Below are 57,671 nucleotides of genomic sequence, written 5' to 3'. Positions count from 1 at the left end.
CCGGACCGTTCGTACTGGACCGCTACGTCCCCGGTCAGGAGCTGCACTACCGCCGAAACGCAACGTACGACTCGGCGCCACCCACCGCGACGCACACCGGTCCGGCCCACCTCGACGGCATCACCTACCGGTTCCTCAAGGAGTCGGCGGTCCGCGTCGGTGCCCTCACATCGAGCCAGGTGCAGCTCATCGAGGGGGTACCGGCCACCGACCAGCCGCTGGTCACCGGCAACCGGACGCTGCGCCTGACCCGCGAGCTGAACTCCGGCTCCGCCTACTCCTACTACTTCAACACCTCACACGCACCCTTCGACGACCTGCGGGTCCGGCAGGCGTTCCGGGAGGCCGTCGACGTCGACACCGTCCTGAGGTCGGTCTACCGCGACACCGCCACCCGCGCCTGGAGCGTGATCAGCCCGTCCAGCCCCCTGTACGACAAGCGCCTCGAAGGTGGCTACAGCGGCGACACCGCCAAGGCGAACACGCTGCTCGACCAGGCTGGTTGGGCTGCCCGCGACGCCGACGGCTACCGGGTGAAGGCCGGCAGGCGGCTCACCGTACGGCTCGTGCAGTCAGCGCCCTTCGTCCGGGACCGCCGTGACGTCCTGGCCCAGGCCGTCCAGGCGGCCGTCAAGCAGAGCGCCGGCATCGACCTCAAGGTGTCGCTCGTCGACCAGGGCACCGCCACCGACGCGTTCCAGCGCAACGAGTACGAGGTCTTCGACAACTCGCGCGCCGACACCGACGCCGGGGCCGCCCTGAACCTGCTGCTGCACTCGAAGGGCGGCATCAACCGCACCCAGGTCAACGACCCGCGCATCGACCGGCTCCTGGAGGCGGGTCAGGCCGCCGCCGACCCGACGAAGCGTGCCGGCATCTACGCCGACCTGCAACAGCAGGTCGTCGCGGAGCAGGCCCTGCTGCTACCGCTGTACGCCCCAGCCGACCAGATCGCCGCCAGCACCGGCGTCGGCGGGGTGCGCTTCGAGCCCACCGCCGGGGTGCCCGCCAGCGCGTACGACCTGTGGATTGGCAAGTGACATGAGCCGCTTACCCGTGCGTGCCGTGGCCCGCCGGCTCGGTGCCGGCCTGGTCGTCCTCTGGGTCGCTGCCACCGCCGCCTACCTGGCGTTGCTGGCCGCGCCCGGTGACACAGTGGACAACATCGTCGCCGACGGCGCCGACACTCCACAGATCCGCGCCGAGATCACCGCCGAGTGGGGCCTGGATCGGCCGGCCGTCGTGCAGTACCTCGACTACCTCGGGCGGTTGGGTGGCGGCGACCTCGGTCGCTCGTACCTGCTGCAACGCCCCGTCACCGAGATCATCGGCGAACAACTCGCCCCCACCCTCACCCTCGCGGTCGCCGCCGCCGGGTTCGGGGTGCTGCTCGCCCTGATCGTCGCGGTGGCCACCGCCGGGGACCGGCGACAGTGGCTGCGCCGGGTCAGCTCCAGCACCGAACTGCTGCTGGTCTCCACCCCGTCGTTCCTGGTCGGCCTTCTGCTGCTCAGTGTGCTGTCGTTCCGGTTCGGGTTCTTCCCGGTCTCGGGCGACAGGGGGCTCAGCGCGTTGGTTCTCCCGGCCGTCACCCTCGCGTTACCCATCGCCGGGCTGCTCACCCAGGTGCTGCGTGACGGCATCGACAAGGCCCTCGACGAGCCGTTCGTGCTCACCGCCCGCGCCCGTGGCGTACGGGAACGAACCGTGCTGGTGCGCCATGCGTTGCGGCACGCGTTCCTGCCGGCCGTCAGTCTGGCCGGCTGGGTCTTCGGCGTCGTGGTCGGCGGCACCGTCATCGTCGAACAGGTCTTCGGTCGGCCTGGCCTCGGCCAGGTCACGCTCAGCGCGGTCACCGCCCGGGACATGCCTGTGGTGCTGGCCGTGGTCACCCTCTCCGCTGCCGGCTACGTCGTGGTCAACACCACTGCCGACCTGGCGTACCTGCTGGTTGATCCGCGTCTGCGAAGGAGCTGACCCCCGATGACAGTCACAATGGGCCCCCCGCTCACCGACGCCCCGGCACTGACCCTCACCGACCCGGCCGATCGGGCCGTACGCCGACGGTCCCGGCCGCGACCCGGCCCGCTCGCCGCCGGGGCGTACCTCATCCTGCTGGTCGTCGCCGCGGCCTGGCCGACGGCACTCGCGCCCGGTGATCCGCTCGCGGCCGACCCGCTCGCGGTACTCCGTCCGCCCGATGCGGCGCACTGGTTCGGCACCGACCACCTCGGCCGCGACGTCCTGACCCGGGTGGTGCACGGCGCCGGTCACTCGCTGACCATCGGCGTCGCCGCCACCGCGATCGCGGTGACCGGGGGCGTCCTGCTCGGCCTGCTCGCGGGCCTCACGCACCGGGTCGCCGACGAGGCGCTGAGCCGCACGTTCGACGCACTCTCGGCGTTTCCCATGTTGCTGCTCGCCCTGCTGTTCATCGCCATCGCCGGAACCGGCACCGGCAGCCTGATCGTCGCCATCGGCATCGCCACCCTGCCGCACCACGCCCGGGTGGTCCGTGGTCAGACACTTGTCGTCCGCCGCTCCGGTTATGTCGAACAGGCTGTCACTTTCGGGCAGTCCCGGCCCCGGCTCGTGTTTCGACACGTGCTCCCTAACGTGGTGGGCCCGGTCCCGGTGCTCGCGGTCATCGGGCTCGGTGAGGCCATCCTGGCCGCCGCCGGTCTCAGCTTTCTCGGCATGGGTCCGCAGCCGCCGTCGCCGGAGTGGGGCGCGATGCTCTCCGAGGGACGCAACTACCTCCAGGTGGCCTGGTGGATCAGCATCCTGCCCGGCCTGGCGGTCACCGCCACGGTGGTGTCGCTGACCGTTGTCGGCCGCCGCTGGCAGGCCCGCTTCGACGGGCGGCAACGCTGATGTCCGCCCTTGTCACAGTCGAGGACCTGCGCGTCGACTTCGACACCCCGACCGGCCCGGTGGCCGCGGTACGCGGCGTCAGCTTCACCGTCGAGCGTGGCGAGTGCGTGGCCGTCGTCGGAGAGTCCGGCTCCGGCAAGAGCGTCACCGCCCGTACGCTGGTCGGCCTCGCTGGCCCGGGCGCGCGGGTCCGCGCCGGCCGACTCGAACTGGCCGGCCAGGATGTGCGAGGCCACCGGCCACGGGACTGGCGACGTGTCCGCGGCCGCCTTGCCGGTCTGGTCCTGCAGGACGCGCTGGTCTCCCTCGACCCGCTGCGCACGGTGGGCGCCGAGATCGGCGAGGTGCTCAGCACACACGAGATCGTCAGCCGCCGGGAACGGGCCGGCCGGGTCACCCACCTGCTCGACCAGGTCCACCTGCCGGAGCCCGAGCGCCGGGCCCGGCAGTACCCGCACCAGCTCTCCGGTGGGCTGCGGCAGCGGGCGCTGATCGCCTCGGCGATCGCGGGCGAACCGGCGCTGCTGATCGCCGACGAGCCGACCACCGCGCTGGACGTCACAGTGCAGGCGCAGATTCTCCGTCTGCTCGCCGAGCGACGCGCTGCCGGCGTGAGTCTCCTGCTGATCAGCCACGATCTGGCAGTCGTCGCCCAGATCGCCGACCGGGTCCTGGTGCTGCGCGATGGCCGGATCGTCGAGCAGGGCCCCACCGACCGGCTACTGCGGGCGCCGGAACACCCGTACACCCGGCAGTTGCTGGCCGCGGTGCCCTCCGCGACGTCGCGAGGCCGCCGGCTCGCCGGGGCGTCACCGGCCGGGGGCGCACGGACGGCGCTGCCCGCCCGGCCCGAGGTCCGCGCCGACGACACAGTGCTCGACGCGGACAGCCTGACCAAGAGGTACGGCGAGCACACCGTCGTGCGGGACGTGTCCTTCACCATCGCCCGAGGCGAGACGCTCGGTCTGGTGGGCGAATCCGGCTCCGGCAAGAGCACAGTGGCCCGGATCGTCGCCGGTCTGCTCGACGCCGACGCGGGGACCGTCACCTTCGAGCAGACGCCGTGGGCCGGCGTGCCGGAACGGGCCCGCCACCCACTGCGGCGCACGTTACAGCTGATCTCGCAGGACCCGCTGAGCTCCTTCGACCCTCGCTACAGCGTCGGGCGGGTCGTCGCGGAGAACGTCGGCCCCGATGTCGGTCGGGCGGACCGCCGCGATCACGTCATCGACCTGCTGCGGCGCGTGGGTCTCAGCCCGGACCTGCTCGACCGGCACCCCCGGCAGCTCTCCGGCGGGCAGCGGCAGCGCGTCGCCATCGCCCGCGCCATCGCTCCCCGACCCAGCCTCATCATCTGCGACGAACCGGTCTCCGCCCTCGACGTCTCCGTGCAGGCCCAGGTCCTCGACCTGCTGGCCGAGCTGCGCGCCACAGACGGCACCGCACTGCTCTTCATCTCCCACGACCTGGGCGTCGTGCACCACCTCAGTGACCGGGTGCTGGTGATGCACGAGGGCGCGGTGGTCGAGCAGGGACCGGTCGGCGACGTCTTCACCTACCCCCGACACGACTACACGCGGTCCCTGCTGAACGCGCTGCCCACGCTGGTCACCGCCGGCCGACCGGAGGAGAGACACCAATGATCGACACGAGCCTGCATGTGGCCGTGGCCCTCGACGGCCTCGGCTGGCACCCTGCCGCCTGGCGGCTCTCGCACGCCGACGCGACAGCGCCCCTCACCGCCCGCTACTGGAACGCCCTCGTCGGCGAGGCCGAACACGCCGCACTGGACCTGCTCACCATCGAGGACAGCCTCGACCTCCAGTCGTCCCGGCCCGACGGCCCGGACGACCGCGTCGACGAGGTACGCGGACGCCTCGACGCGGTGCAGATCGCGGCCCGTGTCGCCCCGCTGACCCGGCACATCGGTCTGATCCCGACCACCAGCACCACCCACACCGAGCCGTTCCACCTCTCCACGGCGATAGCCACCCTCGACCACATCAGCGGCGGGCGGGCCGGTTGGCGGCCCCGGGTCTCCGCGCGCAGGGCCGAGGCCAGGCACTTCGGTCGCCGCGACATACCGGCACTGGACCTGGCCCGCCTCGACGAACCGGAAGCCGTGCAGCTCGTCGGTGACCTCTTCGCCGAGGCGGGCGACGCGGTGGAGGCGGTCCGCCGGCTCTGGGACAGCTGGCAGGACGACGCCGTGATCCGGGATCTGCCGACCGGCCGTTTCGTCGACCGGGAGCGGCTGCACTACGTCGACTTCACCGGCCGGTGGTTCTCCGTCAAGGGCCCCTCCATCGTGCCCCGGTCGCCGCAGGGTCAACCGGTCGTCGCCGCGCTAGCGCACTCGTCGGTGCCGTACGCGTTCGCCGCCCGGCACGCGGACATCGTCTTCGTCACCCCGACAGACCCCGGCCACGCCGCCGCGATCGTGGCCGAGGTACGGGCGGCCGAGGAGACCGTCGGCCGAGTGGATCCGCCGCTGCGCGTCCTCGCCGACCTGGTCGTGTTCCTCGACGAGACATCGACATTGGCCCGGCACCGTCGTACCCGCCTCGACGAGCTGCACGGCGACGAGTTCACGTCCGACGCGACAATCTTCACCGGTACCCCGGGGGAGTTGGCCGACCTGCTCACCGAGTGGCACCGCGCCGGAGTGGACGGTTTCCGGCTGCGTCCCGCCGTGCTCCCGGACGACCTGACCGCGATCACCCGGGCACTGGTGCCCGCGCTGCGCGACCGCGGGCTGTTCCGTGCCGGCTACCCCGGCGGGACGCTGCGCGACCTGCTCGGCCTTCCCAGACCGGCGAGCCGCTACGCCGCCGCGACCGCCTGAGCATTGGAGACCGTCATGCCCAAGCAGATCATCCTGGCCGCGCACTTTCCCGGCGTGAACAACACCACCGTGTGGAGTGACCCTGCCTCCGGCAGCCAGATCGACTTCTCGTCCTTCGTCCACCTGGCCCGCACCGCCGAGCGCGGCAAGTTCGACTTCTTCTTCCTCGCGGAGGGGCTGCGGCTGCGGGAGCAGCGGGGGCGCATCCACGACCTGGATGTGGTCGGACGCCCGGACACCCTGACCGTGCTCGCCGCCCTCGCGGCGGTCACCACCCACCTGGGCCTGGCCGGCACCCTCAACACCACCTTCCGGGAGCCGTACGAGCTGGCCCGGCAGTTGGCCAGCCTCGACCATCTTTCCGGCGGGCGGGCCGCCTGGAACGTCGTCACCACCTCCGACGCGTTCACCGGGGAGAACTTCCGCCGGGGCGGCTACCTCGACCGCACGCTGCGCTACGAGCGGGCCGCCGAGTTCGTGCGTACCGCCCGGAAGTTGTGGGAGTCGTGGCCGGCGGAGGCGATCGTGGGCGACCGGAACGGCGGCCGGTACGTCGCCGAGGCCGCGCCCGGCGCCTTCGCCCACGACGGCGACCAGTTCGACATTTCCGGGCACTTCACGGTGCCCCGCAGTCCTCAGGTGCACCCGGTGATCCTCCAGGCCGGCGACTCTCCCGACGGTCGCGAGTTCGCCGCGTCCAGCGCCGACGCGATCTTCTCCCGGCACGGCACCCTGGAGGACGGCCGGGAGTTCTACCGGGACGTGAAGTCGCGGCTCGCCTTCTACGGCCGTCAACCCGACGACCTGAAGGTGATCCCTGGTGTCACGTTCGTGCTCGGCGACACCGACGCCGAGGCGCAGGAACGCGCGCATCACATCCGCCGGCAGCAGGTCAGCCCGCAGACCGCCATCCTGCTATTGGAACAGCTCTGGAACCGGGACCTGTCCGGGTACGACCCGGACGGCCCCCTGCCCGCCGAGGACCCCGACGTCTCCGGCGACGCGATCAGCCGGGGCCGGGCCGGCATGTACTCCGACCCGGTCGGCACCGCCCGGCGGTGGCGGGCCCTGGCCGAGGAGAAGGGGCTCGGCATCCGCGACCTGATCATCGAGGTCACCGGCCGGCAGTCGTTCGTCGGCACCCCACGGCAGGTCGCCGACCGGATGAACCACTTCGTGCAGTCGGACGCCGCTGACGGTTTCATCCTGGTGCCGCACCTGACCCCGGGTGGCCTCGACGACTTCGTCGACCGGGTCGTCCCGCTGCTTCAGGAGCGCGGCGTCTTCCGCACCGAGTACGAGGGCACCACCCTGCGAGACCATCTCGGGCTCCGCCCCGCCCGCGCGGTCAACCAGGTCGGTGTGGTGTGACCCCGCCGCTCACCGCCTGCCAGCGACGCCGACCCGACCCACCTGCCTGACCCTGCCTCCCCGAAAGTGACGGTACCGGCGTGAAGTTCCTGTTGATAACGCTCATCACCCACCTGCCCGACCCGGTCACCGGTCAGCACAGGAGCACCACCGAGCGGTTTCGGGAGGTGGTCGACACGGCCGTCCTCGCCGAGGAACTCGGGTTCGACGGGTACGGCGTCGGTGAACGGCACGAGCGCCCGTTCATCTCGTCGTCGCCGCCGGTGGTGCTGAGTCACATCGCGGCCCGTACCTCCACCATCCGCCTGTTCACTGCGGTCACCACGCTCAGCCTGCTCGACCCCGTCCGCGCCTACGAGGACTACGCCACCCTCGACCACCTCTCCGGCGGCCGACTCGAGTTGATCATCGGTAAGGGAAACGGTACGGCGCAGGCGCAGCTGTTCCACGTCACCGCAGACGACCAGTGGGACCGCAACCGGGAGGGCTACGAGCTGTTCCGCAGGCTCTGGCGTGAGGAGAAGGTCACCTGGTCCGGGACGTACCGGCCGTCGCTGTCCGACGCCGAGACCTGGCCGCGCCCGCTCCAACAGCCCATCAGGGTCTGGCACGGCAGCGCCACCAGCAGAGACTCCGTCGACCTCGCCGCACGGTACGGCGACCCGATCTTTTCCGCGAACGTCACCAACCCGATCGAGCCGTACGCCGAACTCATTCGCCACTACCGGGAACGGTGGGTGCACTACGGGCACGACCCAGCCGACGCCCTCGTCGGCGCCGGTACCGCCGGCTTCCACGTGGCGCGCACCTCGCAGGAGGCGATCGAGCGGTACCGGCCGATCTTCGACGCCCGGGTGGCCGCGTTCCGGCGACTCGGCGTGCCACCGGTCTTCGGCACCCTGGAGGACGCCATCGACCGCAGCTCGATCCTGGTCGGCAGCCCGCAGCAGCTCGTCGACAAGGTGCTGCGCTATCACGAACAGTTCGGCCACGAGGTCATCCACCTCCAGGCCGACCATGACGGGCTGACCGACAAGCAGCACCGCGAGAGCCTGGAGCTGTTCCAGGCCGAGGTGGCGCCGGTGCTGCGCCGGGAGATCCCGAGCCGTCCCTTCCCGACGGTGACCGTACCCTCCACGACCTGACCAGAACGGGGACCACAATGCCCTCCACCCCACTGTCCATTCTCGACCTCTCGCCGGTGCCCGCCGGTGGCACCGTCACCGACGCCCTCCGCAACACCGTCGATCTGGCCCGCCGGGCAGAGCAGTCCGGCTACCACCGTTACTGGCTGGCCGAGCACCATCTCGCTGCCGGTGTCGCCAGCTCCGCTCCGGCCGTTCTCATCGGGCAGGTCGCCGCGGCCACCAGCGCGATCCGCGTCGGCTCCGGGGCCGTCCAGGTCGGCCACCGCACCGCACTGTCGGTCGTCGAGGAGTTCGGCACCCTCGCCGCGCTCTACCCGGGCCGCATCGACCTCGGACTCGGCCGCTCAGGTCAGCGGCGCGTCGAGGCCGCCCGGGAGGTCGCCGCGCCCACACCGCCAGCTGTCGATGCTCGGATCGTCGACGGGCTGCTCATCCCTCCGCCGTTCTCCTACGCCCAGGTGCTCGCCTCACCGCGCTTCGCCCTGAGCAGCGCCCTGCTGCACCAACCGGGCGCCCAGCCACCGCCCTTCGCCGAACAGGTCGCCGACGTCCTGGCCCTGCTGCGCGGCGACTACACCGACGCCGACGGTCTGGACGCGCACGCCGTGCCGGGGGAGGGCACCGATCTGCGGGTGTGGCTGCTGGGCAGCAGCGGTGGGGAGAGCGCCCAACTCGCCGGCGCACTGGGCCTGCCGTTCGCCGCCAATTACCACGTCAGCCCATCGTCAGTGCTCGACGCGGTCACCGCCTACCGTGCCGCGTTCCAGCCCTCGACCACGCTCACCGAGCCGTACGTGGTGGTCTCCGCCGACGTGGTCGTGGGCCAGACCGACGACACCGCGCGCCGGCTGGCCGCACCGTACGGCCCGTGGGTGCGCAGCATCCGCAGCGGCGAGGGTGCGATCCCGTTCCCGAGCCCTGAGCAGGCCGCCGCGCTGCCGTGGGCCGACGCCGATCGGAAGCTGGTTGCCGACCGGGTGGACACCCAGTTCGTCGGCTCGCCCACGACGGTGGCCGAGCGGCTGCGCACCCTGCGGGACGTCACCGCCGCCGATGAGTTGCTCGTCACCACGATCACCCACGCCCACACCGACCGGGTCAGCTCCTACGAGCTGCTGGCCAAGGAGTGGAACGGCTGACCCGGATGGTGTTCAGGACACCGTCACCGGGTGGCGGACGACACCGTCGAACAGGTAGCCGAGAGCGTTGGGGCGGGCCTGGTCCGGCTGGCTCGCCCCGGTGACGTCGGTGGCCCGTGCCAGCAGGGTCCACCGGCCGGGCCGCGGCGGGCGCCAGCGCGCCGTCCAGCGCTGCCAGACGCCGCCCTCGTCGTCGGGGTGGAGATCGGCGAGCTGCCAGGTCGCCCCGTCGTCGGTGCTGATGTCGACAGCGCGGATCGGGCCGTTGCCGGACCAGGACCGACCGGGTATCAGCAGTTGCCCGCCGCTCGGAACGCTGACGTTCCACGGCAGCTCGACGGCGCTCTTGACCACCGGCGTTGTCACGAGGCGACCGCCGGCAGGATGGCCGGGCCCGAACATCCGGTAGAACCGGGTGTTCCACGGCGAGGACAGGGGTGTGGCCGAGACCTCGATTGGGCCGATCCACTTGATCGAGGAGATGCCGATCCAGCCCGGGACCACCACCCGCACCGGGAAGCCGTGGTCGACCGGCAGCGTCTCCCCGTTCATCTCGTACGCCAGCAGCACGTCGTCGAGGGCTTTGGCGATCGGGATCGGGCGGCGCACCCGGCCGAGATTCTCCCCGCCGGTCACGAAGTCCGGGTCCAGGCCCTCGGGCTGCACGTCGATCGCGTCGTTGGTCAGGCCGGCGTGGCGCAGGACTGTCGACAGCCGTACGCCGCGCCAGCGCGCCGCCCCCACCGCGCCGAGACCCCACGGCACCCCGGGTGTCGGATGGGCCTGTTGCGAGGCGAAGAAGCGTCGGCCGTTGCCCGCGCACTCCAGCAGGGCCGCGGTCTCCTCGGCGGGCATGGCCCGCAGGTCGCCGTAGTCGAACTCGACCGGGTCGTCACGGGTCGGTGAGCCCCGCAGGCCGGTGCCGAACAGGCGCAGACGCCACGTCTCCACGTCCAGCAGCGGACTGCGGGTGTGGTTGCGGACGAAGAACCGGTCGGTGGGGACCGTGAAGCCCTGCCCCGCCATGGCCTCCCACCGCATCTCGGCGTTGCCGTCGCGAACGGTGAGCAGCCGTGGTGGCAGTGGCTTGACGATCGTCGCGGCATCGCGGGACGGGAGGGAAAGTGTCACCCGGATCCTCCCTACGAACGGTTTGTTGGCAAGTCCTATTGAATCAATAGGACTTGCGGCCTGGCCAGTCTGGGCCTGACCTGCGCGTGGCGAGGTCTGTGCGGAATCGCGGTCATCGGTGGACCACCCCGTTCTGGTACGCCCACACGACGGTCTGTAGCCGGTCCCGTGCGCCGATCTTCGTCATGGCGCGCCCGAGGTGCGACTTGACAGTGCTGGTCTCGATGAAGAGCCGCTCGGCGATCTCGACGTTCGACAGGCCCTGCGCGAGCAACTCCACGATCTCGGTCTCCCGCGCGGTCAGCTGGTGCGCCGCCGCCGCGTCCGAGTGAGGAGCGGGCGTACGCCTGGCGAACTCGGAGATCACCCGACGGGTGACGGCCTGGTCGACGAGCCCGTAACCGCTCGCCAGCCGACGGATCGCCTCGATCAGCTCCTCGGGCTCACAGTCCTTGAGGATGAACCCGCTGGCGCCGGACTCCAACGCGCCGAAGACGTACTCGTCGAGGTCGAAGGTCGTCACGACCAGCACCGCCGGTGGCGTCCCGCTCGCTTCGGCGACGATCTGCCGGGTCGCGGTGAGCCCGTCGCCGTGCGGCATTCGGACGTCCATGCAGATGACGTCCGGTTGCAGCCGGCGGGCCAGCTCCACGGCGGCGGACCCGTTCGACGCCTCGGCCACGACCTCGATCTCGCCGGCCTGCTCCAGGATGACGCGAAAGCCGGCGCGGACCACTGCCTGGTCGTCCACGAGCATCACTCTGATCATGCCGGGGCCTCTTCCTTCGGACGGGATGTGGCAGGACCGTTCGTCGGGAGGGTCGCGGCGACCGACCAGCCACCGGCCGCCGTCGGGCCGGCGGTGAACGTCGCCCCGATCAGCTGGGCCCGCTCACGCATGCCCACCAGGCCGACGCCACCGGTGCGTGCCGCCGGTACGCGTCGCGGCGCAGCGGGTTCGTTCACCACCTCCAGCGACACCGAGCGGGGCTCGAAGCGGAGAACCACCCGCGCCGCAGCGCCCGGGGCGTGCTGGCGTGCGTTGCTGAGCGACTCCTGCGCGATCCGGTAGAGCGCGACGTCGGCGATCGGTGGCACCTCGCGCTGCTCGCCCTGCCGGACGAACTCCACCGGGCCGGCGAGGTCGCCCGCGGTGCGGACGAGGTCGTCGAGCATGCCCAGCCCCGGCACCGGAGTGGCACCGTCGCCGCCCTCGTGCCCCGGTCTGCCGCGCAGCACACCGACGACCAGCCGCAGGTTGTCCAGGGTCTCCTTGCCCTGGCTACGGATCCAGGCCACACCGGCCTTCGCGGCCGCCGGGTCCCGGTCGATCAGCCGCTCGACCGCCGCCGCCTGCACGACCATGCCGGAGAGGTGGTGCGCGGCCACGTCGTGCAACTCCCGGGCCATCCGGGAACGCTCCGCGCCGATCGCCGCCTGGACCTTCGTGCGCTGCTCCCGGATCGCCTCGTCCGCCCGCACCCCGACCAACTCCACGTAGCGTCGGTAGGTGGCCACGTAGCCGCCGACGAAGGTCGCGCCGGCGTAGGTCAGGGCGCTCGCCGAGACGTACGCGATGGCCGTCAGCAGATCCGGGGTCACCACGACGGCCGCCCCGATCGACTCCACCACCACGACCGCGCTGACGGCCAGCAGCGCACGGCGAACCGGCAGCAACGACCCGACCGTGTACGCCGCGACGAACGGTGCGAGGCCCCGGATGGTCGCCTCCGGCAGGGAGAAGCCGATGATGGGCAGTTGAAGGCCGACGACGAGCGCGAGGCAGAGCAGCGGCCGGACCCGACGCAGGCACAGCAGCATCGCCTGCGCGCAGCAGATGGCGACGAGCAGCCAGGCCCGCGCCGGGTCGAACGACACCCCATCTTCCGGTGCCACGAACCAGAACAGCGCGGTGAGCAGTACGAACGTCAGGACGGTCAGCGCGGCGGCCAGCAGGCAGTCCCGGCGGAAGACGCCGTTCACCCCGAGCCGGGTGAGCCGTCCGTCGAGCCACTTCGTCAGTCGCGGTGTGCCGGGTTCGGTGTCGACGTGGTCCCTCATGCGGTGCGCATCCTTGCTCCGGATCGTCCCGGGTCGGGCGGGTCAGTAGGAGATGCTAGGCGCGAGCAGGTGGAACTCCACCGCGAACCAGCCCGCTCCGGCGAGAGCGACCAGGATCAGGCCGCTGCCGGTGATCCGCCGCCAGCCGACGTGGCGTCGCACGTCGTCGACGAGCCGGACGGCGGCGGGCAGCACTCCGAGCAGACCGAGCAGTTGCAGCACCTGGATGGTGCGCAGTGCGGGCCCGGGAACGTCCTGGAGGCTCATGATGCTGCCGATGGTCAGCACCCAACCGGCGAACGCGAGCAGCGTGCCGGCGACAGCGAGGCGGCTCAGGATCCGCGCGGTGCGCCCCGCCCGTTCCCGGGGAGCGCGCCCGAGCCGACGGCGGACGATCGCGCCGACCGGCCAGGACAGCACGGCGAGCAGCAGCACGACGGTGGACAGGACCAGCACCGGGACGGCCACGGCGGAGGCGCGGGCCGGCTCGACGGGTAGCAACGCGAACGCGGAGTCGAAACTGATCGCCTCGACCTGGTCGTCGGTCGCCCGCATGGCGATCGTGCGCTGCCCGCCGACCTCGCGCCAGACCCAGGGCGCCACCTCTTCGTAGAGGGCGGGAGAGTCCGACAGCGGGCCCGGGTTCACCAGCAACCGGTCGCCGTCGGCAACGCTGACAGTGGTCCGACCGACCAGGCCGATCGCCGTCAGGAAGTTGCTCCCGATCGCCCGCGAGGACTCGTAGGTGCCGGCGGCCAGCGCGGCGTGCTCGGCGGTGGTCGCCGGGTCCACGCCGGCGGTCTGCTGGGCGTCGCGGGCGGGGAAGTAGCGGTCGGCGAAGCCGTTCACCACCGAATCGCGAAGCTCGTGGCTGTCGAGGGCACCGGAGCCGTTGCTGTTGAGGGACAGGAAGATCCCGGCGCGGTCGTCGGGGTAGATCTGCAGGTGCGAGTGGAAGTACTTGGTGTCGCCGCCGTGGCCGAGGATCCGGTGGCCGTTGCGGTCCTCGGTGAAGAATCCGAGGGTCATCCGGGGCCCGTCGGCCAGCGTGCCCAACGACGTCGCGTCGAGTGCCGGTCGCTGCATCAGCTCACGGGTCGGTTGGTCCAGCAGGGGCGCGAAGCCCACCGGCTCGCCGAGCTGGGCGAGCATGAATCGCGCCATGTCCGTCGCCGGGGCGCTCAGCGCACCGGGCGGGGGCGTGCCGACAATCTCGAACGGCGCGGCAGGCCCGGCGGAGGTGTCGTACCCGTTGGACATCCGGTCGCGCAGCGCCGCCGGGAGGGGCTGCTCGAAGGTCGACGACGGCATGCCCGCGCGGTCCAGGATGTTGCGTTGGACGTACTCCTCGAAGCGCGTCCCGCTGACGCGTTCGACGATGTAGCCGGCGAGCGCGTTGCTGTAGTTGGAGTACGCCGGGACGGTGCCGGGCTGGTAGATCTGCTCCGGTGGGTCGGTCATCAGGGCCTTGCGCAGGTTGAGGTCGCTGCCGTCGGTGCCGATGAGGCCGGCGATCCGCTCCTCGAAGCCGGCGGTGTGCGTCAGCAGGTGCCGCAGGGTGACGGCCCGCTCGTGGCGGAGCGGCAGTTCGAAGTCGAGGTACGTCCTGACGTCGGTGTCGAGGTCGAGCTTCCCGTCCTGCACGAGTTGCAGCACCGCCGTGGCGGTGACGAGCTTCGACACCGATCCCATCCGGAACAGATGGCGGTCCGGGTCGACCGGTACACCGGCGCTCTCGCCGGCCCCGGTGTCGGCGTACCCGTACCCCCGGGTTGTAAGGATCTTGCCGTCGTTCACGACGGCGACAGTGGCTCCCGCGATGCCGCTACGGTCGAGTGCGGCCGGCAGCAGGCCGTCGAGCCAGGCGTTGACGTCGGTGTCGGTCAGGGCGGAACCCGCCCCGCTCGCGGCGGCCGGTGCCGCCGGAGCGTCGATGGGCGGTGCGGGGTTGTGCTGCGCCGCTCCGCAGCCAGCGGCGCTGACAGCGATGACGGCAGTGGTCAGGAGCACCGCGCCGAGTCGGACGACCGGCCGGGGTGCAGCGGGGGCGAGAAGGGATAGAGAGCGCATCGTCTGCCAGTGCCTTTCCTGGGCGAACGGGTGTCCGGAGCAGGTCCGTACGGCGTCACCCGATGCCGTGGAACAAGCCTGTTCGAGTGACCGCCCCGAGCCATCTGGCGCGAGACGGCAATGCGCTTACGACCTGAGGAGGAGGGCGGGTGCACCGATGGTGGGCAGGTTTGCCCCCGATCGAGGGACATCGTTTGACTTGTGCGACGAATGCATCTTTGATGGTCGATGTGCTTGTTCGGCGTGGTCGGGCGCTTCGTCGTCTGGGTGGGCCGGTCGATGCCCTGAGCCTGGAGGACTGATGCGAGTCGTCGCACGGAGGAACCCACTACGCCCACGACGACGGCTGTTGCCGGTGGCGATGGCGGCGGTGACGCTGCTGAGCCTGGCCGTCGGTGTGCCGGCGTCCGCCGCGGCGCCGTCGACAGTCGTGGGCGTGGCCAGCGGTCGTTGCCTGGACGTGGTCGGCAACGTCAGGACCGCCGGTGCCGGCATCAACATCTACGACTGCAATGGCCAGGCCAATCAGGCGTGGACCTTCACCTCAAGTGGTGAGCTGCGGGTCTACGACGACACGATGTGCCTGGACGTGGTCGGTCAGGACACCACCGCGCCGGCCGCGCTACAGATCAACAACTGCACCGGTGGGGCGAACCAACGCTGGCGGACCACCACCTCGGGGACGATCGTCGGCGTCCAGTCCGGTCTGTGCCTGGATGTGAACGGCGCCGGCACCGCCAACAGCACCACGGTCGGTCTCTGGACCTGCAACGGGCAGTCCAACCAACGGTGGACGACGTCCTTCGGCAGCGCCGACAGCCAGCCGCCGACGGCGCCGGGCAGCCCTCGGGTCAGCGGTCTGACCTGCAACTCGGTGACGTTCGCGTGGAACGCCTCGACGGACAACGTCGCCGTGACCTTCTACGACATCTACCACGACGGCCAGTTGATGACGTCGGTGAGCGGTACGACGCTCTCCACCAACCTGACCGTGGTGGCCGGGGCGACCTGGGGTCTGTACGTCAACGCCCGCGACGCCGCCGGCAACGTCTCGCAGGCGAGCGCCACCGTCTCGATCACACCGCCGCCCTGTCAGGCCGACAGTCAGCCGCCCACCGCGCCGCAACAGCTCACCGGCACCGCGTCGGGCACCACCGTGACGCTGCGCTGGACCGCGTCGACCGACAACATCGGGGTGCGGGCGTACGACATCTACCGGGCCGGCGCGAAGGTGGGCACTGTCACCGGCGCGCCGCCGGCGACCACGTTCACCGACAGCGGCCTGACGGCGAACACCTCCTACCAGTACTACGTGGTGGCTAGGGACGGGCAGGACAACGCCTCGTCGCGCAGCGGCACCACGACGGTGACCACCGGCGCGGCGTGCGCCAACCCGGTGTGCGGGGTGCGGCAGGTCACCACCGACACCGACATCCCGTGGGGTCTGGTGACGTTGCCCGACGGCAGCGTGCTCTACAACCGGCGCGACGCGCACGACATCATCCAGCTCAACCCGAGCACCGGGGCCAAGACCAACCTGGGCACCGTGCCGAACGTGCAGAGCACCGACGGTGAGGGTGGCCTGTTGGGTCTCGCCATCTCGGCCAGCTACTCCAGCGACCGGTGGCTCTACATCATGCACACCTCGCCGAGCGACAACCGCATCGTCCGGATCAGGCTGGAGAACGGGCGACTCAACACCGCCAGCGAGCAGGTCCTGCTCAGCGGCATCCGGCGTAACAAGTACCACGACGGTGGTCGCCTGCGGTTCGGCCCGGACGGCAAGCTGTACGCCAGCACCGGCGACGCGCAGAACGGCAACTACGCCCAGGACCGGTCCAGCCTCGAAGGCAAGATCCTGCGACTCAACCCGGACGGCACCGTCCCCTCGGACAACCCGTTCGGCAACTACGTGTGGAGCTACGGCCACCGCAACCCGCAGGGGCTGGCGTTCGACTCGCAGGGCCGGCTGTGGGAGCAGGAGTTCGGCAACTCGGTGATGGACGAGACCAACCTGATCACCAAGGGTGGAAACTACGGCTGGCCGGCCTGCGAGGGCACCAGCGGCACGTGCGGTACGGCCGGGTTCATCGCGCCGGCGCGCACGTACCCGACTGCTGAAGGGTCCTGCTCCGGCATCACGATCGTCCGCGACGCGCTCTACGTGGCCTGCGCCCGAGGCGCTCGGATGTACCGGGCGGTGATCAGCGGCAGCAGCCTGACGAACGTGCAGACGTACTTCAGTGGCACCTACGGCCGGCTGCGGACCGTGGAGCCGGCTCCGGACGGCGGGCTGTGGCTGACCACCACCAACGTCGGTGACAAGGACAGCACCCCGAACAACAGCAACGAGAAGATCCTGCACGTCACGCTCGGCAGCTAGTTTCTGCGACCGACCAGGGCCGCCTCCAGGCGGCCCTGGTCGGTCGCGGGGTCAGACCGGGTGCTTACTTCGTGGCGCGGACCTGGACCGACCTGCGCCCCGCAGCGTCCGCGAACACCTGGCCGCCGTACCCGCCCGGCTGGGTTGAGCAGCAGTTGCAGCCCGGTCAGTGGGTGTAGGTCGGCCAGTGCGGGTCGTCAAAGCGGGCCGGATCCGGGATGCCGAGCAGCCTGATCCGGTGCAGTAGTTCCGGGTCGGTGTCGACCGTCCGCAGCCGGGCCGGCGCGTGCTGGAGCAGCCATGCGGTGAGCTCCGCACGGAGGATCTCCTTGACGTCGTCCGTCAACGTCCAGGTGCTCCACGGCAGCTCATCGCAGAGCAGGTCGTAATCCCACTCTCCGAAAGCCTCGGCGAGCCGTCGGTCCGCCACCAAACTGTTCTCCGTCGCCCAGGCGCCGAGCCAGCGGTCGAGCACGCCACAGGCTTCCACGAGCATGGCCAGCACCGCGTGCGCCGGCACCTCGGCGTCTGGGTCGGTGAGCGTGACGACCCACCAGGCGTCCAGGAACTCGCGGATCGCCGTCGACTGCTCGGCGGGCCACTCCTGCCAGCGACCGCGCGCGAACGCATGCCCCGCATGGTCCATGCTGCTCAGACGCTCCACCTCGCCGTTGACCAATGCCGTGGCGAGTTGGGGCAGGATCCGGCGCAGCATGGCGGCGGGAAGATCCCAGTCGCCGGCCGAGTAGGTACGGCGCAGCAGATCCGGGTCCAGCTCGACGTCCGGGGTCTTGAGCAGGGCAAGTTCCTCGGCGCTGCCCCAGTGGCACTCGCAGTTGCCGTCGTCGGGGTGGGCGGTCATGCCACCGAAGGTGGTGGCGAGACGGGCAAGGGCGGCGTCGAGTCGACGCCGTGCGGGCGTGGGTTGCGTCATGCAGATGCGCCTTCGCGGACTCCGGCGGCGCGCGGCGGCCGAAGAGCACGACGTTACCGGTCGAGTCGGCGAAACGCCACGCTGATTCGGCCCACGTCATCGCTGAGAGGGGTCGGAGAGCGACATCGCCCCGGTCGTCCCCGGATCCGGCCGGCACGCGCTCAGCAGCTGGTCAGGAGCACGAGTTGCTGGGTGGCCCGGGTCATCGCGACGTAGCGGTCGACCGCCCCCGAGACGCCGCTGCCGAACGCTTGCGGGTCGACGAGGACGACCAGGTCGAATTCGAGGCCCTTGGCCTGCTCCGGGCTCAGTGACCGGACCCGGGACGTCGGCGGGAAGGTCGGGTCGCCGATCACGCAGGCGATTCCTTCGGCGTGGTCGGCGAGCCAGGTGTCGAGGATCGACCCAAGGTCGGCGGCCGAACCGTGGACGACGGGGAGCCCGTTGCCGCGGATGGAGGTGGGCACGTTGGCGTCGGGGAGTACGCCCCGGATGACCGGTTCGGCCTCCGCCATGACCTCCGCCGGCGTCCGGTAGTTGATGGCCAACGAGGCCACTGTGACGCGGTCGAGCCCGACCCGCTTGAGGCGTTCCTGCCACGACTCGGTGAACCCGTGCCGGGCCTGGGCGCGGTCTCCCACGATGGTGAAGCTGCGCGACGGGCAGCGGGCCAGCAGCATCTGCCACTGGGCGTCGGTCAGCTCCTGCGCCTCGTCGACGACGATGTGTGCGAACGGGCCGGCCAGCAGGTCCGGGTCGGCGTCCGGCAGCGCGGAGTCGTCGACCAGGACGTCGCGCAGATCGGGTTGGCGCAGCATCGCCAGCAGACCCTCGCCGTCGTCGTAGGTGTCGGCCGCGAGCAGCTCGTCGACGACCCGGGCCATGTGTTCGCGTTCCACGGCGGCGGCCGGGTCGCGCCGCCGGGTGCGCCCCGCCCTCTCCGCGTCGCCGAGCCGCTGCCGGGCCGCGTCGAGCAGCGGCAGGTCGGACACGGTCCAGGCCCGGGGCTCGTCGCGTTGCAGCTTGCGGACCTCCTCCGGGCTGAGCCACGGCGCGCACCTGCGCAGGTACGCGGGCACCGACCACAGGTCACTCACGAGATCGGCCGCGTCGAGCAACGGCCAGGCACTGTTGACGGTCGCCCGCAGCTCCCGGTTGCGCAGCAGCGAGTCGCGGAGCACGGCGTCCGGCTCCTCGCCGTCGTACCGGTCGATGAGGATCGTCAGCAACTCCTCCCAGATGTCCTCGCGCGCCTCGTTGTGCGGGGTGCCCGGACCCGGCGCCTGGAACGCGTCGGCCCAGTCGTCGGCGCTCAGGTGGACGTCGGATTCGCCGACCGTGATCGTCATCGGGGCGACCGGTGGGTCCTCGTAGAACCGGACGGCCGCGTCGATCGCCCGGACCAGCTCGGCCGAGGACTTCAGCCGGGCCACGTCCGGGTCGGCGTCGACGGTAGCCGTGGCTCCCTCTGCGACGAGGCCGCGCAGGGTGCAGGTCTGCACGTCCTCCTCTCCGAGGCTGGGCAGGACGTCGGCGACGTAGGCCAGGTAGGGCTGGTGCGGTCCCACGAAGAGCACTCCACCCCGGCGTTGACCGAGGCGCGGGTCGGAGTAGAGCAGGTACGCGGTGCGGTGCAGGGCGACGACGGTCTTGCCGGTGCCCGGACCGCCGTCGACCACGAGGGCGCCGGCCGACCCCGCCCGGATGATGGCGTCCTGGTCGGCCTGGATCGTGCTGAGCACATCGCGCATCCGGGGCGAACGGGCACCGCCCAGACTGGCGATGAACGCGGACTGGTCGTCGAGCGCGACGGCGTGCCCCACGAACCCGTCCGGGGTGAACACCTCGTCCCAGTAGTCGCTGATCCGGCCTCGGGTCCAGCGGTACCGGCGGCGGCTCGCCAAGCCCATCGGGTTGGCGTGGGTCGCGCCGAAGAACGGCTCGGCAGCGGGTGAGCGCCAGTCGAGCAGCAGCCGCCGGCCCGCGCTGTCGGTGAGGCCGCGACGTCCGACGTACACCGGCTCGGGGTCGTCCGCCCCGACGACGTGGCCGAGGCACAGGTCCAGCCCGTAGCGGCTCAGCGAGCGGAGGCGGGCGGTCAGCCGGCGGACCTCCTCGTCCCGGTCGACGGCCTGCCGGCCCTTGCCGCCGGGCGCCCGGCGGGCGGTGTCCAGACGCTCGGACAGCTCGGCGTTCAGCTGCGCGAGGCCCTGCGCCATGGCCGCGAAGTGCCGCTCGTCGTGGGCGATGAGCGCCGGGTCGGCCTTGGGGGCGAGGTGATCGGGAAGGTCGAACACGGAGGTAGGCAAGGAATCCAATTCATGACATCCATTTCGGCAGAATCTGGCCTCGGCCGACGATTCTGCGTCATAAACGGGGTCTTGCCGCAAGCCCCCCAGTGCGCTATAAGTTAGAAGTGGCGGGAGACCAGGGGTCTCCCGTTTTCCGTGTTCAGGGCGCGTCGACGACCTCACGGCCGAGCGGCCAGAACGCCGCCGGTACGAGCTTGAAGTTGGCGATGCCGAACGGGATCCCGATGATCGTCACGCAGAGGGCGATGCCCGCGAGGATGTGCGAGAGCGCGAGCCACCAGCCGGCCAGCACCACCCAGAGGATGTTCGCCAGGCCGGAGCCGACGCCCACGCCCGGCTTGGGCACCAGGGTGCGGCCGAAGGGCCACAGCGAGTAGACCGCGAGGCGCAGCGAGGCGACGCCGAACGGGATGGTGATGACCAGGGCGAAGCAGATCAGCGCGGCGATGCCGTAGCCGACCGCCAGCACGAGGCCACCGCCGAAGACGAGCCACAGCACATTCAGTACGAAACGAATCATTACTCCAGCATGAAACATGCTCGCCACCCGGTCCTCCCGCCCCGCTCCCTCAACGGGGGACGGCCACCGCGTGGCCCGCGGAAAGGGGCCTCCCGCCACCGTCGGAGAGCTCGGCGAGGGCGTGGTCGCGGCTGTCGAAGATCGGGAAGGCCCCGTCCAGACGCATGGTGTGCAGGACGGTGCGGATGAATCTCGACGGCGCGGCGAGGCAGAGCGTGACACCCCGTTCCCGGGCGTCCCGGTGGGCGCGCACGAGCAGACCGAGGCCTGTCGAGTCGATGATGTGCACCCGGCTCAGGTCGACCACGACATGCCCGCCCACCTCGGCCACGTGCCGCAGCGCCGTGCGCAGGTTGTCGCCGGTGTCGAGGTCGATGTCACCAGTGGCGGCGATGACTGTCGTGCCGTCGAGGTGGTCGATGCCGAGGATGCCACCGGGGCCGTGCTCGTCGCACGACACGTGGCCACCGGTCGAGGCGGGCAGGAGGCTGCAGTGCGGGCAGCGGTGCGGCCCGGTGGCGAAGGGGGAGCCGCTCCAGCCGTGTTCGGCCACCAGGGTCCAGACGACCTCGGCGTCGGGGAGCACGCACGCGGTGCCGCGGATGGTCTCGCCGCAGGTGTCGCAGATCAAGGTCATCAGATACTCGTCCGGGACGACGGTCATGCTGCTGGTCCTTCCTCATTGACGATCGGGAGCACCTGATCCAGGCGGGTGATCTGCAGGATGCGCCGGACCCGGGGGTTCGGATCGCGGACGGTGAGGGCCGCGTCGGCGCGAGTCAGCCGCCGGTGCACGTCGAGCAGCAGGCCGATGGCGGCGGCGTCGAGGTGCTGGCAGTCGGACAGGTCGAGCACGACCTGCGCGGGGCGCAGCGCCAGCAGTCGGTCGAACACTGCGCCGACCTCCGGCAGACAGGCCAGATCGAGTTCGGTGACGCGAACCTCGACCAGCGGCAGCGTGTACCTCGCGGGCAGCACCGGCGTCGCCATTGCCGTACCCCTCTCCGTCGACCTTGCCTCCTCCCCACCGTGCTGGGCGGGGTTGGCGGTCACTGCAAGGCTCTGTGACAGTTGTGTGACAAAACCGCCGGCCGGCGGGCACGGTTGGCCGCCCGGCGGTCGGCCGAGGATGATTCCGGGATGACGGCCGTACTGGTGATCGAGGACGACGACCGCATCCGGCTCGCGCTGCTGCTCGCACTTGAGGACGAGGGCTACGACGCCCTCGGCGCGGCCACGGCCGAGGAGGGCCTGCGCGCCCAGCGCCACCACCCGGCCGACTACGTGCTCGTCGACCTGATGCTGCCCGGCCTCGACGGCTTCGAGTGCATCCGACAGTTGCGCCGAGACGACGACGTGCCGATCGTGGTGGTCAGCGCCCGTGACGGCACCGACGACATCGTGGCGGCCCTCGAAGCCGGCGCCGACGACTACGTGGTCAAACCCGTGGCCATCCGGGAGCTGACCGCCCGCCTGCGGGCTCTGCGCCGCCGTGCCCGGCCGGTGGTCACGACCTCGGCGCCGGAGCCCGTGCCGGCGGTCGCCTTCGGGGAGTTGGAGATCAGCCCGGAGGCGGGGGAGGTGCGCCGCGCCGGCCAGCAGGTCACTGTCACCCGCACCGAGTTCCGGCTGCTCTGTGAGCTGGCCGAGCACGCTGGTCGGGTGCTGTCGCGTCAGCAGTTGCTGCAACGGGTCTGGGGGTACGACAGCGGCGACGAACGGCTCGTCGACGTGCACGTCGGTCGGCTTCGGCAGAAGATCGAGCTGGACCCGGCGAACCCCCGGCACCTGGTTACCCTGCGGGGCCTCGGCTACAAGTTGCAACGATGAGACGCCTCGGACTGCGTACCCGGGTTACCGCCGCGTTCGCCGTCGGCGCGCTCCTGCTCTCGGCGTCGATGGCCCTGATCTCCTACGAGTTGACCCGCCGGTCCCTGCTCGACGACCGCGAACGCATCGCCCTGCGGGCCGCCTACTTCGACGCCGCCGTGGTGCATGCCGGCCTCGACACCGACACCCCGGACGTGGTGGAGGTGCTCCGGTCGTTGGACACCGGCGGAAGCCGTCGACCGGTGCTGCACCTCAACGGCGAGTGGTACGCGAGGGCAGCCGATCCCGGCACCACGGCCGCCATCCCCGACGAGCTGCTCCGGGTCGTCTCCGCCGGGGAGCCGGCCGTGCAGCGTGTCCGCGTCGACGGCCAACCGGCCCTGGTGGTCGGTGTGCCGTTGTCCGCGTCCGCGACGTACTTCGAGGTCAACTCGCTGCGCGAGCTGGAGCAGACCTTCCGGGTGCTGGCCCTCGCGCTGACCAGCGTTGCGGTGCTGGTCGCCGGATCCGGCGCCGCCCTCGCCTGGTACGCCACCCGACACGGGCTGCGGCCGCTGACAGCGGTCGCCGACGCGGCCGAGAAGATCGCCGCCGGTGACTTCACCGCCCGGCTCGACCCGGCCACCGACAGTGACCTCACCCGCCTCTCCTCGTCGTTCAACCAGATGGTCGACCGCCTCGCCCTGCGCATCGAACGGGACCGCCGGTTCGCCGCCGATGTCAGCCACGAACTGCGGTCCCCGTTGCAGACCCTCGCCGCGGCGGCCAGCGTCCTGGCCCGCCGTCGGGAGCACCAGGACGAACGGACTGCCACCGCCGCCGGGCTCGTCGCCGACGAGATCGATCGTTTCCAACGGCTCGTCAACGACCTGATCGACCTGGCCCGCAGCGACCAGCCGGCCCACCGTGCCCCGGTGGACGTGGTGGAGCTGGCCCGGGAGACCTGCGACGCGTACGACCTGCCGGGCACCCTCGTCGGCCTGGCACCGGACGTGCCCACGACGTGGCAGGTCGAGCGGCGGCGGGTCGCCCAGATCCTGGCGAACCTGCTCGACAACGCCGCCACCTACGGCGGTGGCCCGGTGGCTGTTCGCCTGGACCGGGACGGGGACAGCGGCGTCATCGAGGTCGACGATGACGGTCCGGGCGTTCCCGTGGAGGACCGGGAGGCGATCTTCGACCGGTTCGTCCGGGGGCGAGCCGCCCACACCCGTGGCGCCGGCGACGGCACCGGCCTGGGGCTGGCGCTGGTCGCGCAGCACGCCGCCGCGCACGCTGGGCAGGTGACGGTCGCCGACCGTCCGGGCGGGGGCGCCTGTTTCCGGGTCACCCTGCCGGGGAGCCTGTCGTGAAGCCCCGCCGTCTCGTTCCGTTGGCCCTCGTTGTGCTGCTGGCCGCATGTGGCATCCCCACCGACGACACCCCACGCGCGGTGCCGGCCCCGCGAGGGCCGCTGAGCAGCGCCGCTCCCGCCGACACCACCGCACCGGCCGGCAGCGCCGCCGAGACGCTCTGCCTGGTCCGGAACAACCGCATCGTCCCCGTGGTCCGGCGCGTCGACAGGGCACCCAGCATCGCGGACCAGTTGCGGCACCTGCTCGCCGGGCCCAGCGGGGCCGAACGGGACAGCGACCTGACCAGCGCGCTGCCGGGGGCGGTCAACGCCGCCCTCGCGACAGTTACCGGGACGCAGGCCGTCGTCGCTGTGGACGAACCCGCCGAGGTGGGCGGTCGCAGCGACGAGGTCCTCGCCTTCGGGCAGATCGTCTGCACTCTCACCAGCCGCGAGGACGTCTCCACAGTGGCCTTCCTGCGTGACGGCAGGGCTCTGGGCGTGCCCCGGGCCGACGGCTCCCTGTCCAGCATGCCGCTCACCCGCGGCGACTACGCCCCCCTCATCAGCGAACGCTGAACGCGAGGTCTCGGGGTCGCTCGGTGGAAGACCTGAGACGAAAGCCAGGGCGACCCGAGGGAAGCTCCCGGAGGTCGGCAGTCGCCGACGGTCACATGCTGACTGGCATGAAACGCGCTGCGCTCTACGTGATCGCCGGCCCGGTCGGCATCGTGGCCTACGGCCTGATCCGGCTGTGGGGAAAGTCAGACGGGGTGTACGGCCCCGGCCTCGACTGGCAGGCCGCCCACCTGGCCGCCCTCGCCGGCATGGTGTGCTTCGTCCCGGGTGTGCTCGCGCTGTCCCGCCTGCTGCCCCGCAGTCCGTGGCGCACCGGGGTGGTGGCCGGCACGTTCGTCGGCCTCGCCGCGACGATGGTGCAGTTCGGCGCGGACATCGTCGAGGGGCTGCTGGCCGAGGACCGGGCGGAGATGTCGAGGCTCGGCGCGGAATTCAAGGACATCCCCGGCGTGGAGGTGGCCTTCTACGACGTCGTACCCCAGTTCTTCTTCCTCGGCCTGCTCGTGCTCACGGGCATGCTCGCCGCCCGACGGCGGCTGCCGTGGTGGAGCGTGCCGCTGCTCCTCGTCGGCATCGTCCTGCCGGCGGTCACCCTCGACCTGCTTCCCATCGGCGGCCTGTGCATGGCGCTGGCGTTGGCCCCGGCGCTGCCACTGGTACGACAGCGGGGCGAACGTGCCGGGTCACCGGTCGGCATCCACTGAGGACAGGGGTGGCGCTGACCACATCGGACCAGCGCCACCCTTCGAGTCGTTACTTCAGTGCGAGGGTGCGGGCGTCGGCGGCGATGACGCTGGCGATCTCCGCCGGCACCAGCTTGCCCGCCTGCCGGTCGGCGTAGGTGGCCAGCTCGGCGTACTGGGCGTGGGCCAGTTTGATGGTCATCGCCGTGACGGCGGCCGGGTCCGCGCCCGAGGTGGGGATCAGGTAGCCGAGGCCAGCCTGGCTCACTGTCACGGTGAAGGTGCTGGTCGCCGTGGCGGTGCCCTCGGGCCCGGTCGCCTCGGTGGTGATGGTGTGCCGGCCGGCGGTCAGCTTGGCCAGGTCGAGCTTGCGCCCGGCGGCCGACTTCTTACCGTCCAGCGTCACGGTGACGGTGTCGGCGTTGGTCGCGGCGACCGCGATCACCGGTGACTGCGCCCGGTCCAGCCGAGCCCCGTCGGTCGGCGAGGTGATCTGCACGGTCGGGTCGCCGGGGGCCCGCTGGACGAACGCCGAGTTCCAGCCGACCAGCTCCGCCGCCCGGTTGGTGATGATCGCGTCGGTGCCGATCCGCTCCAGCCGCTGCCACAGGCCGGCGGAGTCCATCGTCCACGCCATCACGGCGACCCCGGCCGCGTGCAGCGGGGCGATGACCTCGGGCTTGGCCAACAGCGCGTTGCCGTCCGGGTTGTACGCGGTCAGGTGCAACTCCTTCGCGATCGCCACCGGGTCGGCGTCCAGGGTGCTGCGGAGCAGGCCGAGCGGCAGCTCGGGGGCGATCTCGTAGGTGTACTTCAGAGCGTCGACCTCGAAGCTCTGGATGAAGACCCGGCCCATCATCTGCTCGTCCCGGATCACCTGCATGATCGTGGCGACCTCGTTGCGGGTGTGCTTGCCCTTGATCTCCACGAGCAGGTTTCCACCCCGCGTCCGCAGGTCGGCGAGCTGCTCCGCGAGGGTGGGCACCCGCTCACCGACGTACTGCGGGCCGAACCAGGAGCCGGCGTCGAGCGCCTTGATCTGCGCGGCGGTCAGGTCCCGGATGTTGCCGGTGCCGTCGGTGGTCCGGTCGACGGTGCCGTCGTGCAGGATGAACGGGACGCCGTCCCTGCTCGGCTGGACGTCGTTCTCGATCCAGTCGGCGCCGCCCCTACGGGCGATCTCCTGGGCGACGAGGGTGTTCTCCGGTGCGGCGGCGGACGCGCCCCGGTGGGCGATCACGGTGAACGGGCTGCCCTCGGGGCGGAGGTAGCCGTTCGGTGCCAGCTCGGTGACGGTGACGTCGTCGTACGACACTGTTGCGCCGTTGACGAAGAGCCCCTGGACGCCGTCGGCGGAACGCTGGAGGCTGCTGGTCCGCATCGCCTCCCGCCCGTCGAAGATCCAACGGGCCTGGTTGCCGTGCACCTCGACGGCGACGCGCACGTCCCGGCCGGTGCCGGCGGCGGACGGGGCGGAGGCGGTGTTCGTCACGACCCAGGCGTTGGCAGTGGTCCGCTGGGCGAATTCGAGCCCGTTGGCGGCGGTGGTGCCGCTGCGCATGGTGGCGATCCACCAGGGGGTCGCGCCGCTGGCGGGGACGTCGATGCCGAGCGAGGCCCAGCGGGTGGCGGCCGAAACCGACTCGAAGCGCATGGTCGCCTCGAGGCGGAAGTCGTTCAGGTGCCGACCGAAGGTGATCTTGTTGTTTTCGCTGGAGCTGGCGGAGGTTCCGTACAGCCGGCCGTTCTCGACCTTCCAGGTGCCGTCGACCGCGTGCCAACCGGCGGGCAGCGACCCGGCCGAGAAGTTCTCCGAGACGACGACGCTGCCCGGCTCGGCGGTGGCGGGTGACGAGGTCGCGACGGCGACCGCGACGGCAGCGCTGGTGACGGCGAGAGCGGCGACGGCGGCGGCCCGGGCACCCAGGGCGCCGAGGCGTGACCCGGCGCGGCGCGGCGACGGTGATGCGGGTGGGACAGTCATGGTCGCGACGGTACGAAGCACGCCCGAACTGATGATCAATCAAGCATGGCTGCCGTCGGAACGACGGGTGTACCGCGCTCGATCCGGGCGTCCCGGACCGGTCAGTTCGGCAGGCCGGAGCAGGCGACCCCGTCGATCGTGCACGCCCTGGGGGCGGCACCGGTCAACGATCCATTGACCCGGAACGTCACCCGGACCGAGGCGCTGCCGGGCACCTGACCGGTGTTCGGGTCCGGCACGAACGTCCACACCGCACCGTCCCGGCTGGCCTGTGCCCCCTCGACCCCGCTGACCCCCAGCGACTCCCGGGGCAGGGTGACGACCAGCGTCCACCCCGGTGCCGGGACCGGGCCCGGATTGCTGATCGTCACTGTCGCGCCGTAGCTGAGCAGGGCATTGTCAGTGATGGCGAAGTCCGCGCCCAGGGCCGCCGGGGTGGGTTCGGCGGTGGCGCCGGTCGGCGTGGGCCGGGTCGACGACGCGACGGCCGGTGGGACCGACGAGGCCGAGGCGGACGGGGGCGCGGCCACCGCCGGGCTGGTGAGCGCCGGTCGCGCCTGCGCGCGGGGGGTGGCGGACGGCGACCCGTCCATCTGCTCGACCGACGGCGGTGGGTCGAGGGTCACCGGCGTCAGCTTCTCCGGCGTACGCAGCACCCCGACGACGGACACGGCCGTCGCGATCAGCACCCCGAGCGCCGCGACGACAGCCACCCAGGTGGCCCGCGAGACGTCCTCCCGACCGGTGAGCACCCGCCGTGCGGCCGTGACGAGGGCCACGACCCGATCCAGCAGGATGATCGCCACGGTACGGCGTGGTTGGGGTGGTGTTGCCGGCACTGCCAGTCTCTCTTTCAGTTCGTCGCCGGGTGCGTGCCCACGATCCGTCCGGGTCGCGGGTGGCGGCTGCCCGGTCACAACCCGCGAAGCCCGACGAGTATCGCCTCGAGCAGGTCCTCGGTCGGCAGCTCCGACAGCATCGGCGGTTCGTGCGTCTCGATCAGCCCGGCCGCGAGCAGGTCACCGAGCAACACTCGGACCGTCCCCAGCGGAAGATCCAACTCGGCACCCACCTCGGCCACCGACACTGGATGGTGACACAGCTCGACGATCCGCGCCTGTTCGGGGAAGAGCGGCGTGGGAGGGGTGACCCCCCGCCGGGCGACGACCAGCGAGATCAGGTCGAACTGGCCGCGTGCGGGCGCGGTACGCCCCCCGGTCATCGTATAGGGCCGGGCGACCGGGCCCGCGTCGTCGTCGTACCACGCCTCGTCAGTGGCGCCGCTGGAGTGCACCTGTGTCCCCGATCGTCACCGAGGAGGCCGGGCCCAGCGTGATCGGCAGGTGCTGCTCGGCCTGCCCCACGAAGAGCGCCACCTCGTACGCCATGTCACCGACCTCGACGTCGTCACCGGCGATCCGCACGGTGAGGATGGTCCCGTTCGGGATGGTGGCGATGAACAGGAACGCTCGCGACATCTGCACCACGACCTGACGCAGCTCACCCGCCTCGCAGGTCCGGGTGGCGGCCAGCCCCAACGCGATCAGTCCGGCGACCACGCCGGAGATCTGCTCGGCCAGCTTCGCCCCCACCCGCCGCGAGCCACCCAGCGGCAGCCCGTCCGGTGAGAGCACCACTGCGAACTCCGCACCGTGCACCCGGTCGACCAGGTCGTTCAGGGCGTCGGTCAGGCCGCCCTCGGTGACCACTGCAGACGTCATTGTTGTCTCCTCGCTGTTCTGGCGACCGGCAACTCAACCGTGTCGAGGCTGGTCCGGACGTGTTCCGGGCCGTTCGGCCCGGGGTGGCGGACCCGCGTCGGCAGCGCGCCGTCGCCGACGGGGTCGGTCAGGTCGGCGCCGGTGTGGGCCGATGGGTACGGGCTGTCGGGTGGTGCGTTGGCCGGGATACCGCCGGTGCCGGTGACCGTGATCAGCCGGGAGGGTAGGAGCACAACAGCGGCCGTCCCGCCGCGCCGGCTCGGGCGCAGCGAGACGTGGGCACCGCATCGGTCGGCCAGTACGGCGGCCGCGTACCAGCCGGCGCGGCCCGGGGGCGGGCCGTCCGGCGGCGGACTGCCGAGCAGGTGGTTCGCCTCGGCCAGCGCGGCGGCGTCAAGGCCCGGCCCGTCGTCGACGACGATCACGGCACATCCCTGCGGTCGCTGTTCGCCGCTGACCCGCACTGTGGTCTCCACCTCGGAGAAGGCCAGCGCGTTCTCGATCAGCTCCGCCAGCAGGTGGATGACGTCCGTGACGGCCGGGCCCGCGAGCGACCATGGCCAGTGCGGCGCGATCAGGACCCGGTGGTAGTCCGGCACCTCGGCGACCGCGCCGCGCGCCACGTCGAGCAGTGGCACCGGGCGTCGCCAGCGGCGGGCGGGTGTCGCGCCGACCAGGGTGATCAGCTTCTCCACGTTGCGGCGGACCCGGGTGGTGAGGTGGTCGAGTTGGAACAGCTCACCGGTCTCCTCGGTGGACCGTTCCCGACGTTGCATCCCGTCCAGCAGGCTGAGCTGGTCGCGCAGCAGGACCTGGTTGTATCGGGTCAGCCCCAGGAACAGCTCCCGCTCGGTGTCAACCTCCGGCGTCGCCTGTGTCGGGGGTGGGGCCGGCGTGCCCGGCAACGGAGTCGGGAGGTCGGTGCCGCTCCCGATCAGTTCGTCGGTCAGGCGTCGGACGGTGCCCGCCCAGCTCAGCAGGAGCACGAGCACGACGATGAGGCCGAGCCCCACGACCGCCCCGGTACGCGCGATGAGCATGGCGGCACCGGGGGTGGCCCGCTCGACGCTGCCGCGGGCGGTGTTCGTCACCACCGTCTGCAGCGCGCCGAGGGCGGCGTCCGCCGCGGCCCGCCAGTCCTGAACGGTGAGACCGGCCAGGGCGTTGGCGGCGCCGCCCTGGAGCAGCAGCCGGTCCTCCAGGGCGAGCAGGGCCGCGAACTCGGGGCCGGCCGCGAGGCGCTGATGCTCGGCCCGGCCGTCGGGCGGGAGCCCGGCCGCGGCCTCGGTGTGCGCGTACCGCTGGATGCTGACCAGCGCACTCAGCCGGCGCTCCTCGTCGGCGCCGAGCCGTGCGGCGGCCAGGCCCGCGCTGACCGCTGCGTCCTCCCGGGCGAGCAACTCCCGGGCGCGGGCCAGAGCGATCACCGCGCGGGTGTCGGCTGCCAACCCGCTCTCGTACGCGCCCCACTCCGGGCCGTACACCCCGAAGGCGACGTCGATGACCTCGTCGTACCCGTCGACTGCCGCGCCCTGGTCGAGCCCCCCGGTGTCGACCCGGGACCGGGTCGTGCCCAGGCCGTCGAGTCGGCGGACCAGCTCGCCGGCCCGGTCGCGGACGGTGCCGGCGCTGAGCAGCCGAAGGTCGCGGCCCTTGGTGAACTCGCGGATCTCGGCGGCGGCCCGGTCGGTGCCTTCGCGGGCCCCGACCAGCGCGGGCGTCGTCTGTCCCGCACCGGCGATCGTCTCGGCGGTGATCCGGCGTTCTGTCTGGAGGTTCAGGATCAGGCGGTCGATGGGCTGGCCCAGCGTGTCCGCCAGCGCCCGGACGCGCAGCAGGTCGACGGCATCCTGGCTGGACACGTAGGCCGCGTACGACCAGAGCGTCACCAGCACGGCGGCCAGCACGGCCAGCCTGGTCCGGATCAGCCGGACGTCGTCACGGGTCATCGGGTCGCCCGCTGCGGCCATGGTTGCCCGGCCGTGTCGCTGGCCCGATCGGCGACGAGGGTGCGCAGCAGCGCCAGCAGTTCGGTGCGGTTGGCGCAGTTGAGTCGGTTACGCATCCGCGCCACGTGGTGTTCGACGGTCTTGGCCGAGATGAAGAGCCGATCGCCGATCTCCCGGTAGGTCAAGCCGGCGAGCACCAGCTCGGCGACCTCGTACTCGCGGTCACTCAGGCCGTGTTGGGTGGGCCCGGCGACCCGCGCCGTGCTCGCACCGGCCGTCGGTGTCTGCCCGCTCTGCCCGCTGGAGGGCCGCCCCTGCAACGCTCGGGCGCATTCCAGCAGGGTGGTCATCGCCCGTCGGTCCGCGGTGCGGATGGCGGCCTGCCCGGCGAGGCGGGCGCCGTCCCAGCACAACCCGGTGTCGTGCAGCCCTCGGGCGGCGGCCTCCACCCGGATCGGGTCGACGACACCCCGGAGCACCTCCACCCAGCTCTCCGCGGCTGCGGCGACCACTGCCGCGTACCGGCTGTGGCCGGCGGCGGCCACCAACGCCGTGACGTGTCCGTCGGCGATCGTCGGCTCGCCGGTCAGGATGGCGGCGTGCAACCCGCTCCAGTGCAGCGGAACGCTCCACAATGGTGGATTGTCGAGGCGGTCGAGGAGCTCACGCCCCTGGTGCAGGTACGGCTCCAGCCGGGCCAGGTCACCCAGCCGTGCGCCCGCGATGGCCAGCTCACCCAACGGCAGCAGGGTGAACAGGTCGACGGGATGCCGCACCACGGCCTCCAGTGCCTGCTCCCAACCACGCTTGAGCGCCCCGAGGTCACTGTTGCGCCGGCCGATGCCCATCCGGATCGCGGCGGCGAAGAGCTGGTCGCGTGACTCCAGTGGCCGCCCGTCGAGCGTCACAGTGGCGAGCCGCTCGCCGGCGGCGTGGATCTCGCCACGGACCATCAGGATCCAGGCCTGCAACAGCCGGTGGCGGCGGGCCATCAGCGGGCCGCCGACACCGGCGCCCAGGGCGCGGTGCAGCACCCGCTCGGCGATTTCCAGCTCACCGCAGTGCACCGCCGTCAACGCGGCGAGTGCCGCCGGGCTGTCCGGCAGCAGCGCCGCCCGGCCGTCCGGCTCCAGCAGCGCGGCGGCCTGCACGAGCGCGGAGAGCGCGGCAGTCGGCGGGCCGGTCACGCTCTCCCGTACACCGTTGGCCATCAGTCGGGCGGCGCTGGCGTGCAGGGTCGGGGGTTCGCCCGCCGGGTCGCCCGCCGGTGACTCGGTGCTGGCGGCCGGGTCGCCGATGGCCAACCCGCCGACGATGGCGAATGCCGCCGCCGAGGCGGTGCCCGACCACCGGAACAGCTCGACGCTGCGACCGATGTGACCACGGTGGGCCAGGGCGGTGGCGGCGACCACGGCCGCCTCGGAGCGATCCGGGGGAGCGGCCGTAGCCAGGAGTCGGTCCGCCAGCCGGAGGGCGTCGTCGAGATCACCGGCGAGCGCGGCGGCGAGCGCCTGCCGCGCGTCGGGCGGCCGGCCGGCCGCCGTGGCCGCCGCGAACAGCTCGGCGGCGAACGCCGGCTCGTCGGCCAGCGCCTCGTCCGCCGCGGCGGCCAGGGTCGCGGCCGGGCAGTCGCCGAGCGCGCCGAGCGCGAGCAGGGAACGGACCAGCGGCAGCACCGCGCCACCCCGGGCGAGCTGCAACTCGGTGAGCCCCCGCCAGACCGCTGTCCGCTCGGTGGTGGGGCTGAGCGTCGCGACGGCCCGCCGGACGATCGGTGCGAGCCGGCCGTCCGCGCCGAGCAGCCCGGCCGCCCTGGTCGTGGCGATCAGTTCGTCCACTCCGGCCGGGTCCCGGCCCAGCAGCGCGCCGAGCATGCTCACCGGCAGCGCCCCGCCGGCCGCGACAGCGAGCAGCAGTCGCCGTACCCCGGCGGGCTGGACGTCCAGGTCCGGCCCGAATTCGAGGATGACGGAGCGGGGTGGGTCCACGATGCCGGTCCGAATCTCCGCGCCGGCCAGGCCGCGGGCCAGCCGTGCCACGTCCCGGGGTACGCCGGCAGTCTGCGTGTGGACGAAGTCGACCAGGTCGGCCGGGCGGCCCAGCTCGGGCGTGGTGGCGATATGGGCGGCGGTCTGCTCCCGGGTGAACGGTGTGAGCAGCACGGCCTGCCCGTCGCGTCGCAGAGCGTCGACCAGCTCACTGAACGCCGCCGAACGGGGCCACGGGCGGTGGGCGACCACCAGCCGGTGTCGCCGGCCCGCGACCAGACGCAGCAGCGCTTCGATCCGTGCGTCGTCGAGCAGGTGCGCGTCGTCGACCAGCACCACCGTGTCGGGGTCGACCGACTCATCCGGCTCCGGGGCGGCCGTGCGGACGGCGATCCCGGCGCGCTGGTGAACGCGCTCCAGCTCGGTGAGGAACGCGGTCTTTCCGTGACCGGCCGGGCCGGCGACGCCGACGGCGAGTGGGCCGCTCGGGTCCTGCGCGACCGTGTCCAGTAGCGCCTGCAACCCCCTGTCCAGGATCAACCCTGGTGCGGCGAGGTCATTCATGATCATCGGGGTCATCCTTCGCGTCCGCGGCTGCGGGCCAGCGCCAGGCGGGACGGCTTCGGCAGTTCCAGTGGGAGGACCCGGACCGGGGGCCGCGGTGGCGGATCGCCCGGAACGGTGTGATGAGCGCGGCGTGGTGCCGGGAGGGTGGCCTGCCCGGCGCCGCTGACCGGGGCCGGAACTCGGGCCGGCGCTGTCTGGCGAGGGCGTGGTGACACCACCTGGCAGGCGGCCATCGCCGCCCCGGTGGCGGCGGTCAACTGTGCGTCCGGCTCCACCTCGACGGGCACCGCGAGAGCCGCGCCGATCAGCTCGGTCACGAGCGGGACCCGGGTGGAGCCGCCGGCCAGCAGGACGCCGTCGAGCTGCGCCGGAGTCAGGTCGGCACTGCGCACGGCCCGGAGCAGGAGGTCGACGGTGGCCTGCACCGTCGGGCGGATCATGGCCTCGAACTGCGCCCGGGTCACCGGCACCCGCGCCGGGCCGCTCGGCAGGGTCAGCACCACGTCGGCCGTGAGGTCGACGGTCAGCACCCGCTTGACCCGGTCACACTCCGCGCGCAGCCCGCGCAGCGCGGCCTGGGCCCCGCGACGCCCGGTCGCGGCCAACTCCCGAGCCAGCACGGTACGGGCATGCTCGGCGAGCGCCTCGTCGAAGTCGGCGCCACCGATCGAGTCGAGACCCTGCGGGGTGCCGAACGTCTCGTACGTGCCGCGCGGGGTGCGGCGCACCAGAGCCGCCTCGAAACTGTTGCCCCCGAGGGCGTAGACAACGGCAGTGCTTCCCGCGAACCCCCGAGCGGCGTGGCTCTCGGCGACGGTGACCGTGCGGGGCAGCAACGTCACGTGCCGTAGACCGAGGTCCGACAGGGCCCGGTGCAGCACCTCCCGCCGGTAGGGGCGCCACCCTGCCGGGTGGCTGAGCACTATCGCCTCGGCGGCCCCGCCCTCCAGGGCGTGGACCCGCTCGACCACCCACGCCGCCAGTTCGGCGGTCAGCGTCTGCGGCGTGCACGGCTCGCCGCCAAGCAGCACCGGCACGTCGTCGCCGATCCGGTGGACGAAGTCCCGGGTGGTGCGGCTGCCGTCGTCGGTCACCGGCTCGCCGACGCGCAGCGAACCGTCCTCGACCAGGCACAGCACCGAAGGCATGAGGGGTGAGCCGGCGCTCAGCGGGACGGCTTCGGGACGGGTCCAGGTCGTGCCGCGTCGCCGTGCGACGGCGGCGGCCGTGTTGCTGCTTCCGATGTCTATCCCCAGGACGTACGGCATCGTCTCTGTCTCTCCCCGTGAGTCAGCCGGTCGGTGGCGATGGCGTCGGCTGCCCGACGACCCACCCCCGGCGAACCCCGCGGGCTCCTACGTTCGTACCAGAGATCAGTCCCTGGTCGGGACCCTAATCTCGACGGGACGGTTTCCCCCTGTCCCCCTAACGTACGAGGTGGCGCAGCCCCTAGTTCAACCGACCCGGATGCGGGCTCAGCCCCGATGCCCGGGGGTGAGCCCCGGCAATAGCGTCGTCACCGTCGACGTACGACACCCCGCCAATGCCACATCCGAGGAGAACCGGCACATGGACTCGCAGCAGACGCTCCACGACTTCGTGCTCGACCTACTGACGAACCCGGATGCGCGGTCGGCCTTCGACCTCGACCCCGAGGGTGCGTTGCGGGGCGCCGGGCTCACCGACATCACCGCTGCGGACGTGCAGGACGTCGTACCGCTGGTCGTCGACTACGCGCCGGGTGCCGGTCTCGCGCCGTTGGCCTCGCCGGTCGGGCAGCTCGGGCTGGACCCGCTGCTCACCGACACCACCGACGTGGTGGGTCAGTTGCAGAGCGTGGCGCAGCAGATCAGCGTCACCAGCTCGCCCAGTGGCGTGGACGTCAAGGCCGGCGTGCTCGGCGCCATCGCTGTCGACCCATCGACCGCCGCCGCCGGGGTCACCGTGCTGCCGGGCATCGGTCTGGGTGTCGGCCCGTCCGGCCTCGACACCGACCTGGCCGGTGTCTCCGACGTGGCGCACACCCTCGACGCCGACGTGGTGCAGCCGGTGGACGCGATCGCTGACCCGGTGCTCGGGGACGTCACCGGCACCGTCGGCGACCCGAGCGGTCTGCTCGGCGTCACCGACTCGAACCTGATCGGCGGCGACCTGACCGGCGGTGTCCTCTCCGGCACCCACGGTCAGCTCGGCGGGGTCGTCAGCTCCCTCGGTGTCGACGACACCCTTGGCGGGCTGGGCCTCGGGCACGGCGACGGCATCGTCGGCGGGGTCCCGCCGCTCGACGTGTCGTCGACGGTGGGCGGCGTGACGCACCAGGTGGACAGCCTCCTCCCCGGTGTCACCGACACGGTCGGTGACGTGACCGGTGGGGTCACCGATGGTGTGCTCGGCGGCGACTCGCACGCCTCGTCCGATCACGGGCTGCTGGGTATCACCGGCGGTCTGCTCTGATCCGGAATCCCGGTCGGAGCGGAGGGCCGGATCGTCTCGGGCGATCCGGCCCTTCCCGGTTCCACATCCGGTCCCTCTTGATAATTGAGCCGAAATCCGCACACTTGGTGCGGTGATGGCCGGGATCTGGTTGGACGTGCTGGACGAAATCGCCCGCACGTGCAGTGCACACGGTCGCGGTGACCTACTTCAGACGGTGCGGCAGAAGCGCGCGCAACTGCTGGACCCGACGCTGCGTGTCCTGGTCATCGGCGAGCCGAACCAGGGCAAGAGTCAGCTGATCAACGCGATCATCAACGCTCCGGCCTGCCCGGTCGGCGACGGCCGGACGACAGTCCTGCCGACCGTGGTGCGGCACGCCGAGGCCCCCACCGCGGCGGTGGCGCAGGCGCCACCATCAGCCCCGGGGCACCCCACCGGCGCCGCCGACGCGATGGCCGTCGAGCGGACCCCGGTGGCGCTCAACCAGGTCGCGGCGGGCGTGGCCGGCCTGGTCGGTCGTCGGCCGGGCGGCGGCCCGGCGTACGTCGAGATCGGAGTGCCCCGTGCGCTGCTCGGTGCCGGGTTGGTGCTGGTGGACACTCCCGGCACCGACGAGGTCGCCGGCATCGGCGCCGCCGCTCCGGTCGCCGCGCCGGCCCGCGCGGACACCGTGCTGCTGGTCTCCGACTCCACTCGGGAGTTGTCGGTCGCCGAGCTGAACATGCTGCTGCACATCATGCGTTCGCATCCGAACGTGGTGGTGGTGCAGAGCAAGACCGATCTGGTGGCGGACTGGCGGACTGTCGCCGAGCGCAACCGGCAGCACCTGGCCGAGGCGGGGGTTCCGGCGACGCTGATCCCGGTTTCGGCGGCGCTGCGACTGCGCGCGGCCGCCGCCGACGACCGTGGGCTCAACGCCGAGTCGGGCTTCCCCGCGTTGATCGCCCGCCTGCAAGGTGACCTGGCCGGCAAGGCCGACCACCTGGCCCGGGCGGCGGTCCAGACGGTGGCCCGGACGGTGGTGGAGCAGTTGGCCGCGCCGCTGCGCGCCGAGTTGGCGACCCAGGAGGCCGAGGAGCAGTCCGGGCCGATCTCCCGTCTGCACGCGGCGCAGCGCGAGGTCGACGAGTTGCGCCGGTGCTCCACCCGGTGGCAGAACACGCTGACCGACGAGATCACCGACCTGCTCGCCGACCTTGAGTACGACCTGCGTGACCGGACCAGACAGATCCTGCGCGCGGTGGACGAGGCGTTCGACACCGCGGACCCGTTGGTCGCCTGGGACACCTTCCAGGACTGGCTGGAGCGGAGCCTGGTGGAGGCGGCGGAGGCGAACCACGAGTGGCTGATCCAGCGCTGTGACTGGATCGCCCGGCGGGTGGCCGCCAACTTCGACAGGTACGGCTACGACGTGCTGCCGCCCTGGTCGATGACGATGCCGGACGACATCGGCGAGCGACTGCCCGACCTGCAACGGCCGACGATCGACAGGTTCACCACCGGTCAGAAGCTGTTCACCGGCATGAAGGGCTCGTACGGCGGCATGCTGATGTTCGGTCTGGCGACCACCCTGGCCGGCATGCCGATGATCAATCCGGTTTCGGTCGGCATCGGGGCGCTCTTCGGCGGCAAGAGCATCCGTGACGAGAGCAAGCAGTTGCTCCGTCGGCGGCAGGCGACGGTCAAGACGGCCATCCAGCGGCATGTCGACGATTTCTTCGTCCGGATCATCCGAGACTGCCGCGACGCCGCCCGGCAGGTGCAGCGGATGCTGCGCGACCACTTCACGGGGCTGACCGAGGAGCTGCAGGAGGCCATCGTGCAGTCGTTCCGCAGCGCGAAGCAGGAGGCCGACACTGATGCCTCGGTGCGCGAGCAGCGGCAGCGCGAGATCCGGCTGAAGATGACCAGGTTGGCGGCGGTGTACGAGCAGGCTCAGCAGTTGACCGGCGCCCGTTCCGCCCCGCTGCTGTTGGAGCCGCAGGCATGACCGTGGGAGTGCGCCTGGACGAGGCGGCGTGGGGGTTGCTGCACCAGGCCATCGAGCTGTACCAGGACAATCCCCGGGCCGTCGCCGAGCTTCGGCAACAGGTGGCCCGGTTGGAGCAGCCGCTGCGGATCGCCATCGTCGGCCCGTGGCGATCGGGTAAGTCGACGGTGCTCAACGCGTTGATGGGTGAGGAGGTCGCGCCGGTCGAGCGGGCGGACGGGGCCTTCACCTGGTACGAGGACGGTGCCGCGCCGCGTGCCACCGCCTACCCGGTCGGGCAGCCACCGCAGGAGTTGGCGGTGGTGAAGTCGGCGACCGGGCTGCGGGTGGATCTGGGCTGGGGCGCGGGGGAGGTGCGGGACATCGTCGTGCGGTGGCCGACGCGGGCGCTGCGGCAGATCACGCTGATCGACACTCCGGCGGTCACCGGTGGCGCCGAGCAGGGCCGGGCACCGGTGTTGGAGCGGGTGTTGCGCGACTCGGACGCGGTGTTGTACCTGACCCGCGACGGTCGCGACAGCGACCTGCGGGTGCTGGAGTCCGCACGGGACAGCGCCGTCGGGCAGTCCGCTCCGGTCAACGTGATCGTGGTGCTGTCCCGCGCCGACGAGACCGGTGGCGGCCGGATCGACGGCCTGCTCACGGCCCGACAGCTCGCTCGCCGGCACTACCGCGACCCGAGGGTGAACGCGCTCAGCGTCAACGTCGTGGCGTGCAGCGGCATGATCGGCCTGGCCGGCCGGTTGCTCGGTGAATCCGATTTCGCCGCGCTCGCGACAGTGGCTCAGGTGCCCCGGGCGGAGCTGGACACCCACCTCATCTCCGCCGACCGCTTCCTCAGCGGCGAGCTGCCGGTACGGCTGGACACCGAGGTACGCGCCGCGCTGCTGGGCCGGTTTGGGATCTTCGGTGTCCGGCTGGCGGCCACGCTGGTGCGCAGCGGGTTCGACAGCCGGGTGAAGCTCTCCGCCGAGTTGATTCGGCGAAGTGGTCTCACCGAGCTGCGTGAGTCGCTGACGCGGTCCTTCATCGATCGCCGCGACGCCCTCAAGGCGCGGTCCGCGCTGGCCGCGGTGGAGGCGCTGCTGCGGGCCGAGCCGACTCGGGGCTCCGCCGAGCTGGTCGGCGCGGTGGAGCAGATCCTCGCCGGCGCGCACGAGTTCCGGGAGCTGCGCCTGCTGGTGGCGCTGCGGAACACCCGGCTGGGGTTCGACGCGGAGCTGGCCGCCGAGGCGCAACGGCTGGTCGGCGGCGACGGGGTGGGCCTTGCGGCTCGGCTCGGTGTCGAGCATGAGGCCGACGTGCGGCAACTCTGGGAGGTCGCCGCCGAGGCGCAGTGGCGGTGGCGGGACCGAGCGGAGGATCCTCTGCTCCCGCTGGCGCAGCGCCGTGGCGCTCAGGTCGTCGTCCGCAGTTGCGAGGGGATGATCGCCGAGCTGGCCGCGGGCGGGCGCTGAGCACCTGCCTGGTCGGCATCGGACGCGAGTGAGGGACGGCAGTGGAGGCCGTCCCTCACTCGTGTCGCGCCGGGATCAGCGCGGCTCGTACGTCTGACAGTCCGCGATGTCCTGACCCGGACCTACCCGGATGGACGGCGCGTGGCACTCCAGCTCGGCGTTGTGCTGACAGTCGGACCGCTTGCAGGCACCGACCTGGGCGATGACGCGGTCCAGCCCGCCCTTCGCCGAGGTGTCGATGAACGTGGCGCAGCTGGCGTTCTGCTGCCCGATGGTGATGGCGAACGCGTGGCAGCCGTCGTGGTTGTAGCCGCAGTCGGTGACTGTGCACTCGTGTACCCGCGGCATCTCCAGCATGTCGGTCATGGGGATCTCGCTTCCGTCGGTGGCACCGGGTCATCTCCATACCCGGCTCCGACCGGACAATTCCCTATCTTTTGGGGCGTTTTGTGTAGGACAGCCTTGCCTAACCGCCGATGACGGCAACTCAGGCGCAGGTGTCGGGACCGGAGCCCTCCGACTGTGGATCGTGCCCCGAAAACCGTTATTCGATCTCGCTTCACACAGTCGCCCCTGACCTGCGGAGATAACGCTCTCACGGATGCTGGGAGAGTGCTTGACGCGCCCGTGATCCGACCGCAACGATGCATTCACATGTCTCGTCCCACCACCGCCTGGCGTGATCGGCGCACGCCGTCCCCCCGCACCGCGAAAGGACCCCACTGTGCGCAGATCCCTGAGATCGTGGCTCGGCCTCGCGCTGAGCGCGATCCTCGTGGCGGGCGGCATCGTCGCCTCGCCACCCACTGCCAGTGCCGCACCGTTCACCGTGCTGGTCTTCAGCAAGACCGCCGGGTTCCGGCACGGATCCATCACCCCGGGCATCGCCGCGATCCAGCAACTCGGTGCGGCAAACGGCTTCACCGTCGAGGCCACCGAGGACGCCGCCCAGTTCACCGACGCCAACCTGGACCGGTTCGCCGCGGTGATCTGGCTCTCCACCACCGGTGACGTTCTCAACGCCGCCCAGCAGGCCGCGTTCGAGCGCTACATCACCGGCGGCGGTGGGTACGTCGGCGTGCACTCCGCCTCCGACACCGAGTACGACTGGCAGTGGTACGGGGGACTGGTCGGGGCGTACTTCGCCTCGCACCCGGCCGAGCAGAACGTCACGGTCAAGGTCGCCGACCAGGTGCACCCGTCCACAGCGGGGCTGCCGCAGCGGTGGAGCCGGTTCGACGAGTTGTACAACTACCGGACCAACCCCCGGGGCAACGCGCACGTGCTGGCCACCCTGGACGAGACCACCTACACCGGCGGCAGCATGGGTGCCGACCACCCGATCTCCTGGTGCCAGAACTACTCCGGCGGTCGAGCCTGGTACACCGGCCTGGGGCACACCGACGCGTCGTACACCGAGGCGAACTTCCGTCAGCACCTGCTCGGCGGCATCCGGACGGCCGCCGGCGCGGTCGACGCCGACTGTGGCCCCACCGTCACCAGCAGCTTCCAGCAGGTGGAGCTGGCCAAGGGCGCGGCCGAGACCGGCGAGCCGATGAGCCTCACCGTCCTGCCGGACCGGGGCGTGCTGCACACCTCCCGCAACGGCGTGATCCGGCACACCGACGCCGCCGGCAACACCAAGATCGCCGCCACCCTGCCGGTCTACACCGGCGACGAGGAGGGTTTGCAGGGCATCAAGGCCGACCCGAACTTCGCCACCAACCGCTGGGTGTACGCGTACTTCGCCCCACCACTGAGCACCCCTGGCGGTGGTGCGCCCGCCGAGGGCACGCCGGCCCAATTCGCCGTCTGGGAGGGTGTCAACCGGTTGGCCCGGTTCACTGTGAACGCGGACAACACCATCAACCTGGCGAGCGAGACGTTGATCCTCAACGTGCCGACCAGCCGGGGCATGTGCTGCCACGTCGGCGGCGACATGGACTTCGACGCGGCCGGCAACCTCTACCTGTCCACAGGTGACGACACCAACCCGTTCGACTCGGCCGGCTTCACCCCGATCGACGAGCGGGCGGGCCGTAACCCGGCGTTCGACGCGCAGCGCACCTCGGCGAACAGCAACGACCTGCGCGGCAAGGTCCTCCGGATCAAGCCGAGCGCGGCCGGCGGCTACACCATCCCGGCCGGCAACATGTTCGCCCCGGGCACCGCGCGGACCCGCCCGGAGGTCTACGCGATGGGCTTCCGCAACCCGTTCCGGATGAGCGTGGACAAGGCCACCGGCATCGTCTACCTCGGTGACTACGGCCCCGACGCGGGCACCGCCGACCCGAACCGGGGGCCGGCGGGCAACGTCGAGTTCGCCCGGATCGACAGGCCCGGCTTCTACGGCTGGCCGTACTGCACCGCCCGCAACGACGCCTACAACGACTACACCTTCCCGTCCGGGCCGTCCGGGGCGAAGTTCAACTGCGCCGGTGGGCCGGTGAACAACTCGCCAAACAACACCGGCATCACCCAGCTGCCGCCGGCCGTTCCGGCCTGGTTGCCGTACGGCGGCTCCGGCTCGCCGCCGGAGTTCACCGGCGGTGGCCTCTCGCCGATGGGCGGGCCGGTCTACCGGTACGACCGGAACAACACCTCGCCCGTGGCGTTCCCCGAGTACTACGACGGGACCTACTTCGCCGGTGAGTTCGGTCGCCGCTGGATCAAGAACATCAAGCTCGACGCGTCCGGCCAACCGCTGAAGATCAACCCGTTCCCGTGGACCGGCACCCAGGTCATGGACATGGAGTTCGGCCCCGACGGCGCGCTCTACGTGCTGGACTACGGCACCGGCTGGTTCAACGGCGACGCCAACTCGGCGCTCTACCGCATCGAGTACGCCCGCGAGGGCAGAGCACCCGTCGCCAGGGCCTCGGCCACCCCGACCAGTGGCACCGCGCCGCTGACAGTGGCCTTCTCCTCGGCCGGCACCCTCGACCCGGACGGGGACCCGTTCACCTACGCCTGGGACTTCGACAACAACGGCACCACCGACTCGACCGCGGCGAACCCGAGCTTCACGTACACCACGAACGGAACCCGCAGCCCGACGCTGACGGTCCGGGACACCACCGGAAAGACGGCCACCGCGAGCGTGGTCGTCACTGTCGGCAACAGCGCCCCGGTGGTCACCGTCAACACCCCGTTGAACGGGCAGACCTTCACCTTCGGGGACGCCGTGCCGTTCTCCGTGACTGTCACCGACGCCCAGGACGGCGCGATCAACTGCGCCCGGGTGAAGGTGAACTACGTCCTCGGCCACGACTCGCACGGCCACCAGCTCGGTAGCGTGCAGGGCTGCACCGGGGTCATCCAGACCTCGAAGGACGGCGAGCACGACGCGGCGGCGAACATCTTCGGCATCATCGACGCCGAGTACACCGACCTGGGTGGAGGCGGCCAGCCGGCGCTGACCACGCACACCCAGGCCGTCCTGCAACCTCGGGTACGCCAGGCCGAGCACTTCGGTGACTCGTCCGGCATCCAGATCGTCGCCGGGGCGGCGGGCAACGGCGGCGCGGCGGTCGGTTATGTCGACAACAACGACTGGATCTCGTTTAGCCCGTACAACCTGACCGGCGTCCAGTCGTTCAGCGCCCGGGTCGGCGCACCGGCCGGTGGTGGCGGCACGCTGGAGTTGCGGGTCGACTCGCCCACCGGCCCGCTCGTCGGTTCGGCCACCGTCACCTCCACCGGCGGGTACGCCACCTTCGCCACGGTCACCGGCGCGGTCACCGCCCCGACCGGCACCCGGACCCTGTTCCTGGTCTTCAAGGGCACCGGCCCGTACTTCGACATCGACGAGTTCACCCTCTCCACCAGCCCCGGCGGTCCCGGACCTGACCCGGACCCGGACCCGGATCCCGAGCCGGGCGCCAACCTGGCCCGGGGCAAGCCGGCGCGCGCGTCCAGCTTCGAGGGCGCGTTCACCGCGGCGAACGCGTTCGACGGCGTGGCCGGGACCCGGTGGGGCAGCGCCTTCGGGGACCCACAGTGGATCGACGTTGACCTCGGCGCCACGTACGCCATCAACCGGGTCAAGCTGACCTGGGAGGCGGCGTACGGCAGTGGCTACCAGATCCAGACCTCGCCGGACGGGGTCAACTTCACCACGATCCGTACGGTGACCGGCGGCGACGGCGGGGTGGACGACCTGACCGGGCTCAGCGGCTCCGGCCGGTACATCCGGCTCCTCGGCACCACCCGGGGGACCGCCTGGGGCTACTCGCTGTTCGAGTTCGAGGTGTACGGCGGCGGCGGTGGAACCGGTCCGCCCGGCGGCAACCTGCTGCTCAACAAGCCGACGTCGACGTCCAGCAACGAGGGGGCCGACGTGTCCGGCGCCCAGGCGGTCGACGGCAGCCTCACCACCCGCTGGTCGAGCACGTTCTCCGACCCCCAGTGGATCCGCGTCGACCTCGGCAGCCCCACCGCGATCGGTCGGGTCAAGCTGAGCTGGGAGGCGGCGTACAGCAGCGCGTACCAGATCCAGACGTCGAACGACGGCACCACCTGGACCACGGTGAAGACGGTGACCGGGGCCGACGGCGGCGTGGACGAGCACACCGCCCTCGGCGCCAACGGCCGCTACCTGCGGATCCTTGGCACGGCCCGGGGCACCGGATATGGCCACTCGCTCTGGGAGTTGGAGGCCTACGCCAGCTGAACCACCACCGGTGATGTGGCCGGCACGGGGATCCGTGCCGGCCACGTCCGTTCACAGCCTTGCATATACCGCCTGTCGGTATATGCTCCCTGGTATGGCTGAGGCTCCACTGCGGGAACCGACGTTCCTGGTGCTCACCGCGCTGGCGGAGGCACCCATGCATGGGTACGCCGTCATCGAGGACGTACTGCGCATCTCCGACGGCCGGGTGCGCCTGCGCGCCGGCACCCTCTACGCCGTCCTCGACCGACTCCGCGTCGACGGCCTCATCGAGGTCGAGCGCGAGGAGGTCGTGCAGTCCCGACTGCGCCGCTACTACCGCCTCACCGCGTTGGGCGCGCGGCGGCTCAGCGAAGAGGCGGCCCGCCTGCGACACAACGCGGACGCCGCTCGGGTGCGGCTGCGCCGCGGCGGCCTACTGACCGACGGGGGTGCGGCGTGAGCGGCGACGAGCTGGAGCGCGGTTACCGGCGACTGCTGGCCGTCTATCCCTGGGAACACCGGCGGGTGTACGAGGACGAGATGCTGGCCGTGCTCCTCGCCGGTGCGCGACCGGGTCAGCGTCGACCTGACGCCGCCGACGTGCGGAATCTGGTCGGCGCCGGATTGCGGGCGCGGCTGCGGGTGGGCGCACGGGGGTTCACCGAGCCGAGCTGGGCCGACGCGGCGACGGTGACCGGCCTGCTGATCGGGGTCGTCCTGCTGGCCCTCGCCGCGAAGGGACTGCTCAACCAGCTCGTCCGTGCGCCAGGCCTACCGCCCGGGTTCGCGCCGAGCGGCCCGGATCCCGTCGACTGGCTGCGCGTCGCCGGCTGGGCGGGCGTCTGCGCCGCGGTGCTGATCGGGTGGCGTTGGCTCGCCGCCGGTCTGGCCTGGGCCGGCGTGCTCGGCTGGGGTGCGCTCGTCGCCCCGCAGACCGGTGACAACCCGACGTACGTGGTGGACATGCTGCCGCAGCTCGCCCTCGCCGTGGTGGGTGCCGCCGCGCTCACCGTGCCGGCGCCGCGTCGCCGGGCGATCGCGCTGCTGGGCGTACGCCGACTGCTGGCACTCGTGCTCGCCCCAACCGCGATGGTCGCGCTGTTGGTGGCGAACCGGGTGGGCAGTCCCACTTTCGACTTGTCTGCCGATGGGGCGTCCTACCAGGTCTTGTACAGCCTTGAGGCGAGCAGTGAACTGGTCATCTGGCTCTACGTCGCGGGCCTGGCGGCCGCCGCGTCGGCCATGGTGATCGTGGTGGTCACGCTCACCCCGGAGGTACGCCGACGGATCGTCGTCATGCTCCTGCCCGTGGCGGCCCTCGCCCTGGTGATCGACAATGCCCTGGCGGGGTGGGTCACCTCGACGATGAACATGGGGCACGCCATCCCCCTGGTGCCGGCGCAGTGGGCGATGCTGGTGCTGGTCGCGCCGGTGACCTTCCTGGCCGGGGCGCTGCTTGTGCGACGTCGAGAGGAGACCCTGCGCATGGTCGCCCTCGGCCGAAACGCGGACCGCGAGCAGAACGGCTAGTCGTCGGCGACGGACACCGGCTCCGAGCCGATGCAGCGCACCTTCAACTCGTACTCCCGATTCGCCCCCTGGAACGTGACCTCCACGTCGTCGTCCGGGCCCCGGTCCACGTCGCGGACCCGGTAGCCCTGCGCGGGCGCCCAGGAGACGAGGCGTACGCCGCCGACGCCGCACTCGGCGACGGCAGTGCCGCCGTCCGTGGCGAACCCCCGGCGGGCCCCGGAGCTGGCGCTCGGCGCGGTGCCTGTCGTGCCCGGCGGGGCCGAGGCGGCGCCCGTCGTGCCCGGTCCGGCTGTGGGCACCGGCTCTGGTGAGGCGAGCGCCCGCTCGATGTCGGCCTCGCTGCGCACCCCACCCGGGGTGCCGGTGAGACTCTCGCCCACCAACCGGATCGCGCCCAGACCGATCACTGTGGCGATGGCGGCGGTCGCCACCCACCCGGTGGCGACGAGGATCGAACGACGGCCCATCCCCTGACTATCCCCGATCCGGCCTTGTCGTTCGCACATCCGAACGCTAAGGCGTGGTTAACGTACGCGGCGTCGACGGTTGCAGCGGTTAGCCTGCCAGCTGTGGCCCGCCTGTTGCTCATCGAGGACGACCTGACGATCCGTACCCCACTGATCCGGGCCCTGCGCGAACGCGGACACGCGGTCGCGGCGGCCTCGACCGCGATGGCCGGGCTCCGCGACGCGCTGGAGGACCGACCCGACCTCGTCGTGCTCGACCTGGGCCTGCCCGACCTGGACGGCCGCGAGCTGCTGCGGATGTTGCGCGCGGTCAGCGCGGTGCCGGTCATCGTGGCCACCGCGCGCGACGACGAGACCGAGATCGTCCGGGTGCTCGACGCGGGCGCCGACGACTACGTGGTCAAACCGTTCACAGCGGCGCAGCTCGACGCCCGCGTCCGGGCGGTGCTGCGGCGGGGCCCCTCCGGCACCGAAGGGCAGGTCCCGGCGCTGGTTGTCGGCGGGCTCCGCGTCGACCCCCGGGCGCGGCAGGTGACCCTGGACGGGGTCGCGGTCGAGCTGACGCCCCGTGAGTTCGATCTGCTGCACCACCTCGCCGGCCGACCGGGCCAGGTGGTCACCAAACGTGAGCTGCTCACGGAGGTGTGGCAGATCCCGTACGGCGGCGCCGACAAGACCGTCGACGTGCACCTGTCCTGGTTGCGTCGCAAGTTGGGGGAGAACGCCCAACAGCCTCGCTACCTGCACACGGTGCGTGGTGTCGGGGTGCGTCTGGAAGCCCCGGCGGCGCAACCGTGAGGGCGCGTCTCGCGCTGCTGGTCGCCGCGGTCAGCGTCCTCACCCTCATCGCGTTCCTGGTGCCGTTGGCGTTGCTGGTACGCACCGTCGCCGAGGACCGGGCCACCGTGCGGGCCACCGCCGACGCGCAGAGCCTGGTGCCGGTGGTCGGCACCGCCGACGCGGCGACCATCCGGCTCACCGTCGAGCAACTCGCCGCGGAGTCAGGTCGACCGGTGAGCGTCTTCCTGCCCGACGGCACGGTGCTCGGCGCCCAGACACCGCGTACGCCCGCGGTGGCCCTCGCCGCGCGCGGACAGAGCCTCACCGGTGAGTCGGCGGCCGGCCGGGAGGTGGTCATCGCCGTGCAGGGCCGGGCGGACGGCACCGGGGTGATCCGGATCGCGGTGCCGCAGCACGAGCTGACCGCCGGGGTCACCCGGGCCTGGCTGGTGCTGGCGCTGCTCGGCGTGATCCTCGTGCTGATCGGGCTGCTGGTCGCCGATCGGCTGGCGCGCACCCTGGTCCGGCCGATCAGCGACCTCTCGGCCGTCTCACACCGGCTGGCCAACGCCGAGCTGGACGCCCGCGTCACGCCGGCCGGCCCACCCGAACTGCGCGAGGTGGCCGGCGCGCTCAACCACCTCGCCACCCGGATCCAGGTGCTCCTGGTACAGGAGCGCGAACAGGTCGCCGACCTGTCCCACCAGCTGCGTACGCCGCTGACCGCGTTGCGGCTGGAGGCGGAGTCGTTGCGTGACCCGGACGACGCCGCCCGGATAACCGCCGCCGCCGACGGGCTCGAACGCGCGGTCACCGGGCTGATCCGGCAGGCCCGGTGGCGGCACGCACCGGCGCAACCGGCCTCCTCGGACGCGGCGGCGATCGTCGCCGACCGGGTCGCGTTCTGGTCGGTGCTGGCCGAGGACACCGGCCGGGCCGTCACCCTCGACCTGACGCCCGGCCCTCTCCCCGTCGGTGTGGCCGCCGACAACCTGACGGCGGCCGTGGACGCCCTGCTCGGCAACGTCTTCGCGCACACCCCCGACGGGACGCCGTTCGCCGTCCGGCTCGTCCGTGAGGCGGGCGAGGCGGGCGAGGTGGTCCTGACCGTCGCCGACGAGGGGCCGGGTATGCCCGCCGGGGCGATCCGGCGGGGCGCCAGCGCGGCCGGGTCCACCGGCCTCGGCCTGGACATCGCCCGGCGTGCCGCGCAGGCCGCCGGCGGCCGACTGGAGTTGCGGGCCGGCCCGCACGGCGGCGCGCAGGTGCTGCTCCGGCTCGGACCGTCGACGTCGCCAGGGGACGCATAGGCCCGGCGGTGCCGGGTAGCTGCCAGTCATGGCGCGGTATACGAAACCCGAGCTCAGAGAGCAGATCAAGGAAGAGATCCAGGCCTCCGACAAGGGCGGCAAGCCGGGGCAGTGGTCGGCGCGCAAGTCGCAGCTGGTCACTCAGGAGTACAAGCGGCGCGGCGGCGGATTCCTGGGTCAAAAGGACGAACGGCAGAAGGCGCTCCAGCGCTGGGGCAACGAGAAGTGGCAGACGAAAGAGGGCGATGCCCGGGCGCGCAAGGACGGCACGACGAGTCGCTACCTGCCCAAGAAGGCATGGGACGAGATGTCGGAGAGCCAGAAGCGGGCGACCGACACGAAGAAGCGGGAAGCCTCTCGAACGGGCAAGCAGTACGTCGCCAACACCGGGCCGGCCAAACGGGCGCGTCGGGACGCCACGACGGCCGGCCGGATGACGGAGATGTCGGTCGCGGAGGCGGCCAAGCTGGTCCGTGGCCTCGACACCCGACAGCTCAAGACAGCGCTGCGTAACGAGCGCGCCAGCAAGGACCGCAAGACGCTCGTCCAGCGGCTGGAAGCCGAACTCAACCGGCGCGGCTGACCCGGCCCTCGACCGCCTTAACCCGGCCTTAGCGTCCGGACAGCGCGCTGCTATCCCGATCTGGCCGATCCTCGGAGTCGACAACCGAGGAAAGGTGGACACCACGATGAAGCGCACCAATCTGCTTCTGGCGTCGGTCGGCGGGTCGGCGGTGCTGGCGGTGGCCGGGATCGCGCTCGGCGTCAACGCCGCGAACGACTCGCGGACCGGCGGCACGGCACTCGCCGCGGCAACCGTCGCGCCGACCGCCACCGACGCGCCGGCAATCACCGGTACGCCGTCAGTCGGCACCCCATCGGGTACGCCGTCGAGCGCAACGCCGTCCGGTACGCCGTCGACCGGCAGCGCGCCCGCGGGTAGCGCGGTCGACGAGAAGCGCGCCGGTGAGATCGCGCTCGCCAAGGCCGGTGGCGGTCAGATCGTCGAGGTCGAAGCCGAGAAGGAGAACGGCCGACCGGTGTGGAGCGTCGAGATCGTCGCCGGCGACACCGAGCACGAGGTGGACGTCGACCGGGACAACGGCTCGGTGGTCAAGGCCGAGCAGGAGCCGGTCGACAACGACGACAACGACGCTGACGACAACGACGACGACGACAACGACGACAACGACGACGACGACAACGACGACGACGACAACGACTGAGCGCGGTCGCCGCTCACGCCGGGTGCTGCGGTGAGCGGCGGCGCGCTGTGACGCGGTGGTCGGACTGTCCCTCGCGGGCGGATCGACCACCGCGTGCGTCATGTGGCGACGCGCTGCTCCTGGACCGTCGGTCGCTCCTGTGCTGCCGGTTGCCCCTGTGCTGTCGGCTGCTCCTGGGCGAACTGGGTGCGGTACAACTCGTGGTAGCGGCCACCCGCCGCGAGCAGGTCACTGTGTCGCCCACGTTCGACGATGCGTCCCGCTTCCACGACGAGGATCTGGTCGGCCGCCCGGATGGTGGAGAGCCGGTGCGCGATGACCACGCTCGTCCGGCCGGTCAGCGCCTCGGCGAGGGCGTCCTGAACCGCCGCCTCCGAGGTGGAGTCGAGATGCGCGGTGGCTTCGTCGAGGATGACCACGCGCGGGCGAGCCAGCAGCAGGCGCGCGATGGTGAGCCGTTGCCGTTCCCCGCCGGACAGGCGGTACCCGCGCTCGCCCACGACGGTGTCCAACCCATCGGGTAGCGAGCGGATCAGGTCGTCGAGGCGGGCCCGCCGGAGCACCTCCCACATCTCGTCTTCGGTCGCGTCCGGCTGGGCGAACGCCAGGTTGGCGCGGATGCTCTCGTGGAAGAGGTGCCCGTCCTGGGTCACCACGCCCAACGCCGCCCGGATCGACTCGGCCGACAGCTCACGGACGTCGACGTCGGCCAGCTTCACCGCGCCGTCCTCGACGTCGTACAGGCGAGGCACGAGCTGCGCGATCGTCGACTTGCCCGCCCCGGAGGAGCCGACGAGCGCCACCATCTGCCCCGCTTCGGCGCGGAACGACACCCCGTGCAGCACTTCCTCACCGCCGCGCGTATCGAGCTTCGCCACGTCCTCCAGGGACGCGAGCGACACCTTGTCCGCTGACGGGTAACCGAACCGGACCCCGTCGAACTCGACCGCGACCGGCCCCTCCGGAAGGGGGCGGGCGTCGGATTTGTCGAGGATCAGCGGCTTGAGGTCGAGGACCTCGAACACCCGCTCGAAGCTCACCAGTGCGCTCATCACCTCGACCCGGGCACTGGCCAGCGACGTCAGCGGTGCGTAGAGCCGCGACAGGAGCAGCGCGAGAGCGACGACCGTCCCGGCGTCGAGGCTGCCCCGTAGGGCGTAGAGACCACCCAGCCCGTAGACCAGGGCCAGTGCCAGCGAGCCGACGACGGTGAGCGCGGTGATGAAGACCCACTGGAGCATCGCGGCGCGGATGCCGATGTCCCGGACCCGGCGTGCCCGAGCCGCGAACTCGGCGGACTCCTCGGCCGGCCGCCCGTACAGCTTGACCAGCGTGGCACCGGGTGCGGAGAAACGTTCCGTCATCCGGGTGCTCATGGCCGCGTTGTGCTCGGCCGCTTCACGCTGCAACTGGGCGAGCCTCGAACCCATCCGCCGGGCCGGAAGAACGAAAATGGGCAGCAGGACGAGCGCCAGCAGCGTGATCTGCCACGAGAAGGTGAGCATCACGGCCAACGTCAGCATCAGCGTGACGGCGTTGCCGACCACACTGGACAGCGTGTCGCTGAAAGCCCGCTGCGCGCCGATGACGTCGTTGTTCAGGCGGCTGACCAGTGCGCCCGTGCGGGTCCGCGTGAAGAAGGCCACCGGCATGCGCTGTACGTGGTCGAACACAGCCGTGCGCAGTTGAACGATCAGCCCTTCACCAATGCTGGCGGAGAGAAATCGCGTCACCAGCCCCAGCCCGGCCTCGGCGAGGGCGATCACGGCGATCAGGACGGCCAACCGAATCACCACGCCGCTGTCGGCGCCGTCGACGATCGCGTCGACCACCCGACCGGCGAGAACGGGTGCCGCCACAGTGAGGACCGCCGTCACCACACTCAGCAGCAGGAACCTGACGATCAAGGCGCGGTGTGGCCGTGCGAACTGCGCGATCCGTTTCAAGGTGGCGCGGGACAGCGGTCGCTCGTCCTGCGCGTTCATCGCGTGGTGCAGAGACGTCCACGCGGCAAATTCCATGCTCATGCATTACCTCCGATATTGGAGGCTAGGACCTCACCCGAGCTTGAGGTCAAGTCACCACGCGATTCGGTGGCTACGGGTTGTTCACGTTAGCCGTAGCCCGGCACCACGTCGGTGCCGTCGACGACATCCGATACAGCGCTCAACGACGACGAGCTTGCGCCCGTGAGGCACTGGCGCGTGGAGCTTGGCCCACGATCATGGAGTTGTGGTGCCCGTTTAGGACACCAGCGGGCACTTTGTAACCCACCACGACTCCTTGATCGACGGCGAGGTCGTCGACGGCGAGGTCGTGGGGGCGGGGTCGTGGGGGCTGTCGAAGGCGGTCGTGAGCTGTTGCGGGTCGTTGTGCCCCTGCTGGCCGACGACGGCGCCACCTGGCTCGCGGGCCGACGCAGCGTTGCGGCCCGGAGCAGGCCGTCGTGAGCTGCTGCGGGTCGGGTGCGAGCCGCTGCGATCAGCTCTCTTCTCGACTCAGCCGGCATGCGCCCGGGACGTGCCGCTCGGCGCTTCGGCCTTCGCGGCGGGTGCCTGATCAACCAGCCTCCTAGGATGCTTTAGGCGGTGTGCGGTGGGCGACGGTATCGACCCGACATGGGTGATCGTTCTCGACTGGCCGCCCCTATGTTCGTCGGTGGTAGTGGTTGCGCCGGGGGAGTTGTTCGGGGTCGAGCCAGGCGGGTGGAATGAACTCCGGATGTCCGTCGTCGCCGAGCCGGACGACCCAGTCGGTCTGGTGGACGTGTCGATGGTGGTGGCCACAGAGGAGGACGGCGTTTGTCAGGCTGGTTGGGCCGCCGTCGGCCCAGTGTCGAATGTGGTGGGCGTGGCACCCGCGCGGTGGTCGGTCGCAGCCGGGGAACGCGCAGCCCTGGTCGCGGAGCACGAGGGCGCGGCGTAGCGGCCCGGTGATGAGTCGGCGTTGTCGGCCGACGTCGAGTGGTTGGCCGGCGCCGCCGAGGACGGTGGGCAGGATGGCGGCGTCGCAGGCGAGTCGACGCACCGTGTCCGGGGTGAGCTTTAGGCCGATGTCGAGTGCGCCGGTGGATAGCTGCCGGGTCAGCCCGTCGTAGCTGGTGGTGACGACGATCTGAGCGGAATCGCCACCGCTGTCGGGCAGCTCGCCGGTCCGGAGGGCGAGTCGGCACATGTCGGCGAGGGCGTCGTGGCGGCGTTGCCCGGGGGAGCGGGTGTCGTCGGGGCCGGATGGTGCGGTCAGTGGGTCGATGGCGGCGCGGAGCAGGCCGGCGGTTTCGGTGTCGAGGGTGCCCCTGAGTCGGAGTCGGCCGTCGGTTTGCTCGGACAGGGTGAGGTGACGGTCGCGGCTGGCGCGGCGTGCTTCGGCGTCGAGGGCGGCTTGGGCGGCGGCGTCGGCGAGGTCGGGGGCGACGTGGTCGAGGATGCGGGTGCCGAGTTTGCGCAGGTGGGTGGGGTCGAACTGCCCGGCCCAGTCGGTGAGCAGGCTGACGGCCTTGTCGGCGGCCTCGGTGCCGGCGGTGGCTTGCACGGTGGTGGCGGTGTCGACGATGACCCGGGCCTGGTCGAGGGTGATGTGCCCGTCGGCTAACGCTTGTCGTATCCCGGGCTTGCCGGTGTCGAGAGCCGTGGCGAGGTCGACGAGGCGGCGGCCGGCGGGGATGGTGAGTCGCAATCGTTCGCGGAGCCAGACCGTGGTGTTGGAGGCGCCCTGGGCGCGGGCGGTGCCGCGGCCGTCGACCTCGCGGATGAGGGTGAGGGTGACGGCGGCGAGGCGTTGCTGAAGGCGGTGCGCGGCGTCGAGCGCGGCGACCAGGTCGTGTTCCGGGAGGGCCCAGGCGGCGGCGTCGACGCAGGTGGCGATCGCGTCGTCTGCCAGCGCCAACTCCTCGACCATGACCCGAGACTAGAACAGGCGTACGACACTTTCAGTCACCAAGATCGATGGGCAGGTCGGTGCGCCGTGAGGCTTATGAATTTCCTCAAGGGTCCACCACCGTGCGTCTGCGGGCGTCATGCCGGACCGGCAGACTCGCATATTCGTTCGGGGCGAGTTCTCCCTCGGCGCGCCGGCCGCCGCCGGAGCGCATCACGGACCGTAGCCAAGGTGGGCTGGCGCCGACGTCCGCATCTGTCGAGATCAGTGCGCCGGCGACGAGCTTGCGCGAACAGCAGCTGCGGACGTGCGCGCTCAGCGCATGAGCTCAGCTGGCACTGCGAAATCCTCAGAGACGTAAAGGTCGGCGATGGCGCCATGATTGTCGGTGGCGCTTACGGCAGCGATCTTGTCAATGAGTGCGTCGTACTCGGGACCGGTCTTGCCCTGATAATGAGGTGTCCATGCGCCCCCATTCATCCCATGGCAGCATCTCGACCTTGTTCAGCGCGGCGAGGTCCTTGATGGCGTTTCCTCGAATCTCCGCGGGTCCCCAGTTCTCGGTGCCGTATACGCCGAACTGCGCGGCGTCGATGCGGCCGTATGTGGCGAAGCTACAGCGTGCCCGGGCCGCGATCCCGCGGTAGCGCAGCAAGGCACAGCTGAGCACGGCGAAGTGGCGGCAGGTGCCAATCACCCGCCGGTCAGGGGCGCGTGCGACAGTCAGCGGGGCTGGGTCCAGGCGAGCAAGGCACCGATGATGCCGTCGACAGGACGCAGTTGGTCCTCGGCGAACCGCTGCTCGGAGACCCCGAGCGCCTTTGCATCTGTGGGCTGGAGGACGAGGTCGTGAACAAGGTGGCAGATGTCGACGGGCTCACTCGGAAGATCGTCGAGCGCCGGCTTGTGGACCCGTGCCGATTGTCGTCAGCGGGCCTACCATGGCGTAATCGATCATCCCCGTTCTGCCGGCCATCGTAGGCACTGCTGCTAAAGACTCGCTGTCCCCCGGTCACGATGGTGGACGGCACCCGAGACCCCACCAAGAACCGGGCTGTTCACGGGGCGCGTGGTGTCAGGCTGGTGGGTTGTGGTGGCCAGCGGCGTACCGACTCCAGGTGCCGCCGGCGTTGGTGACCTGCCGGGTGGTGGTTGTCGGGTGGAAGCCCAGGGCGTCGCCGACGACCGGGGCGGGTGCTTGCAGGACGAGTTGGCGTAGTGCTGCGATGCGCGCGGGGGGAAGTCGAGGTTCTGAAGCCGGTTCTTGGCGGTCAAGGCCTCGGGTGCGGCTCCTGGCCAAAGTCGCATGCGTTCGAGCTGGGCGATGGCGGGCTCTGCCAGGTGTTGCGAGGCCGGGCAAGGTGCGGATGGCGTGATCGAGCCGGCGGTGTGCTGCGGCGCGCACTCATGCTGGTGACCGACGCGCCATCACCCTTTGTGATGTCAATGCCTAGGTTCCATGTCACGCAACGAACTTAAAGACCTTGCCGTTGGTGGCCAGCGGCTGCGGAGTGCCGGCGAAGCGGTGAACGCCGACAGAGAACAGCACGCCGTCGGGGGCGTGGAAGGCCTGTTCGGCGAACCCGGCGTCGGCCAACCACGTTCGGATTTTTGGTGTCAGGTCGGGCGGACGTCGGGTCCTGGTCCAGATAACCGTGGCGTCTGCGGCGCAGAGCTTCGGCAGCGCGTTGATGGTGGCATGGGCGTCGGCGTCACTGATGTTGCCCAGGACTCCCGCCATGATGACGAGGTCGGCGGGCACCACCTGTCGGTAGGAGGCGAGGTCACCCGCGTCGGCCTGCATGACGGTCACCGTCTTGAGGTTTTCGGTGACTGCTCTGGTTCGCGCTGCGGCAACGTTGCGCGGGTCGTACTCGATCAGCGTGACATCGACCCGTGTGGCGTCGGGGCGGGTGGCCAGCACGTCCAGGACGTCTTGACCTTGACCGGCACACATGCTGACCACCGACACAGGCTTGCCCGGTCGCTCGTCGAACCACGCGGCGATGTGCTGCTGAACCAGCCGTAGCCGCCGTGCCAGCGGTGAGTCATCTTCGGCGTACGAGCTGTGCCATGCGTACCAATCCTTGCCGTCGTTCACGGAGACCAAGCCTGCCAGTCTCACCCGTGGCGGCGGTGTGGGCACGCCGATCGCGGCAAAGAGCCTTGCGGCGAGGTCGTCGGCGAACGGAAACTCCCGTGCCGGCGACCCCGCCACCACTCAGCGAGCTAGCCGATGCGGAACTGTTCGCCGTAGACGGCGAACGTCAGGGGCGTGTTGAGGTTGAAGTTGCCGTTGTTGAGGAACACCCGCTGGGCGGTGTCGACGCGGGAGGTGTCCGAGTGGGCCGCTTCCTTCCTCATTTCGAGGACCCGCTCGTCGAGGAAGGCGTTCAGCCAGGTCCGCTCGTCGCCGCCCTGGGCTGGCGGCTTGGCCCGGTTCAGGGCGCGGCTGCGGATCTGGCGCATGCCCTCGTACCCGTGCATGACCGCCGCGTCGTAGTAGGCGAACTGGCCGAGCGCCCGGACCTGGTCGTTCTTGCCGTCGCGTACCGATGGGTTGAAGTAGACCCTGTCGCGTTCGGCCTCCTGGGCGGCCTGGAACACCGGGTCGTTGGCGGCGGTCCGCCAGTCGCGGGGGAAGTTCGGGTCGAGGCCCGAGTGTGACGGGGTGCCGTTGACGTTGCGCAGCGCCGGCAGGTAGCCGGCGAGCACATTGCCCGGCTTGGTGCGGGTGTACGCCTCGACCAGTTCGAGCATGTCGCCGGTGCCGGAGCAGAAGCCGATGATGCCAGCGGTGTAGCCGCGCCCGTCGCCGATGTCCTCGATGTAGGAGAACTGCGCGCGCCAGTCGAGCGAGGAGTTCTCGGCGGCCGAGACGAGATGCATGGCGACGTCCTTCTTCGCCGGGTCGTCGAGGTTGGTGCCGGTCGGGGTGGTGGGCGGGGGAGTGGTGGGAGTGCCGCCGCCCGGCAGGGTCCACCGCTGGTTCGTGGTGCCGCCGCACGTCCAGATCTGCAACCGGGCGCCGTTGGCGGTGCTCCGGTCGGTGACGTCGAGGCACTTGCCGGAGGCGGTGTTGACGAGCGCGCCGTTGCTGGCGGTCCACTTCTGCGCGCCGGTGTTGTTGCAGTCGTACAGCTGCACCTTGGCGCCGTTGGCTGTCGACGCGGCGGTGACGTCGAGGCACTTGCCCAGGGCTCGGATCGAGTTGTCGCTGTTTCCGACGGTCCACGTCTGGGCCGCGCTGCCGTTGCAGTCGTAGAGCTGGACGGCAGTGCCGTTGGCCGAGCTGGCGCCCGCGACATCGACGCACTTGCCGCCCAGGCCGGTGATCGGGCCGGCGGTCGCGGCGCTCGCCGACGGCAGGCCGTAGCCGAGGGCGGCGACGCCGATCAGCAGGGTGCCCACGACGTAGGCGGCTGTTCTCTTGTGAACCATGGGTGTTCCTCGGGGAAGGGGCGGCGTGCCGCCAGCCGGTCGGTGCGCGGTGCCCTACGGCGCCGAACTGCCGCGCCGCGCCAAGCATCAGGAAACTGTATTAACAGATACCAGTACGTCGATTCGCCGTCAATCGACGACCGCGAGGCGTGACGGCCTCTGTTCATCCCGTCGTTGGCGGGACGTACCTGCCGGTGGCTATCGTCGGGCCGTAACTGATCAACGGGCCGGTCCGTCGGAACCAGCACCGTCCGACGGACAGAAGATGGTCATGGAGTCGAGTCTGCGCGCTCGGGTGCGAGCCGGTGACCCCGGCGCGTTCGCCGAGCTGTTCGACGCGTACGCGCGCTCGGTGTACAACCACGCGTTCCGGCTGACCGCCGACTGGGCCACGGCGGAGGACGTCATGGCCGCCACGTACCTGCAGGCCTGGCGCTCCCGGGAGCGGGTCACCGAGGAGGGTGGGTCGCTGCGTCCCTGGTTGCTCGGCATCGCCACCAACGAGGCCCGTAACCACGCCCGCAGCAACCGTCGCTACCGCAGGGTGGCCGCCGCGCTGCTCGCCTCCGACTTCACACTGCCCGATCACGCCGACGAGGTCGCCGGCAGACTCGACGACAGCCGCCGCATCGCCGCCGCCATCGACGCGCTCGCCCGGCTGCGTCGATCCGAGCGCGAGGTGCTGACCCTGTGCCTGTGGGAGGGCCTCGACTACGAGTCCGCCGCGGAGGCGCTGGGTGTTCCGGTCGGTACGGTGCGCTCCCGGCTGTCGCGGGCCCGCGCCCGGCTCCGTACCCTCGTCGACGCGCCACCGCGCGCCGCGCGACCGCCGATCGTGGACGCCTCGCTCGTACGGGAGGGCAGCCAGTGAGCGCGCCGGACCCGGCCGAGTGGGCGAGGATCGCCCCCCACCCCGGCGACCAGGACCTGCCGGAGGGCCGGCACGAGGTGCACCGCCGTCGCCTGCTCGCGGCGATCACGCAGGAGCCGCGTACCCGAAGAAAGGCCTTCGTGTCGTCGCGGCCCGCGCTCGCGGCGGCCGCGTTGGTCCTGGTGGTGGCGGGGATCGGCGGAGGGCT

At 71.3% G+C, this 57,671-nt stretch carries 47 protein-coding genes (2 of these 47 cut by a window edge); 25 read left to right on the top strand and 22 right to left on the bottom strand.

Features of this window, described 5'->3' with window-relative positions; genetic code table 11:
• The 8 genes from AB0B68_RS17435 to AB0B68_RS17400 all read left to right on the top strand — a co-directional run.
• Positions 1-1,040, top strand: partial view of an ABC transporter substrate-binding protein gene (locus tag AB0B68_RS17435; RefSeq protein ID WP_357261030.1) — the 3' portion only. Its footprint begins 604 nt before the window's first position; 1,040 of the gene's 1,644 nt are visible here — the last part of the coding sequence; its start codon lies beyond the left edge, outside the window; it ends in the stop codon at positions 1,038-1,040.
• 1 nt (position 1,041) lies between these two features.
• Positions 1,042-1,977: an ABC transporter permease gene (locus AB0B68_RS17430; RefSeq protein WP_357198747.1), complete on the top strand. Its 936-nt coding sequence runs from the start codon at positions 1,042-1,044 to the stop codon at positions 1,975-1,977.
• 6 nt (positions 1,978-1,983) lie between these two features.
• The gene (locus AB0B68_RS17425; RefSeq protein ID WP_357261027.1) at positions 1,984-2,874 is read left to right on the top strand and encodes an ABC transporter permease; all 891 of its coding nucleotides are present in this window, start codon (positions 1,984-1,986) and stop codon (positions 2,872-2,874) included.
• Complete coding sequence (locus AB0B68_RS17420) at positions 2,874-4,517, top strand: ABC transporter ATP-binding protein (RefSeq protein WP_357198741.1); 1,644 nt, start codon at positions 2,874-2,876, stop codon at positions 4,515-4,517. The genes AB0B68_RS17425 and AB0B68_RS17420 overlap by 1 nt, the downstream gene beginning before the upstream one ends.
• Complete coding sequence (locus AB0B68_RS17415; RefSeq protein ID WP_357261024.1) at positions 4,514-5,719, top strand: LLM class flavin-dependent oxidoreductase; 1,206 nt, start codon at positions 4,514-4,516, stop codon at positions 5,717-5,719. Before AB0B68_RS17420 ends, AB0B68_RS17415 begins: the two co-directional genes overlap by 4 nt.
• Positions 5,720-5,734: 15 nt before the next feature.
• Positions 5,735-7,090: an NtaA/DmoA family FMN-dependent monooxygenase gene (locus AB0B68_RS17410; RefSeq protein WP_357198735.1), complete on the top strand. Its 1,356-nt coding sequence runs from the start codon at positions 5,735-5,737 to the stop codon at positions 7,088-7,090.
• 80 nt (positions 7,091-7,170) lie between these two features.
• The gene (locus tag AB0B68_RS17405) at positions 7,171-8,235 is read left to right on the top strand and encodes an LLM class flavin-dependent oxidoreductase (RefSeq protein ID WP_357261021.1); all 1,065 of its coding nucleotides are present in this window, start codon (positions 7,171-7,173) and stop codon (positions 8,233-8,235) included.
• A 17-nt stretch (positions 8,236-8,252) separates the two neighbouring features.
• A complete protein-coding gene (locus AB0B68_RS17400) occupies positions 8,253-9,377 on the top strand; it encodes an LLM class flavin-dependent oxidoreductase (RefSeq protein WP_357261018.1) in 1,125 nt (374 codons plus the stop codon).
• 12 nt (positions 9,378-9,389) lie between these two features.
• Here the strand turns inward: AB0B68_RS17400 and AB0B68_RS17395 are convergent, their stop codons facing one another.
• The 4 genes from AB0B68_RS17395 to AB0B68_RS17380 all read right to left on the bottom strand — a co-directional run bounded on the left by AB0B68_RS17395 (position 9,390) and on the right by AB0B68_RS17380 (position 14,579).
• On the bottom strand, positions 9,390-10,508 hold the full coding sequence (locus AB0B68_RS17395; RefSeq protein ID WP_357198726.1) for a sulfite oxidase: 1,119 nt from the start codon (positions 10,506-10,508) through the stop codon (positions 9,390-9,392).
• Between the two features lie 112 nt (positions 10,509-10,620).
• Positions 10,621-11,277 carry a response regulator transcription factor gene (locus AB0B68_RS17390; RefSeq protein ID WP_357261015.1) on the bottom strand — a complete coding sequence of 219 codons (657 nt, stop codon included), beginning with the start codon at positions 11,275-11,277 and terminating at the stop codon, positions 10,621-10,623.
• Positions 11,274-12,569, bottom strand: a complete 1,296-nt coding sequence (locus AB0B68_RS17385) for a histidine kinase (protein ID WP_357261012.1) — start codon at positions 12,567-12,569, stop codon at positions 11,274-11,276. The genes AB0B68_RS17390 and AB0B68_RS17385 overlap by 4 nt, the downstream gene beginning before the upstream one ends.
• Before the next feature lie 42 nt (positions 12,570-12,611).
• A complete protein-coding gene (locus AB0B68_RS17380) occupies positions 12,612-14,579 on the bottom strand; it encodes a serine hydrolase domain-containing protein (protein ID WP_357261009.1) in 1,968 nt (655 codons plus the stop codon).
• A 361-nt stretch (positions 14,580-14,940) separates the two neighbouring features.
• Between AB0B68_RS17380 and AB0B68_RS17375 the strand changes: the two genes are divergently transcribed.
• Entirely contained in the window at positions 14,941-17,022 is a 2,082-nt protein-coding gene (locus tag AB0B68_RS17375) for a PQQ-dependent sugar dehydrogenase (protein WP_357261006.1), read from the top strand.
• Between the two features lie 166 nt (positions 17,023-17,188).
• On the opposite strand, the gene AB0B68_RS17370 is transcribed toward AB0B68_RS17375, so the two are convergent.
• The 5 genes from AB0B68_RS17370 to AB0B68_RS17350 all read right to left on the bottom strand — a co-directional run bounded on the left by AB0B68_RS17370 (position 17,189) and on the right by AB0B68_RS17350 (position 21,778).
• Positions 17,189-17,956, bottom strand: a complete 768-nt coding sequence (locus AB0B68_RS17370; protein ID WP_357261003.1) for a hypothetical protein — start codon at positions 17,954-17,956, stop codon at positions 17,189-17,191.
• Between the two features lie 161 nt (positions 17,957-18,117).
• A complete protein-coding gene (helR, locus tag AB0B68_RS17365) occupies positions 18,118-20,253 on the bottom strand; it encodes an RNA polymerase recycling motor ATPase HelR (RefSeq protein ID WP_357261000.1) in 2,136 nt (711 codons plus the stop codon).
• A gap of 154 nt (positions 20,254-20,407) precedes the next feature.
• Positions 20,408-20,788 carry a YccF domain-containing protein gene (locus AB0B68_RS17360; RefSeq protein ID WP_357205917.1) on the bottom strand — a complete coding sequence of 127 codons (381 nt, stop codon included), beginning with the start codon at positions 20,786-20,788 and terminating at the stop codon, positions 20,408-20,410.
• 49 nt (positions 20,789-20,837) lie between these two features.
• Entirely contained in the window at positions 20,838-21,452 is a 615-nt protein-coding gene (locus AB0B68_RS17355; RefSeq protein WP_357260997.1) for an STAS domain-containing protein, read from the bottom strand.
• Entirely contained in the window at positions 21,449-21,778 is a 330-nt protein-coding gene (locus AB0B68_RS17350; protein WP_357205912.1) for an STAS domain-containing protein, read from the bottom strand. The genes AB0B68_RS17355 and AB0B68_RS17350 overlap by 4 nt, the downstream gene beginning before the upstream one ends.
• Before the next feature lie 150 nt (positions 21,779-21,928).
• Between AB0B68_RS17350 and AB0B68_RS17345 the strand changes: the two genes are divergently transcribed.
• From AB0B68_RS17345 to AB0B68_RS17330, 4 genes are all read left to right on the top strand, one after another.
• The gene (locus tag AB0B68_RS17345) at positions 21,929-22,618 is read left to right on the top strand and encodes a response regulator transcription factor (protein WP_355006168.1); all 690 of its coding nucleotides are present in this window, start codon (positions 21,929-21,931) and stop codon (positions 22,616-22,618) included.
• Positions 22,615-23,970, top strand: coding sequence for a HAMP domain-containing sensor histidine kinase (locus AB0B68_RS17340; RefSeq protein WP_357260994.1), 1,356 nt, complete (start codon positions 22,615-22,617; stop codon positions 23,968-23,970). Before AB0B68_RS17345 ends, AB0B68_RS17340 begins: the two co-directional genes overlap by 4 nt.
• Positions 23,967-24,530 carry a GerMN domain-containing protein gene (locus AB0B68_RS17335; protein WP_357260991.1) on the top strand — a complete coding sequence of 188 codons (564 nt, stop codon included), beginning with the start codon at positions 23,967-23,969 and terminating at the stop codon, positions 24,528-24,530. Before AB0B68_RS17340 ends, AB0B68_RS17335 begins: the two co-directional genes overlap by 4 nt.
• A 107-nt stretch (positions 24,531-24,637) precedes the next feature.
• Entirely contained in the window at positions 24,638-25,234 is a 597-nt protein-coding gene (locus AB0B68_RS17330; protein ID WP_357260988.1) for a hypothetical protein, read from the top strand.
• A 49-nt stretch (positions 25,235-25,283) separates the two neighbouring features.
• Here the strand turns inward: AB0B68_RS17330 and AB0B68_RS17325 are convergent, their stop codons facing one another.
• The 7 genes from AB0B68_RS17325 to AB0B68_RS17295 all read right to left on the bottom strand — a co-directional run bounded on the left by AB0B68_RS17325 (position 25,284) and on the right by AB0B68_RS17295 (position 34,690).
• On the bottom strand, positions 25,284-27,197 hold the full coding sequence (locus tag AB0B68_RS17325; protein ID WP_357205901.1) for a glycerophosphodiester phosphodiesterase family protein: 1,914 nt from the start codon (positions 27,195-27,197) through the stop codon (positions 25,284-25,286).
• A gap of 101 nt (positions 27,198-27,298) precedes the next feature.
• Positions 27,299-28,003, bottom strand: coding sequence for a cellulose binding domain-containing protein (locus AB0B68_RS17320; RefSeq protein WP_357205898.1), 705 nt, complete (start codon positions 28,001-28,003; stop codon positions 27,299-27,301).
• Between the two features lie 107 nt (positions 28,004-28,110).
• On the bottom strand, positions 28,111-28,491 hold the full coding sequence (locus AB0B68_RS17315) for a DUF742 domain-containing protein (protein WP_357205895.1): 381 nt from the start codon (positions 28,489-28,491) through the stop codon (positions 28,111-28,113).
• Positions 28,469-28,918, bottom strand: a complete 450-nt coding sequence (locus AB0B68_RS17310; protein WP_355006158.1) for a roadblock/LC7 domain-containing protein — start codon at positions 28,916-28,918, stop codon at positions 28,469-28,471. Before AB0B68_RS17310 ends, AB0B68_RS17315 begins: the two co-directional genes overlap by 23 nt.
• Entirely contained in the window at positions 28,915-30,867 is a 1,953-nt protein-coding gene (locus tag AB0B68_RS17305) for a nitrate- and nitrite sensing domain-containing protein (RefSeq protein WP_357260985.1), read from the bottom strand. The genes AB0B68_RS17310 and AB0B68_RS17305 overlap by 4 nt, the downstream gene beginning before the upstream one ends.
• Positions 30,864-33,425, bottom strand: a complete 2,562-nt coding sequence (locus tag AB0B68_RS17300) for a LuxR C-terminal-related transcriptional regulator (RefSeq protein WP_357260982.1) — start codon at positions 33,423-33,425, stop codon at positions 30,864-30,866. Before AB0B68_RS17300 ends, AB0B68_RS17305 begins: the two co-directional genes overlap by 4 nt.
• Before the next feature lie 5 nt (positions 33,426-33,430).
• Positions 33,431-34,690: an Hsp70 family protein gene (locus tag AB0B68_RS17295; RefSeq protein ID WP_357260979.1), complete on the bottom strand. Its 1,260-nt coding sequence runs from the start codon at positions 34,688-34,690 to the stop codon at positions 33,431-33,433.
• A gap of 301 nt (positions 34,691-34,991) precedes the next feature.
• On the opposite strand from AB0B68_RS17295, the gene AB0B68_RS17290 reads away from it, so the two are divergent.
• The 3 genes from AB0B68_RS17290 to AB0B68_RS17280 all read left to right on the top strand — a co-directional run bounded on the left by AB0B68_RS17290 (position 34,992) and on the right by AB0B68_RS17280 (position 39,305).
• A complete protein-coding gene (locus AB0B68_RS17290; protein ID WP_357205822.1) occupies positions 34,992-35,876 on the top strand; it encodes an IniB N-terminal domain-containing protein in 885 nt (294 codons plus the stop codon).
• Between the two features lie 115 nt (positions 35,877-35,991).
• Entirely contained in the window at positions 35,992-37,848 is a 1,857-nt protein-coding gene (locus AB0B68_RS17285; protein WP_357261129.1) for a dynamin family protein, read from the top strand.
• Positions 37,845-39,305, top strand: coding sequence for a hypothetical protein (locus tag AB0B68_RS17280; protein WP_357205819.1), 1,461 nt, complete (start codon positions 37,845-37,847; stop codon positions 39,303-39,305). Before AB0B68_RS17285 ends, AB0B68_RS17280 begins: the two co-directional genes overlap by 4 nt.
• Positions 39,306-39,380: 75 nt before the next feature.
• Here the strand turns inward: AB0B68_RS17280 and AB0B68_RS17275 are convergent, their stop codons facing one another.
• A complete protein-coding gene (locus AB0B68_RS17275) occupies positions 39,381-39,671 on the bottom strand; it encodes a DUF1540 domain-containing protein (protein ID WP_357205816.1) in 291 nt (96 codons plus the stop codon).
• Positions 39,672-40,029: 358 nt separating this feature from the next.
• Here AB0B68_RS17275 and AB0B68_RS17270 point away from each other — a divergent pair, with 358 nt between their 5' ends.
• The 3 genes from AB0B68_RS17270 (at position 40,030) to AB0B68_RS17260 (ending at position 45,489) form a co-directional block, all read left to right on the top strand.
• Positions 40,030-43,977, top strand: coding sequence for a ThuA domain-containing protein (locus AB0B68_RS17270; protein WP_357260976.1), 3,948 nt, complete (start codon positions 40,030-40,032; stop codon positions 43,975-43,977).
• Positions 43,978-44,071: 94 nt separating this feature from the next.
• Entirely contained in the window at positions 44,072-44,419 is a 348-nt protein-coding gene (locus AB0B68_RS17265) for a PadR family transcriptional regulator (protein ID WP_357205810.1), read from the top strand.
• Positions 44,416-45,489 carry a hypothetical protein gene (locus AB0B68_RS17260; RefSeq protein ID WP_357205807.1) on the top strand — a complete coding sequence of 358 codons (1,074 nt, stop codon included), beginning with the start codon at positions 44,416-44,418 and terminating at the stop codon, positions 45,487-45,489. Before AB0B68_RS17265 ends, AB0B68_RS17260 begins: the two co-directional genes overlap by 4 nt.
• On the opposite strand, the gene AB0B68_RS17255 is transcribed toward AB0B68_RS17260, so the two are convergent.
• Entirely contained in the window at positions 45,486-45,959 is a 474-nt protein-coding gene (locus AB0B68_RS17255; protein ID WP_357205805.1) for a septum formation initiator, read from the bottom strand. The genes AB0B68_RS17260 and AB0B68_RS17255 overlap by 4 nt on opposite strands.
• 102 nt (positions 45,960-46,061) lie before the next feature.
• Here AB0B68_RS17255 and AB0B68_RS17250 point away from each other — a divergent pair, with 102 nt between their 5' ends.
• The 4 genes from AB0B68_RS17250 to AB0B68_RS17235 all read left to right on the top strand — a co-directional run bounded on the left by AB0B68_RS17250 (position 46,062) and on the right by AB0B68_RS17235 (position 49,275).
• A complete protein-coding gene (locus AB0B68_RS17250) occupies positions 46,062-46,757 on the top strand; it encodes a response regulator transcription factor (RefSeq protein ID WP_357205802.1) in 696 nt (231 codons plus the stop codon).
• A complete protein-coding gene (locus AB0B68_RS17245) occupies positions 46,754-48,049 on the top strand; it encodes a HAMP domain-containing sensor histidine kinase (protein WP_357260973.1) in 1,296 nt (431 codons plus the stop codon). Before AB0B68_RS17250 ends, AB0B68_RS17245 begins: the two co-directional genes overlap by 4 nt.
• Before the next feature lie 28 nt (positions 48,050-48,077).
• Positions 48,078-48,632 (top strand): DUF5872 domain-containing protein, encoded by a 555-nt coding sequence (locus AB0B68_RS17240; RefSeq protein WP_355006138.1) that lies wholly within the window; start codon positions 48,078-48,080, stop codon positions 48,630-48,632.
• 106 nt (positions 48,633-48,738) lie between these two features.
• Positions 48,739-49,275 (top strand): PepSY domain-containing protein, encoded by a 537-nt coding sequence (locus AB0B68_RS17235; RefSeq protein ID WP_357260969.1) that lies wholly within the window; start codon positions 48,739-48,741, stop codon positions 49,273-49,275.
• A gap of 98 nt (positions 49,276-49,373) precedes the next feature.
• Here the strand turns inward: AB0B68_RS17235 and AB0B68_RS17230 are convergent, their stop codons facing one another.
• The 4 genes from AB0B68_RS17230 to AB0B68_RS17215 all read right to left on the bottom strand — a co-directional run bounded on the left by AB0B68_RS17230 (position 49,374) and on the right by AB0B68_RS17215 (position 56,592).
• Positions 49,374-51,260 carry an ABC transporter ATP-binding protein gene (locus tag AB0B68_RS17230; protein WP_357261126.1) on the bottom strand — a complete coding sequence of 629 codons (1,887 nt, stop codon included), beginning with the start codon at positions 51,258-51,260 and terminating at the stop codon, positions 49,374-49,376.
• A 661-nt stretch (positions 51,261-51,921) separates the two neighbouring features.
• Complete coding sequence (locus AB0B68_RS17225) at positions 51,922-53,172, bottom strand: DUF222 domain-containing protein (protein WP_357202420.1); 1,251 nt, start codon at positions 53,170-53,172, stop codon at positions 51,922-51,924.
• Positions 53,173-54,613: 1,441 nt separating this feature from the next.
• On the bottom strand, positions 54,614-55,252 hold the full coding sequence (locus AB0B68_RS17220) for a class I SAM-dependent methyltransferase (protein ID WP_357202418.1): 639 nt from the start codon (positions 55,250-55,252) through the stop codon (positions 54,614-54,616).
• A gap of 128 nt (positions 55,253-55,380) precedes the next feature.
• Entirely contained in the window at positions 55,381-56,592 is a 1,212-nt protein-coding gene (locus AB0B68_RS17215) for a chitosanase (RefSeq protein WP_357260966.1), read from the bottom strand.
• A gap of 271 nt (positions 56,593-56,863) precedes the next feature.
• Between AB0B68_RS17215 and AB0B68_RS17210 the strand changes: the two genes are divergently transcribed.
• Positions 56,864-57,463 (top strand): sigma-70 family RNA polymerase sigma factor, encoded by a 600-nt coding sequence (locus AB0B68_RS17210; protein ID WP_357202413.1) that lies wholly within the window; start codon positions 56,864-56,866, stop codon positions 57,461-57,463.
• Positions 57,460-57,671: the 5' portion of a hypothetical protein gene (locus AB0B68_RS17205; RefSeq protein WP_357202410.1), read on the top strand. It continues 502 nt past the right edge of the window; 212 of the gene's 714 nt are visible here — the first part of the coding sequence; it begins with the start codon at positions 57,460-57,462; the stop codon falls past the right edge of the window. The genes AB0B68_RS17210 and AB0B68_RS17205 overlap by 4 nt, the downstream gene beginning before the upstream one ends.

Source organism: Micromonospora sp. NPDC049049 (assembly GCF_040649115.1).
In the GTDB taxonomy this organism is placed as follows: Bacteria; Actinomycetota; Actinomycetes; order Mycobacteriales; family Micromonosporaceae; genus Micromonospora.
The sequence above is the reverse complement of the archived record's forward strand: the minus strand, read 5'-3'. Positions and strand labels throughout refer to the sequence as shown.

Excerpts from the sequence above, each read along its gene's own strand:
- AB0B68_RS17430 (WP_357198747.1), top strand. The coding sequence starts at position 1,042 with ATGAGCCGCTTACCCGTGCGTGCCGTGGCCCGCCGGCTCGGTGCCGGC.
- AB0B68_RS17425 (WP_357261027.1), top strand. The coding sequence starts at position 1,984 with ATGACAGTCACAATGGGCCCCCCGCTCACCGACGCCCCGGCACTGACC.
- AB0B68_RS17420 (WP_357198741.1), top strand. The coding sequence starts at position 2,874 with ATGTCCGCCCTTGTCACAGTCGAGGACCTGCGCGTCGACTTCGACACC.
- AB0B68_RS17415 (WP_357261024.1), top strand. The coding sequence starts at position 4,514 with ATGATCGACACGAGCCTGCATGTGGCCGTGGCCCTCGACGGCCTCGGC.
- AB0B68_RS17410 (WP_357198735.1), top strand. The coding sequence starts at position 5,735 with ATGCCCAAGCAGATCATCCTGGCCGCGCACTTTCCCGGCGTGAACAAC.
- AB0B68_RS17400 (WP_357261018.1), top strand. The coding sequence starts at position 8,253 with ATGCCCTCCACCCCACTGTCCATTCTCGACCTCTCGCCGGTGCCCGCC.
- AB0B68_RS17390 (WP_357261015.1), bottom strand. The coding sequence starts at position 11,277 with ATGATCAGAGTGATGCTCGTGGACGACCAGGCAGTGGTCCGCGCCGGC.
- AB0B68_RS17385 (WP_357261012.1), bottom strand. The coding sequence starts at position 12,569 with ATGAGGGACCACGTCGACACCGAACCCGGCACACCGCGACTGACGAAG.
- AB0B68_RS17375 (WP_357261006.1), top strand. The coding sequence starts at position 14,941 with ATGCGAGTCGTCGCACGGAGGAACCCACTACGCCCACGACGACGGCTG.
- AB0B68_RS17370 (WP_357261003.1), bottom strand. The coding sequence starts at position 17,956 with ATGACGCAACCCACGCCCGCACGGCGTCGACTCGACGCCGCCCTTGCC.
- AB0B68_RS17360 (WP_357205917.1), bottom strand. The coding sequence starts at position 20,788 with ATGATTCGTTTCGTACTGAATGTGCTGTGGCTCGTCTTCGGCGGTGGC.
- AB0B68_RS17355 (WP_357260997.1), bottom strand. The coding sequence starts at position 21,452 with ATGACCGTCGTCCCGGACGAGTATCTGATGACCTTGATCTGCGACACC.
- AB0B68_RS17350 (WP_357205912.1), bottom strand. The coding sequence starts at position 21,778 with ATGGCGACGCCGGTGCTGCCCGCGAGGTACACGCTGCCGCTGGTCGAG.
- AB0B68_RS17345 (WP_355006168.1), top strand. The coding sequence starts at position 21,929 with ATGACGGCCGTACTGGTGATCGAGGACGACGACCGCATCCGGCTCGCG.
- AB0B68_RS17340 (WP_357260994.1), top strand. The coding sequence starts at position 22,615 with ATGAGACGCCTCGGACTGCGTACCCGGGTTACCGCCGCGTTCGCCGTC.
- AB0B68_RS17330 (WP_357260988.1), top strand. The coding sequence starts at position 24,638 with ATGAAACGCGCTGCGCTCTACGTGATCGCCGGCCCGGTCGGCATCGTG.
- AB0B68_RS17325 (WP_357205901.1), bottom strand. The coding sequence starts at position 27,197 with ATGACTGTCCCACCCGCATCACCGTCGCCGCGCCGCGCCGGGTCACGC.
- AB0B68_RS17310 (WP_355006158.1), bottom strand. The coding sequence starts at position 28,918 with ATGACGTCTGCAGTGGTCACCGAGGGCGGCCTGACCGACGCCCTGAAC.
- AB0B68_RS17305 (WP_357260985.1), bottom strand. The coding sequence starts at position 30,867 with ATGACCCGTGACGACGTCCGGCTGATCCGGACCAGGCTGGCCGTGCTG.
- AB0B68_RS17300 (WP_357260982.1), bottom strand. The coding sequence starts at position 33,425 with ATGATCATGAATGACCTCGCCGCACCAGGGTTGATCCTGGACAGGGGG.
- AB0B68_RS17295 (WP_357260979.1), bottom strand. The coding sequence starts at position 34,690 with ATGCCGTACGTCCTGGGGATAGACATCGGAAGCAGCAACACGGCCGCC.
- AB0B68_RS17290 (WP_357205822.1), top strand. The coding sequence starts at position 34,992 with ATGGACTCGCAGCAGACGCTCCACGACTTCGTGCTCGACCTACTGACG.
- AB0B68_RS17285 (WP_357261129.1), top strand. The coding sequence starts at position 35,992 with ATGGCCGGGATCTGGTTGGACGTGCTGGACGAAATCGCCCGCACGTGC.
- AB0B68_RS17280 (WP_357205819.1), top strand. The coding sequence starts at position 37,845 with ATGACCGTGGGAGTGCGCCTGGACGAGGCGGCGTGGGGGTTGCTGCAC.
- AB0B68_RS17275 (WP_357205816.1), bottom strand. The coding sequence starts at position 39,671 with ATGACCGACATGCTGGAGATGCCGCGGGTACACGAGTGCACAGTCACC.
- AB0B68_RS17265 (WP_357205810.1), top strand. The coding sequence starts at position 44,072 with ATGGCTGAGGCTCCACTGCGGGAACCGACGTTCCTGGTGCTCACCGCG.
- AB0B68_RS17255 (WP_357205805.1), bottom strand. The coding sequence starts at position 45,959 with ATGGGCCGTCGTTCGATCCTCGTCGCCACCGGGTGGGTGGCGACCGCC.
- AB0B68_RS17240 (WP_355006138.1), top strand. The coding sequence starts at position 48,078 with ATGGCGCGGTATACGAAACCCGAGCTCAGAGAGCAGATCAAGGAAGAG.
- AB0B68_RS17235 (WP_357260969.1), top strand. The coding sequence starts at position 48,739 with ATGAAGCGCACCAATCTGCTTCTGGCGTCGGTCGGCGGGTCGGCGGTG.
- AB0B68_RS17230 (WP_357261126.1), bottom strand. The coding sequence starts at position 51,260 with ATGAACGCGCAGGACGAGCGACCGCTGTCCCGCGCCACCTTGAAACGG.
- AB0B68_RS17225 (WP_357202420.1), bottom strand. The coding sequence starts at position 53,172 with ATGGTCGAGGAGTTGGCGCTGGCAGACGACGCGATCGCCACCTGCGTC.
- AB0B68_RS17215 (WP_357260966.1), bottom strand. The coding sequence starts at position 56,592 with ATGGTTCACAAGAGAACAGCCGCCTACGTCGTGGGCACCCTGCTGATC.
- AB0B68_RS17210 (WP_357202413.1), top strand. The coding sequence starts at position 56,864 with ATGGAGTCGAGTCTGCGCGCTCGGGTGCGAGCCGGTGACCCCGGCGCG.